This is a genomic window from Halomonas sp. HMF6819, assembly GCF_044335525.1.
Classification (GTDB): domain Bacteria; phylum Pseudomonadota; class Gammaproteobacteria; order Pseudomonadales; family Halomonadaceae; genus Vreelandella.
Map to the genome: position 1 here is coordinate 279278 of NZ_JBIQVY010000004.1, position 57415 is coordinate 336692.

Annotated in this window: 51 protein-coding genes and 1 riboswitch (2 of these 52 cut by a window edge); of the genes, 29 read left to right on the top strand and 22 right to left on the bottom strand. The window is 58.8% G+C overall.

Annotated elements, in window-relative coordinates; genetic code table 11:
* Positions 1–793: the 5' portion of an exo-alpha-sialidase gene (locus ACGLWX_RS13615; RefSeq protein WP_396240432.1), read on the bottom strand. Its footprint begins 377 nt before the window's first position; the window shows 793 of its 1170 coding nt (coding positions 1–793); the start codon lies at positions 791–793; the stop codon falls past the left edge of the window.
* Positions 794–1288: 495 nt separating this feature from the next.
* Between ACGLWX_RS13615 and ACGLWX_RS13620 the strand changes: the two genes are divergently transcribed.
* The 4 genes from ACGLWX_RS13620 (at position 1289) to ACGLWX_RS13635 (ending at position 4966) form a co-directional block, all read left to right on the top strand.
* Positions 1289–2314, top strand: a complete 1026-nt coding sequence (locus ACGLWX_RS13620; protein ID WP_396240434.1) for a TRAP transporter substrate-binding protein — start codon at positions 1289–1291, stop codon at positions 2312–2314.
* Between the two features lie 115 nt (positions 2315–2429).
* Entirely contained in the window at positions 2430–2882 is a 453-nt protein-coding gene (locus tag ACGLWX_RS13625; protein WP_396240436.1) for a TRAP transporter small permease, read from the top strand.
* Complete coding sequence (locus ACGLWX_RS13630; protein WP_396240438.1) at positions 2879–4177, top strand: TRAP transporter large permease; 1299 nt, start codon at positions 2879–2881, stop codon at positions 4175–4177. Before ACGLWX_RS13625 ends, ACGLWX_RS13630 begins: the two co-directional genes overlap by 4 nt.
* A gap of 36 nt (positions 4178–4213) precedes the next feature.
* On the top strand, positions 4214–4966 hold the full coding sequence (locus ACGLWX_RS13635) for an SDR family NAD(P)-dependent oxidoreductase (RefSeq protein ID WP_396240440.1): 753 nt from the start codon (positions 4214–4216) through the stop codon (positions 4964–4966).
* A gap of 323 nt (positions 4967–5289) precedes the next feature.
* Here the strand turns inward: ACGLWX_RS13635 and ACGLWX_RS13640 are convergent, their stop codons facing one another.
* A complete protein-coding gene (locus tag ACGLWX_RS13640) occupies positions 5290–6561 on the bottom strand; it encodes a Zn-dependent hydrolase (protein WP_396240442.1) in 1272 nt (423 codons plus the stop codon).
* Positions 6562–6755: 194 nt separating this feature from the next.
* Between ACGLWX_RS13640 and ACGLWX_RS13645 the strand changes: the two genes are divergently transcribed.
* The 13 genes from ACGLWX_RS13645 (at position 6756) to ACGLWX_RS13705 (ending at position 22347) form a co-directional block, all read left to right on the top strand.
* Positions 6756–8117, top strand: a complete 1362-nt coding sequence (locus tag ACGLWX_RS13645) for an aspartate aminotransferase family protein (RefSeq protein ID WP_396240444.1) — start codon at positions 6756–6758, stop codon at positions 8115–8117.
* An 18-nt stretch (positions 8118–8135) separates the two neighbouring features.
* On the top strand, positions 8136–9632 hold the full coding sequence (locus ACGLWX_RS13650; protein WP_396240446.1) for a CoA-acylating methylmalonate-semialdehyde dehydrogenase: 1497 nt from the start codon (positions 8136–8138) through the stop codon (positions 9630–9632).
* Between the two features lie 130 nt (positions 9633–9762).
* Positions 9763–10383 (top strand): TetR/AcrR family transcriptional regulator, encoded by a 621-nt coding sequence (locus ACGLWX_RS13655; RefSeq protein ID WP_396240448.1) that lies wholly within the window; start codon positions 9763–9765, stop codon positions 10381–10383.
* Between the two features lie 240 nt (positions 10384–10623).
* Positions 10624–11289 carry a GntR family transcriptional regulator gene (locus tag ACGLWX_RS13660; RefSeq protein ID WP_252106052.1) on the top strand — a complete coding sequence of 222 codons (666 nt, stop codon included), beginning with the start codon at positions 10624–10626 and terminating at the stop codon, positions 11287–11289.
* Between the two features lie 260 nt (positions 11290–11549).
* A complete protein-coding gene (locus tag ACGLWX_RS13665; RefSeq protein ID WP_252106053.1) occupies positions 11550–12521 on the top strand; it encodes a TRAP transporter substrate-binding protein in 972 nt (323 codons plus the stop codon).
* A gap of 56 nt (positions 12522–12577) precedes the next feature.
* Complete coding sequence (locus ACGLWX_RS13670) at positions 12578–13108, top strand: TRAP transporter small permease (protein ID WP_252106054.1); 531 nt, start codon at positions 12578–12580, stop codon at positions 13106–13108.
* On the top strand, positions 13105–14385 hold the full coding sequence (locus ACGLWX_RS13675; RefSeq protein ID WP_252106055.1) for a TRAP transporter large permease: 1281 nt from the start codon (positions 13105–13107) through the stop codon (positions 14383–14385). The genes ACGLWX_RS13670 and ACGLWX_RS13675 overlap by 4 nt, the downstream gene beginning before the upstream one ends.
* Before the next feature lie 19 nt (positions 14386–14404).
* On the top strand, positions 14405–15283 hold the full coding sequence (gene dapA, locus ACGLWX_RS13680; RefSeq protein ID WP_396240450.1) for a 4-hydroxy-tetrahydrodipicolinate synthase: 879 nt from the start codon (positions 14405–14407) through the stop codon (positions 15281–15283).
* Between the two features lie 8 nt (positions 15284–15291).
* Positions 15292–18258 (top strand): FAD-dependent oxidoreductase, encoded by a 2967-nt coding sequence (locus tag ACGLWX_RS13685; RefSeq protein ID WP_396240452.1) that lies wholly within the window; start codon positions 15292–15294, stop codon positions 18256–18258.
* Entirely contained in the window at positions 18255–19130 is an 876-nt protein-coding gene (locus ACGLWX_RS13690; protein WP_396240454.1) for a DMT family transporter, read from the top strand. Before ACGLWX_RS13685 ends, ACGLWX_RS13690 begins: the two co-directional genes overlap by 4 nt.
* A 23-nt stretch (positions 19131–19153) precedes the next feature.
* Complete coding sequence (locus tag ACGLWX_RS13695) at positions 19154–19552, top strand: gamma-glutamylcyclotransferase (RefSeq protein ID WP_252106059.1); 399 nt, start codon at positions 19154–19156, stop codon at positions 19550–19552.
* Positions 19553–19626: 74 nt separating this feature from the next.
* Positions 19627–21048, top strand: a complete 1422-nt coding sequence (hydA, locus tag ACGLWX_RS13700) for a dihydropyrimidinase (protein WP_396240456.1) — start codon at positions 19627–19629, stop codon at positions 21046–21048.
* Between the two features lie 108 nt (positions 21049–21156).
* Entirely contained in the window at positions 21157–22347 is a 1191-nt protein-coding gene (locus tag ACGLWX_RS13705) for an MFS transporter (RefSeq protein WP_396240458.1), read from the top strand.
* A 42-nt stretch (positions 22348–22389) separates the two neighbouring features.
* On the opposite strand, the gene ACGLWX_RS13710 is transcribed toward ACGLWX_RS13705, so the two are convergent.
* Both ACGLWX_RS13710 and ACGLWX_RS13715 read right to left on the bottom strand, forming a co-directional pair.
* On the bottom strand, positions 22390–23244 hold the full coding sequence (locus ACGLWX_RS13710) for a PhzF family phenazine biosynthesis protein (RefSeq protein WP_396240460.1): 855 nt from the start codon (positions 23242–23244) through the stop codon (positions 22390–22392).
* Positions 23245–23293: 49 nt separating this feature from the next.
* Complete coding sequence (locus tag ACGLWX_RS13715; protein WP_396240462.1) at positions 23294–23452, bottom strand: DUF1127 domain-containing protein; 159 nt, start codon at positions 23450–23452, stop codon at positions 23294–23296.
* 155 nt (positions 23453–23607) lie between these two features.
* Between ACGLWX_RS13715 and ACGLWX_RS13720 the strand changes: the two genes are divergently transcribed.
* From ACGLWX_RS13720 to ACGLWX_RS13735, 4 genes are all read left to right on the top strand, one after another.
* The gene (locus ACGLWX_RS13720) at positions 23608–25041 is read left to right on the top strand and encodes a PLP-dependent aminotransferase family protein (protein ID WP_396240464.1); all 1434 of its coding nucleotides are present in this window, start codon (positions 23608–23610) and stop codon (positions 25039–25041) included.
* Positions 25042–25145: 104 nt separating this feature from the next.
* Complete coding sequence (locus ACGLWX_RS13725) at positions 25146–25670, top strand: DUF1176 domain-containing protein (protein ID WP_396240466.1); 525 nt, start codon at positions 25146–25148, stop codon at positions 25668–25670.
* A gap of 140 nt (positions 25671–25810) precedes the next feature.
* Positions 25811–26209, top strand: a complete 399-nt coding sequence (locus ACGLWX_RS13730) for a hypothetical protein (RefSeq protein WP_396240468.1) — start codon at positions 25811–25813, stop codon at positions 26207–26209.
* 191 nt (positions 26210–26400) lie between these two features.
* On the top strand, positions 26401–26691 hold the full coding sequence (locus ACGLWX_RS13735; protein ID WP_396240469.1) for a putative quinol monooxygenase: 291 nt from the start codon (positions 26401–26403) through the stop codon (positions 26689–26691).
* Here the strand turns inward: ACGLWX_RS13735 and ACGLWX_RS13740 are convergent.
* The 3 genes from ACGLWX_RS13740 to ACGLWX_RS13750 all read right to left on the bottom strand — a co-directional run bounded on the left by ACGLWX_RS13740 (position 26688) and on the right by ACGLWX_RS13750 (position 29857).
* Positions 26688–27380 (bottom strand): uracil-DNA glycosylase family protein, encoded by a 693-nt coding sequence (locus ACGLWX_RS13740; RefSeq protein WP_396240470.1) that lies wholly within the window; start codon positions 27378–27380, stop codon positions 26688–26690. The two genes, ACGLWX_RS13735 and ACGLWX_RS13740, sit on opposite strands and share 4 nt — an antisense overlap.
* Before the next feature lie 40 nt (positions 27381–27420).
* On the bottom strand, positions 27421–28146 hold the full coding sequence (pcsA, locus tag ACGLWX_RS13745; protein ID WP_396240472.1) for a phosphatidylcholine synthase: 726 nt from the start codon (positions 28144–28146) through the stop codon (positions 27421–27423).
* Positions 28147–28288: 142 nt separating this feature from the next.
* On the bottom strand, positions 28289–29857 hold the full coding sequence (locus ACGLWX_RS13750; RefSeq protein WP_396240474.1) for a PLP-dependent aminotransferase family protein: 1569 nt from the start codon (positions 29855–29857) through the stop codon (positions 28289–28291).
* Positions 29858–29960: 103 nt separating this feature from the next.
* Between ACGLWX_RS13750 and ACGLWX_RS13755 the strand changes: the two genes are divergently transcribed.
* Together ACGLWX_RS13755 and ACGLWX_RS13760 are read left to right on the top strand one after the other, a co-directional pair.
* A complete protein-coding gene (locus ACGLWX_RS13755; RefSeq protein WP_396240476.1) occupies positions 29961–30407 on the top strand; it encodes a GNAT family N-acetyltransferase in 447 nt (148 codons plus the stop codon).
* Between the two features lie 87 nt (positions 30408–30494).
* Positions 30495–30947 carry a rhodanese-like domain-containing protein gene (locus ACGLWX_RS13760; RefSeq protein ID WP_396240478.1) on the top strand — a complete coding sequence of 151 codons (453 nt, stop codon included), beginning with the start codon at positions 30495–30497 and terminating at the stop codon, positions 30945–30947.
* A gap of 63 nt (positions 30948–31010) precedes the next feature.
* Here ACGLWX_RS13760 and ACGLWX_RS13765 read toward each other — a convergent pair whose 3' ends face one another.
* The 3 genes from ACGLWX_RS13765 to ACGLWX_RS13775 form a co-directional block, all read right to left on the bottom strand.
* Positions 31011–31508 (bottom strand): 6,7-dimethyl-8-ribityllumazine synthase, encoded by a 498-nt coding sequence (locus ACGLWX_RS13765; RefSeq protein WP_252106073.1) that lies wholly within the window; start codon positions 31506–31508, stop codon positions 31011–31013.
* 87 nt (positions 31509–31595) lie between these two features.
* Positions 31596–31742, bottom strand: a riboswitch (FMN riboswitch).
* A gap of 32 nt (positions 31743–31774) precedes the next feature.
* A complete protein-coding gene (locus tag ACGLWX_RS13770; RefSeq protein WP_396240480.1) occupies positions 31775–33223 on the bottom strand; it encodes an ATP-binding protein in 1449 nt (482 codons plus the stop codon).
* Entirely contained in the window at positions 33220–33882 is a 663-nt protein-coding gene (locus ACGLWX_RS13775; protein WP_252106075.1) for a response regulator transcription factor, read from the bottom strand. Before ACGLWX_RS13775 ends, ACGLWX_RS13770 begins: the two co-directional genes overlap by 4 nt.
* 260 nt (positions 33883–34142) lie before the next feature.
* Between ACGLWX_RS13775 and ACGLWX_RS13780 the strand changes: the two genes are divergently transcribed.
* On the top strand, positions 34143–35213 hold the full coding sequence (locus ACGLWX_RS13780; RefSeq protein ID WP_396240481.1) for a glycosyltransferase family 9 protein: 1071 nt from the start codon (positions 34143–34145) through the stop codon (positions 35211–35213).
* A gap of 47 nt (positions 35214–35260) precedes the next feature.
* Positions 35261–35572 carry a hypothetical protein gene (locus tag ACGLWX_RS13785; RefSeq protein ID WP_396240483.1) on the top strand — a complete coding sequence of 104 codons (312 nt, stop codon included), beginning with the start codon at positions 35261–35263 and terminating at the stop codon, positions 35570–35572.
* Between the two features lie 147 nt (positions 35573–35719).
* Here ACGLWX_RS13785 and ACGLWX_RS13790 read toward each other — a convergent pair whose 3' ends face one another.
* A complete protein-coding gene (locus ACGLWX_RS13790) occupies positions 35720–36193 on the bottom strand; it encodes a YbaK/EbsC family protein (RefSeq protein ID WP_396240485.1) in 474 nt (157 codons plus the stop codon).
* Between the two features lie 345 nt (positions 36194–36538).
* Here ACGLWX_RS13790 and ACGLWX_RS13795 point away from each other — a divergent pair, with 345 nt between their 5' ends.
* Positions 36539–38212 carry a methyl-accepting chemotaxis protein gene (locus ACGLWX_RS13795; protein WP_396240487.1) on the top strand — a complete coding sequence of 558 codons (1674 nt, stop codon included), beginning with the start codon at positions 36539–36541 and terminating at the stop codon, positions 38210–38212.
* Positions 38213–38294: 82 nt separating this feature from the next.
* Here the strand turns inward: ACGLWX_RS13795 and codA are convergent, their stop codons facing one another.
* The 3 genes from codA to ACGLWX_RS13810 form a co-directional block, all read right to left on the bottom strand.
* Positions 38295–39542 (bottom strand): cytosine deaminase, encoded by a 1248-nt coding sequence (codA, locus tag ACGLWX_RS13800; RefSeq protein ID WP_396240489.1) that lies wholly within the window; start codon positions 39540–39542, stop codon positions 38295–38297.
* On the bottom strand, positions 39543–40820 hold the full coding sequence (codB, locus tag ACGLWX_RS13805; protein ID WP_396240491.1) for a cytosine permease: 1278 nt from the start codon (positions 40818–40820) through the stop codon (positions 39543–39545).
* A gap of 194 nt (positions 40821–41014) precedes the next feature.
* Positions 41015–41875 (bottom strand): ABC transporter substrate-binding protein, encoded by an 861-nt coding sequence (locus ACGLWX_RS13810; protein WP_396240493.1) that lies wholly within the window; start codon positions 41873–41875, stop codon positions 41015–41017.
* A 278-nt stretch (positions 41876–42153) separates the two neighbouring features.
* Here ACGLWX_RS13810 and ACGLWX_RS13815 point away from each other — a divergent pair, with 278 nt between their 5' ends.
* Complete coding sequence (locus ACGLWX_RS13815; RefSeq protein ID WP_396240494.1) at positions 42154–42930, top strand: class I SAM-dependent methyltransferase; 777 nt, start codon at positions 42154–42156, stop codon at positions 42928–42930.
* A 12-nt stretch (positions 42931–42942) separates the two neighbouring features.
* On the opposite strand, the gene preA is transcribed toward ACGLWX_RS13815, so the two are convergent.
* From preA to ACGLWX_RS13835, 4 genes are all read right to left on the bottom strand, one after another.
* Positions 42943–44271 carry an NAD-dependent dihydropyrimidine dehydrogenase subunit PreA gene (preA, locus tag ACGLWX_RS13820; protein WP_396240496.1) on the bottom strand — a complete coding sequence of 443 codons (1329 nt, stop codon included), beginning with the start codon at positions 44269–44271 and terminating at the stop codon, positions 42943–42945.
* On the bottom strand, positions 44268–45647 hold the full coding sequence (locus ACGLWX_RS13825) for an NAD(P)-dependent oxidoreductase (RefSeq protein ID WP_396240498.1): 1380 nt from the start codon (positions 45645–45647) through the stop codon (positions 44268–44270). Before ACGLWX_RS13825 ends, preA begins: the two co-directional genes overlap by 4 nt.
* 82 nt (positions 45648–45729) lie before the next feature.
* Positions 45730–47172: a dihydropyrimidinase gene (hydA, locus tag ACGLWX_RS13830; protein WP_396240500.1), complete on the bottom strand. Its 1443-nt coding sequence runs from the start codon at positions 47170–47172 to the stop codon at positions 45730–45732.
* Positions 47173–47202: 30 nt separating this feature from the next.
* Positions 47203–48069 carry a nitrilase-related carbon-nitrogen hydrolase gene (locus tag ACGLWX_RS13835; RefSeq protein WP_396240502.1) on the bottom strand — a complete coding sequence of 289 codons (867 nt, stop codon included), beginning with the start codon at positions 48067–48069 and terminating at the stop codon, positions 47203–47205.
* 609 nt (positions 48070–48678) lie between these two features.
* Here ACGLWX_RS13835 and ACGLWX_RS13840 point away from each other — a divergent pair.
* A complete protein-coding gene (locus ACGLWX_RS13840) occupies positions 48679–50178 on the top strand; it encodes an NCS1 family nucleobase:cation symporter-1 (protein ID WP_396240504.1) in 1500 nt (499 codons plus the stop codon).
* A gap of 29 nt (positions 50179–50207) precedes the next feature.
* On the opposite strand, the gene ACGLWX_RS13845 is transcribed toward ACGLWX_RS13840, so the two are convergent.
* Positions 50208–51149: a LysR family transcriptional regulator gene (locus ACGLWX_RS13845; protein ID WP_396240506.1), complete on the bottom strand. Its 942-nt coding sequence runs from the start codon at positions 51147–51149 to the stop codon at positions 50208–50210.
* Between the two features lie 176 nt (positions 51150–51325).
* On the opposite strand from ACGLWX_RS13845, the gene ACGLWX_RS13850 reads away from it, so the two are divergent.
* The gene (locus ACGLWX_RS13850; RefSeq protein ID WP_396240508.1) at positions 51326–54430 is read left to right on the top strand and encodes an EAL domain-containing protein; all 3105 of its coding nucleotides are present in this window, start codon (positions 51326–51328) and stop codon (positions 54428–54430) included.
* Here ACGLWX_RS13850 and ACGLWX_RS13855 read toward each other — a convergent pair.
* The 3 genes in view from ACGLWX_RS13855 to glp are tightly spaced (at most 9 nt apart) and all read right to left on the bottom strand, a layout consistent with a single transcriptional unit that may run on beyond the window.
* The gene (locus tag ACGLWX_RS13855; RefSeq protein WP_396240641.1) at positions 54384–55394 is read right to left on the bottom strand and encodes a CobW family GTP-binding protein; all 1011 of its coding nucleotides are present in this window, start codon (positions 55392–55394) and stop codon (positions 54384–54386) included. The genes ACGLWX_RS13850 and ACGLWX_RS13855 overlap by 47 nt on opposite strands.
* Before the next feature lie 9 nt (positions 55395–55403).
* Entirely contained in the window at positions 55404–56396 is a 993-nt protein-coding gene (moaA, locus tag ACGLWX_RS13860; protein WP_252106091.1) for a GTP 3',8-cyclase MoaA, read from the bottom strand.
* Positions 56377–57415, bottom strand: the 3' portion of a protein-coding gene (gene glp, locus ACGLWX_RS13865; RefSeq protein ID WP_396240510.1) for a gephyrin-like molybdotransferase Glp. 257 nt of this gene lie beyond the right edge of the window; 1039 of the gene's 1296 nt are visible here — the last part of the coding sequence; the start codon falls outside the window, past its right edge; the stop codon is at positions 56377–56379. The genes moaA and glp overlap by 20 nt, the downstream gene beginning before the upstream one ends.

Here is a 57415-nt window from a genome sequence, read left to right on the forward strand (position 1 = left end):
TTCGCCCATCGTCGAGTCGCGTCACACCAATGGAAGAGTTGTTGTTAGGTACGTTGGTGGGCGTGGGGGGGGTCCAGGTTTGACCGCCATCGAGACTCTCAGAGCGGTGCACGAAATCTGCTTGGCGGCGGCGATAAAAGGCTACCAACGTATCGTTATCGAGCGTCACCGTTGACATGTGAACAGCGCCTGGCGAATCCGGCACGTCTGTAATTACCCACGTTTCGCCTTGGTCTTTCGAGATCGCTACCGCAGCCGTGTCGTAGCTGCCATTCCAGCGCTGGCCTGGACGAGGATTGCAGCGAAATAGTGGCAGCAACCAATCGCCATTCGTCCTGACGCTGAGGGGCGCGCGGATAAAGGTTCCATTCGGCAAACCCAGATCACGGCTGGGACCACTGGTGACATGCGTGCCCTCTACCTCAAGACTGCGCATGATCACTCGGGCTTCATCCTGATTGCCTGAAGGTTGAGCCGTGTTGAAGAGAATGATGTCGCCTTCGGGCGATAAGAAGATGATGGGGTTTTGTTCAGAACGGGCAGCATCGTCTGTAAGGCGTTGCGCGGGCCCCCAAGTATCGGCATTAGGCAACAGCACTGACGCATGTATTGATATATCCGACTTACCTTCGAGTGTTCCTCCGAACCACGCACAAAGCAGGGCTCCACCGGGCAGGGCGGAAAGGAAGGCGGCATGATTCTGTACAGCTGCTGACGGCAAGATAGCTTCGATACCGCCAAGGCGCGAGACGCATGCCCCGCTCATTTTCGCTGCGATTTCATCCGGTGTCATTTTTGTACTCACTCCTAAACGGCATGGGTGTTTTATCGTTGCCTTTGTGACGGTGAGCATCATCATTGGAAAAGATGTTGTCAAGTTATATGGTTTGTTTAGGCATATAGACTAAAGGGCTAATTGATATTTAAATTCATTTATATCAATAGGTTATTTATTGTTATTTTGAAAAATAGTGTTTTTAAAATTTACTTAATTGACAACATTGTTGGCTAAAGCCATTGTGTGGCGATGCTGACCGTAGAGAGGGAACATTGAGGGCAACAGGCGTGAACAGGAGCAACAGTGTCGAGAAATTGCAGGTCACTGAGTCAGTGCTCTCAATTTCTATAGCTGTTGTATGCGACTGCCTCATTTTGGTTGGATCTCTGCGCATTCGATATTGTATGCGGCGTCTTTACGAAGTCGCTCTGAAGCCCACTGCTGTGGACCACTAATACAATCCTGCTGGAGCGGGTTCATCGCTTGGTTTGTGTCAAAGGAGAACAAACAATGATTTTAGAAAAGACCGGGTTGCACAAGGCAACAGCTTTATTGTTGTCAGGCGCTTTGTTTACCATCATTAGTGGTTGCTCGGATGAAACTTCTGAGCAAGCTTCCGCAAGCGATGAACCGGTAAAGTTGGTAGCCGCGACGATTACATCCAAGAACTCATTGCTAGCGCAAGCGCTTACAGCATTTGGTGAAGAGATTGAAAGTCAGAGTAATGGAGAGATTGAGGTCACCGTTCACACTGACGGCACTCTTGGTAACGCTTCTAGTTTATATCAGTCAGTCATCTCTGGTGATATTGATATGATCTATTCAGATACAGGCTGGTTCGCTGAACAAAATCCTGTGTTTGAAGTGCTGGGTGCCTACTACCTATTTAAAGATAGAGAGCATTTTGAGTCTGTTGTTAATACAGAAGGTAAGCTTTCATATTTTGAAGATTTGCTGATAGAAAATCCTGGCTTGAAAACCGTTATGTATGAGGGAGGGCTGGAAAGAAACATCATTAGCACCTTCCCCATTAATTCCGTTGAAGACCTTGAAGGTCAAACAATGCGCAGTGGCACAGGCTCAACCGAGCTTGAGTGGTGGCGAAATCTGGGCGCTGACCCCACTAGCATTGCCTTTAACGAAGTATATTCTGCGCTGCAGACTGGCGTGGCAGACGGATCGCAAAATAGCCTGGATGCAATGATTGAACAGCGGTTTGGTGAAGTAGCAAAATACATCGCCAGAACACAGCACCGTTTGGATCTAGGTTTTGTCGTTATGAATAATGAACGATACGACGCACTGTCTGATGAGCATAAAGAGGCAATCGAAAGAGCGCGCGATGTTGTTCAGCCTGAGTACATCAATCGAGCATTCGAAAAAACTGAAGAAGATATTGCAATACTGGAAGATGACTTCGGTGTAAGTTTCACTGACCTGGATCGAGAGGGTTTTATTGAAAGATCTCGTGTTCAGCTAAATGAGTTGGCTGAAAAATATGATGTGCAAGATGTCGTTGACGAAACCTTTAACTGATAGTGAGCTTTTACTGCCCTAAGATTTTAGGGCAGTAACTCTTTGGGGTTATGATATGTGGCCTGAAAAAATTAATTCTACACTCCTAAAATCGGTATCCTTGGTTAGCATGTTCATGCTGGTGCTCATTTCAGTAACATTGTTTACTGGGGTAGTCACAAGATATGTATTCTCTTATTCAATCCCGGAGTTGGAAGTCTTAAGGAAGTTTTCTTTGCTGTGGCTTGTGTTTTTGGGTTCTGCAATAGCCGTAAAGGAAAAGGCTCATTTAGAGATTGATATACTTTCGGATTATCTAAGCGAAACAGGAGCGAAGATTAGGAATATCATCGTCTACCTGCTTACGCTCGTGGGTATCGTAATACTAGTTTTTATTGGCGTTGCTGCTTTTAAGTCAGGTGTGATGCGGTCGGAACTCGTGTCGATTCGATTTCTGTCTTCACCACCCTCTCTAATTTATTATTATTCAGCATTCTTGGTAGGCTCGGCACTTATGCTTTACTTTCATCTATTCAATTCCAAGGGGCTATTTTTTAAAAAGCACAAGAAAGAGGTTAAAGGTAAATGATTCTACTAACCATCATTTCTGTTTTCCTTGCTTGCTTATTGATTGGGGTTCCTGTTGCGTTCAGTATAGTTATTGCCGCAGCTATTCCCATCATCTTCGAGCCGCTCGTAAGCTTGACTCAAGCTAGTTCCGTCATGATTGAGTCTTTTTCAAGCTTTACATTACTGGCAATTCCGCTCTTTATTTTTTGCGGTGCACTGCTGAATCTCACAAAAGTAACTGATGATTTAATCTATATATCCAAGGCCCTTGTAGGTAATCTGAAAGGTAGTTTGGCTCATATAAATATTGTAACAAGTGTGTTTTTTGGAGCAATATCCGGTTCTTCAGTAGCAGACGTCGCATCGCTGGGTCGAATTTTAATACCTGCCATGGTGAAAGCAGGTTACAGTAAGGAGTTTGCAGCAACTATAACCGCTGCATCTTCTACTATTGGGTCGATAATACCACCTAGTATTCTATTGATAGTATACGGCGCGTTGTCTCAGACGTCAGTTGCTGCCTTGTTTATAGCAGGGATTATTCCAGGTGTGTTGATTGGTGCAACACAAATGTTTTATGCCTATTACTATGCCCATAAAAACAATGTTGGACCTGTGAGCAATGAACTACTTGGGTTGAGTGCAGATGATAAACTTTCTAAGCGATTGGCGTTAAAGAAAAGTATTTTTCCGGCTAGTTTGTTTATAATTGTCATTGCTGGAATCATGGCAGGCATATTTACGGCGACTGAAGCCGCCGCTATTGCCGTGGTGTATGTATTTTTTGTAGCCTTTTTTGTTAAAAAGGAAAGAAGTTTTAAAAACTATAAAGAAGTTACGCATAGGGCTGTTACAGATTCAGCGTCTATCTATATACTGATCGCTGCTGCTTCTTTTTTATCTTGGGTACTGTCGTATTATCAAGCGCTGGATCCAGTGATTAATTTTATTATTGAAAATAATTTTAATGGCTTTACTTTTTTGTTAGTGCTGGTGCTGCTGTATTTTATCCTGGGTACTTTTATGGAGCCAAATTCAGCAATGCTGATTTTTGTACCCATGTCTGTTCCTGTAATACGCGAACTAGGCATCGATCCGGTCGTTGCAGGTATTGTAACGGTGATGGCTATCCGTTTGGGTACGGTAACGCCACCCTATGGACTGTCGACTTTATTGTCAGCAAAAATAGCTAATACAAACGTATTAAAAATGATGAAGCATATTGTAATTTTTGTCGTTATCTATCTCATATCAATACTTAGTATTATTGTTTTTCCGAAGATTGTGACGTTTCTTCCTGACTTATTGATGTAATAAATCACTATTAATACTGAGTTGATTTTGAGGCTTATGACGATGATTTTAGCGGATAAGGTAGCGATCATAACGGGAGCGAGCAGAGGTATAGGCAAAAGTATTGCTCACACGCTGGCTAATAATGGAGCTTCTTTAGCTATTGTCGGTACAAATTCAGAGCTATTGAATGAAGTTAGCAGCAATGTAGAGAAAATGGATAGAGAGTGCCTTGTATTTACTGGAGACGTTACAAGGCCTGAAACTGCAGAGGAGGTTGCCAGAAAGACAGCGGAACATTATGGGAGAATTGACGTATTGGTCAATAACGCTGGCATTAATATGCGTAGTGCAACCCTGGATGTTACTTTAGAGGATTGGCATCATGTGATCAATGTCAATTTAAACGGTAATTTCTATTTTAGTAAAGCGGTTCTGCCTTATATGATCGAAAAAAGTTACGGGAAAATTGTTAACGTTAGCTCCAGTACCGCTAAGTCTGGTCATAAAAACGCCGCTCCTTCGTACGGAGCATCCAAAGCTGGTGTTGATTATTTGACAAGGCACCTTGCTATTGAAATGGCAAAATATAATATTAACGTCAATGGCGTGAGCCCAGGTCCGATTGAAACGGATATGATTAAGCAATGGACGGATGATTATTATGACCAGGTTCTATCTAAGGTGCCTCTTGGAAGATTGGGAACGCCTCAAAATGTAGCGGATTCTGTGCTTTTTCTTTCCTCAAGCATGTCTGACTTTATAACGGGTGAAATTATGAATGTTAATGGTGGAACCTACATAAATTGATTGTTGTAAGAATATCTTAAACACAAGCGCTTTTTTCTGATACAAGGTGTGGGTACTGGGAACATACCAGTACTGCAGTTTAAGACCTGACAGATACCGTCAAAGAAGTCTACGCCGCTTTTAGTAATACCAGTCCCGTTAACACTGCTACTGAAATAAGGCGTTTTTGTTAATCGGTAAGCCATACGAACTTTGGAAGAAAGCCGTTCCAGAAAAGGCTTAAACGGACAACTCACGAAAGGGCGTTTTCTTTCGTACGGTAAGCAGATGTCATCAGGCCAGGGCCGCTAGGGTAAAGCGGTCCTGGCCTTCTGGCGAGTGGTTCAAGAAACCTCTTCTACACTTGCCGCCTCCAGCACCGCGTGAAGCAGTACGTTGGCGCCGGCGTGAACGTGCTCGGGCGTAGCGCTTTCCGCCTCGTTATGGCTAATGCCGTCCTTGCAGGGAATGAAGATCATCGCCGCTGGGGCGACCCGGCCGATAAACATCGCGTCGTGGCCGGCACCGCTGATGATATCCCGATGAGACAAACCCAGCGCCTCAGCGGCGCGGCGTACGGCGTCGATGCAGCCTTCATCGAAGTGCTCGGGAGCGAAGTTGGCGGTTGGTGTGAGTTCATACTCGAGACCGTGGCGCTGGCAAATCTCGGCGATGGCGTCGCTCACGGCTTGGCTCATGGCGTTAAGCTCGTTCGGTTCCCAGTGGCGCATGTCCAGCGTCATTTTGACCTGGCCGGGAATCACGTTGCGCGAGCCGGGGTGAAGCGCCATGTAGCCTACCGTGCCACGGCCGTGGGGCTGGTGCGCGTTGGCAATGCGGTTCAGCGCTTGGGTCACTTCGGCGGCGCCCATCATGGCGTCGCGGCGCAGGTTCATGGGCGTGGGGCCTGCATGGGCTTCCAGGCCGGTTAGCGTCAGGTCGAACCACTGCTGGCCCAGCCCGCCCATCACCACGCCAATCGTCGTCTCGGTATCTTCCAGAATCGGCCCTTGCTCGATATGCGGCTCGAAATAGGCGGCGATCTCATCGGTCGAGACGTGGTCGCTGCCGCGATAGCCGATCGCATCCAGAGCGTCGCTCGCCGACACGTCATCGCCATCGCGGCGCGCCATCATCTCTTCAAAATCGAGTTGCCCGGCAAATACGCCGGAGCCCATCATGCAGGGCGGAAAGCGGCAGCCCTCTTCGTTGGTCCAGGCCGCGATCTCTACCGGCGCGCGGGTTTTGATATCGTGCTGGTTGAGCGTGCGGATGACTTCAAGACTCGCCAACACGCCGAAGGCACCGTCGTATTTCCCGCCCGTGGGTTGGCTATCCAAGTGGCTGCCAGCCATCACCGTTTTCGCATCCGGGTCGCTGCCTTCCCGGCGGGCGAAGATATTGCCGATGCGATCCACTCGAATGGTGCAGCCTTCGGCCCGGCACCACTCGATAAACAGGTCCCGCCCTTGGCGGTCCAGGTCGGTCAACGCCTGACGATTGACGCCACCCTTGGCCGTGGCACCAAGCTTCGCCATTTCCATCATCGATGCCCAAAGGCGGTCGCTGTCGGTGCGTAATCGGATTGACGTATCAGGCTGGGTAAACGAGTTCATGAAGGCTCCTGGGTCAGTGTGCGCGGAAGAAGCGGCGGCTCACATCTTTTTATTGATCTACTGCTCATCGTAGAGGCAAGACCTCGTTTGTTACGTATGAATTGGTTAACGTGAGCGAAAGAAAAATATGATTTGATAAACATTTGGCTTACCGCATGCTCGGATCATGTCCCATTGCTGTGGAGCCAGGCACCATGTTTGGATTAAAGAATAAATCGTCGTCATCTTCTTCGACGGACGCGGGCAGCGAAACGCCGCTCAACCACCACTACTGGATGCCCTATAGCGGCAACCGCGATTTTCGCGCGAACCCGCGGGTCATTACCGGCGCCGAGGGGCGCTATTACATTGACGACCAGGGGCGCAAGCTTTTCGATTCGCTCTCCGGGCTCTGGACCTGCGGGGCCGGGCACAACCGCGAGGAAATCCAGCAGGCGGTCTCGAAGCAGCTCGGCTCGCTCGACTTCGCGCCGGGCTTTCAGATCGGCCATCCGCTAGCGTTCGAACTTGCCGAGAAAATCGCAAGCCTCACGCCCAAAGGGCTCGATCACGTGTTTTTCACCAACTCCGGGTCGGACGCGGCGGACACTTCGATCAAGATGGCCAAGGCCTACTGGCGCCTGAAGGGGAGACCTGAGAAGACGCGGCTGATCGGCCGAGCCAAGGGGTATCACGGCGTCAATATCGGCGGCACGAGCTTGGGCGGCATCGGCGGTAACCGCAAACACTACGGGCAGCTGATGGATGTCACCCATCTGCCCCACACGCTGCAGGCAGGGCACGCGTTTACCCGCGGCCAGGCCGAGACCGGCGCTGAGCTGGCCGATGCGCTGCTCGACCAGATCGCCCTGCACGACGCCTCGAACATCGCGGCGGTGATCGTCGAGCCCATGTCCGGCTCCGCCGGCGTCATCGTGCCGCCGAAAGGGTATCTGGATCGGCTGCGTAAGATCTGTACCGAGCACGACATCCTGCTGATTTTCGATGAAGTGATCACTGCCTTCGGGCGCAGCGGGGCGCGTACCGGCGCCGAGGCGTTTGGCGTCACGCCGGACATCATGAACGTGGCCAAGCAGGTGACCAACGGCGCCGTACCCATGGGCGCGGTGATCGCAAGCCACGAGATCTTCGATACCTTCATGCACGGCGGTGGCCCGGCCCATGCCATCGAGTTCCCCCACGGCTACACCTACAGCGCCCACCCAGTGGCCTGCGCGGCGGGGCTGGCGTCCCTCGGGATGCTCGAACGCGAGGACTTCCCGGCCCAGGTGCGCAGCATTGCCCCGGCCTTCGAGGAAAAACTACACGCCCTGAAGGGCCGCCCTCACGTGGTGGACATTCGCAACTATGGGCTGGCCGGCGCCCTGCAGCTGGCCCCGCGCGATGGCGACCCGACCATCCGCCCAAGGGATGCGCATTTGGCGCTGTGGGAGGCGGGCTTCTACGTGCGCTTTGGCGGCGACACGCTGCAGTTCGGCCCGCCTTTCGGCACCACCGAGGCCGAACTCGAGCGGCTTTTTGACGCCGTCGCCACCACCTTGGACGCCTTGGCTTAACCAATTGGAGAACACACGATGGATTTAGTGGCCCACCTGATCAACGGCGAATCCGTTAACAGCGCGTCGACGTTTGACGTCACCAACCCCTCTACCGGCGAGGTGATTCGCCAAGTGGCGGAGGGTCGCCGCGAGGACGTCGAGCGCGCCATCGCCGCCGCCCAAGCGGCGTTTCCCGCCTGGCGCGATACGCCGCCGGCCAAGCGCGCCCAGGTCATGTACCGCTTCAAGCAGCTTTTGGAAGACAACGCCGAGCGGCTGGTGAGGCTTGTCAGCGAAGAGCACGGCAAGACGCCGGAAGACGCCTTGGGCGAGCTCAAGCGTGGTATTGAAAACGTCGAGTATGCCTGCGGCGTGCCGGAGCTTTTGAAAGGCGAGTACTCTCACAACGTCGGCCCAGGGATCGATGCGTGGTCGAACTTTCAGCCGCTGGGCGTGGTAGCGGGCATCACGCCGTTCAACTTCCCCGCCATGGTGCCGCTGTGGATGTATCCCATGGCGATCGCCTGCGGCAACACCTTCGTGCTCAAGCCGTCGGAAAAGGACCCGAGCGCGGCGCACGCCGTGGCGGCGCTGCTGAAAGAGGCCGGTCTGCCGGACGGCGTGATGAACGTGGTGCACGGCGGGCGCGAGGCGGTCGAAACGCTGCTGGATGCCAAGACGATCAAGGCGATTTCGTTCGTCGGCTCGACCCCGGTAGCCGAGGCGATCTACAGCCGTGGCACGGCGAACGGCAAGCGCGTCCAGGCCTTGGGCGGGGCCAAGAACCACGCCGTGGTGCTGCCGGATGCGGATCTTGAAAACGCCGCCAACACGCTGATGGGCGCGGCGTTTGGCAGCTGCGGCGAGCGCTGCATGGCGATCTCGGTCGCGGTGTGCGTGGGCGATGAAACCGCCGACCGGCTGGTCGAGACGATGCTGCCTAAAATCGCCGAGCTCAAGGTCGGCCCCGGCACCGATAAAGGCCTGGACATGGGCCCGCTGGTCACCGCTGAGCACCGCGACAAGGTGCTCAGCTACATTGCAGACGGTGAAAACGCCGGCGCCAAACTGGTTGCCGATGGTCGCGAGCTATCAGTAAAAGGCCATGAAAACGGCTACTTCGTCGGCGGCTGCCTGTTCGATCACGTCACCGCCAATATGCGCATTTACCAGGAAGAGATCTTCGGCCCGGTGCTGTGCGTGGTGCGCGTGGGAAGCCTCGATGATGCCATGCAACTGATCAACGACCACGAATACGGCAACGGCACGTGCCTGTTCACCCGCGACGGCGAGGCCGCCCGGCGCTTCACCGACGGCATCGAGGTCGGCATGGTCGGCGTCAACGTGCCGCTGCCGGTACCGGTGGCCTACCACAGCTTCGGCGGCTGGAAGCGCTCGCTGTTCGGCGACCTGCACGCCTACGGGCCGGACTCCGTGCGTTTTTATACCCGTCGCAAGGCGGTCTCCCAGCGCTGGCCCTCCGTATCCGAGGCGACCCGCGCCGAGTTCCCCTTCCCTGCCAACCAGAGTTGACGTCCTCGCCCAACCAGGACATCGTTTCAGCACCGCCTTCGGGCGGTGCTTTTTTTGGCCGTCCTTTTGCGCACCGAGCGCTGGTGGCCGGTCGTTTTTTATCGTTTCGCGTCAGAGGGCAGAGCCACGCGTGCCAAGAACCCAGGAAGAGATTCGCCAGACCAACGTCAGAAACATTCTTCAGGCCGCCGAACGGCTGTTTGCCGAAAAAGGCTATGCGGGAGCCTCGATGGGCGAGATCGCCGCGCTGGCCGGGCTGCCCAAGTCCAACGTGCACTACTACTTCTCGACCAAAAAGGCGCTTTATCAGGAAGTGCTGCTGTCGCTTCTGGAATTGTGGAAACAGGATGCGCTCTGCTTCGAGCTTTATGACGACCCGCGCGTGGTGCTCTCGACCTACATTCGCGCCAAAATGAACCACTCGCGCTACCGTGCCCACGGCTCGAAGATCTGGGCCATGGAAGTCATGCAGGGCGCGCCCATACTCGGCAAGCGCCTGCGAGAGAACCTTTTCGACTGGGCCAAGCTGAAAGAGGCCAAGATCCGCGAGTGGGTAAAGACGAATCAGATCGCCTCGGTGGAGCCGTCGCACCTGCTCTATATGATCTGGGCCTCGACCCAGCACTACGCGGATTTCGACTACCAGATCGGCCTGCTCAACGACGATCAACCGCTGGATGACCTGCAGTTCGAAAAGGCGGTGCAGACGGTCACCTCGGTGATTTTGCGCGGGATTGGGCTGACCACATGATTCATTCGAAGCAAAAGAAGGTAACCGGCATACACGAGTAAATTATGGCATTTATGGAGGACCATCAGGCTAACCCTGGAATCTTATAATTGAGAAAAGCGCTATCTTTAATGCTTGTAAGCTGTTTATTGTTATAGGTAAAAATAAAACACTAGCACAATGGTATCGGTGATGGTTTCTCCGGGGTTCGCTAAAATATACATTGGATAGCGGACGATATTGCGAATAGAGGAATAATGAGTGTTTCTAGCATTGAACGATAGCGAGCATGGCGAGCGAACTGAAAAGGGTGGCCTATCCAGCGTGGCCTATGAAGCTATCATGCGCATGATTCTCGCGCGCGAGCTCTCGGGTGGCGATATTATCCAGGAGAGACGCTTGGCGGATGAGTTGGATATGTCACGCACACCTGTACGTGAGGCGTTGCGACGACTGGAAGCGGAAGGGTGGCTAATAAGGCTGAATGCGCGCACGATTGGCGTTAAAAAGATCGCGATCAATGAATATGTAGCAGCACTGCAGGTTAGAGAGCTATTGGAGCCCGAAGCGGCTTCCTTGGCGGCGACCAAGTTCGGTACACCGATGATCACCGAGTGGGCAAAAAAGCTCGATGCTATCAGGCATTCGAAACAGGCCGGACTCAAGCAGCAATGGGAATTCGACCAAACACTTCATATGGGCATTGCGCAGGCAACGGGAAATGAAGTGTTGTTCAAAATTATATCGGAACTCAGGAAAACGACTCAGATTTTTGAGAACCAGACCCTGCCAGCTCGTTCTTTCCCAGGCTACGATGCTCACTTGGCGATCATTGAGGCCATCGTGACGGGTGATTCTGATAAGGCGCGACAAGCGATGCAGCTTCATTTACGTGAAACCAGGAAGAATATATTCGAAGCAATCTAATTTAACTTTATATTTGAGGCTCAAATTTGGTGCGTTATACCTTTGTTTAGTAGGCCGTTGCGCTACCCAATTCAAAGCCTTGGAAGGCTAAATAACTTTCTGATCGTTAATTAAACGTATTTGTGCACAAGATCTGTGCAAATTAATTCTTAAAGCCACTTTTTGATGCAATGGAGTAAATATCTCTTGTAAGAATCAATGGTTGACAGCTGGTATACCACTGGTCTACAAATGAATAATAACTTCAAAGAGGAACAATTATGAAAAACTCTATAGCGTTTGGAATTGCTTTGTTTACTGTGACTTGCTCAACTCTTTCCTGGGCTGAGACCTTGACGCTAACGGCGGGTCATTCGGCCAACCTTAGTGAGCCCTATCAGAAAGGGTTGGAGAAGTTCGCCGAGGTTGTCGAACGGGAAACCAATGGTGATGTCACTGTGCAAATATTCCCCAATAACCAGTTGGGTAATGAGCGTGAGATGATTGAAGGTGTTCTCATGAACACGCTTGATATCGCTGTACCTACAAATGGTGTACTGACCAACTTTGTCTCTGAACTGTCACTTTTCGATCTACCGTTTCTGTTTGACGACCGTCAGCATATGTACGAGGTATTGGACGGTGAAGTAGGGAACCGTTTGGCCTCATCAATGCAGGAAAATGGCTTTCGTCTACTGGGTTTTTACGAGGCAGGGGTTCGCCATATCGTGACCCAAGCGCCGGTCAACAGTATCGAAGATCTGGACCGCCAGAGCATTCGGACCATGCAGATTCCGGCGCATGTGGCCGCATTCAACGAGTTCGGTGCTAATGCGACACCACTGGCCTACAGCGAACTCTATGCCGCGCTGGAATCGGGCGTAGTAGACGGCGCCGAAGCGGCTTTTACCAACTATCAGGCACAGCGCTTTTATGAAGTGGCGCCGTATCTTGCTGAAGTGAGCTGGACAACACTAGTGGCGGACCTCGTGATGTCTGAACAGCGCTTCCAGAGTTTGCCTGAAAACGTGCAGCAAGCCTTGTTAGTAGCTGGTCAAGAGTCTGCAGAGTATGAGCGCCAGGTATATGCGGATATGGATGCGCGTATTCGCGAGGAGCTTTTGAGCGCGGGTGTCGAATTCACTCAGCCCGACTTGGCACCTTTCCGCGAGAGATCTCAAGCGGTCTATGACGAGTTTGTCGATACGGACCAAAAACAAGAACTCTTGGATGAGATCGAGCAATTACGTTAACCCATAAAGGGCTATTCATTATTCGTTTGAATAGCCCTGCGTATCGGGAATGAATTATGACCCCCATAGTGCAATGGGCAGAGCGTCTGCTCCAGTGTGTCCGGCTATTGATATCGACGTGTGTCATCGTTTTATTTGCCTATATGGTCATTGCGATATTAACGCTCGTAGCGGGCCGATATATTTTCGACTTTTCCATCGCAGGTGCGGCGGAATCGGCTACTTTCGCTCAGATATGGGTCATCTTTTTGGCCGCCGGACTGGCCATGCGTGAACGGCTTCACATCGGCGTCGATATTTTATACGAAGCCTTGCCGGACATTCTCAAGCGCGTTACCGCGCTATTGATACTGGTGCTGGGAAGTTGGTTCTTGTGGTTAGCCATTTTAGGTAGTCAGCGGCTATTGCAAATCGGTCAAATGCAAACTTCTTCGGCGCTAGGGATCCCCATGTGGATTCCCTATCTTTCTCTGCCTGTAGGGCTTGGCTATTTCTTCCTCGAGTTCTTGATCGCCTATTTGAAGAAAATTTTCTTCAAAACATCAATCGATAATGCTGAGAAAGATAAAGAGGGCGCCACGTCATGATAACGGTCATTTTGTTATTCCTGGTGCTTTTGATCCTGGGCGCTCCCATTGTTTTTACCATGGGGGTATCCGCTAGTTTAGTGTTGATGGGAGAGGGGATTCCCAGCAGTATCATTTCTCAGCGCCTGTTCGCGGGGCTGGATAGTTTTACCATCATGGCAATTCCCTTTTTCGTTCTGTCTGGGCTGTTGATGGAGCGGGGCGGCATTGCTAAACGTATGATCGACTTCGCGACCGCCCTGGTGGGCTGGATTCGCGGCTCTCTGCTGCTGGTTTCCGTCGTCTCTGGTACAGGACTTGCTGCCGTCTCGGGATCAGGGTCTGCCGATACGGCCGCGACTGCGTCACTCATGCTGCCCGAAATGAGAAAACGCCGTTACGATATCGATTTCGCTGCCGGATTGATGGCGGCGGCGGGCTCTCTCGGACCGGTTATACCACCCTCTATCATGATGATCGTTCTGGCATCGGTGGGTAACGTTTCCGTAGGCGATATGTTCATCGCAGGCGTAGTACCTGGCTTTCTAATGGCTCTCGGTCTATTGCTGGCGGGCTATTTCCATGCTCGTCGTCACGGCGGCGTTTATAGCCAAGTACAGCCTTTCTCTCTTCGCGAACTGGGTAGCACAGCGCTTAAGGCCATTCCGGCGTTTCTGATGCCGTTGATCATCATCGGCGGGATCATTGGTGGCGTCTTCACTCCGACTGAAGCGGCCTCGGTGGCCGTGGCAACGGGGCTGCTGGTAGGGCTTCTGATCTATCGTGAGTTGAAGCTGCGCGATTTGCCCGGACTGATATTGCGGGCAGCCAGCATCTCTGCGTCCGTGATGATGATTATCGCCGTGGCCAACATCTTTTCCTGGCTGGTGGCTCGGGAGGGTGTGCCCCAGCTACTAGTAGAGTTTCTGCAGTCCGTCTCTGATAACCCTCTGATCTTTCTGGCCATGCTCAATGTCGGTCTGATCTTTATCGGAATGTTCATGGAAAGTATTGCCGCGATACTGATTTTGGTACCGGTACTCATGCCGGTGGCGCAGAGCTATGGCATCGACCCACTGCATTTAGGGATCGTCATCATCATCAACCTTTCTATCGGAATGGTCACGCCGCCCTATGGCATTACGTTATTCGTGGCTAGCAGTATCGCCCAGCGTCCAATCATGCGTGTGGCTTCAAAGATCATTCTGCCGCTGAGCTTCATGATCGCCGTGCTCCTACTAGTGACCTATGTGCCTTATATCGTAACCGCCTTACCTGATTTCTTTAGAACCCGTTAACGTTGAGCCGGAGATCCAAATGTCGCAGTTCGCTGGTACTTATAGTGTGCTTATCACCCCGTTCGATAACGATTTGAATGTAGATGTCGAAAGATTACGCTCGTTTATTGATTGGCAAATCGAGCAGGGTATCCATGGCTTAATTCCTCTCGGTAGTACCGGGGAGTTTCTCTCGATGACGGACGAAGAGCGCCGCTTGGTGGCCAAGACCGTCATCGATCAGACCGCTGGCCGCGTGCCGGTACTGGTGGGCACCGGGGCGGAAAACACGAATGATGTTGTTCGTTATAGCCGCGAGGCCGAAGAGCTGGGTGCCGATGGCTTGATGATTATCCCGCCTTTCTATAGCTGTCCGACGGAAGACGAGCTTTACCATCATTACAAGCAGGTGTCGGATGCCGTTTCTCTGCCGATCATGATCTACAACAACCCCAACGCGGCGAATGTGGATATGCAGCCTGAAACGGTTGCCCGACTCGCCGAGATCGAGAACGTGTCATATATCAAGGAGTCCACGCTCGAGATAACTCGAGTGCGCGACATCCTAAGACTCTGCGGTGACAAGATCGGCGTGTTCGGCGGCGTGCTGGGCTTCGAGTCTTACGTGGAAGGCGCGATCGGCTGGGTAGCGGTGGGCTCCAATGTGATGCCTGCCGAATTCGCTGACCTTTATACGGCAACAGTCGTGGAAAAGGATCTGGATCGCGCCCGGGAGGTGTACCACCGTATCCTTCCCATTATCGATTTCGTCTTTGGCCATCGCTATGTATCGGGTACCAAGGCGTTACTTGAGTCGATGGGCAAAAGCGTTGGTCACCCTCGCCCGCCACGGCTTCCTTCGCCCGCCGAAGACAAGGCGTGGGCAGATCGCATCGTTAGCACTCTTTCGCTGAAGTAGGGACTGATATGGACGCGCTGGGACGAAAGGTCGTTAAGAAGGCACCAGAGGTTACCTTCACATTCGAAGGTGAACAGCTAAGTGCTCTGGAGGGCCAGAGCCTGGCTTCGGCACTCGTGGGTACCGGCCATTTGTCTCAGCGCGAGGGTCGCTTGGGTGGTAAGCACGGTCACTACTGCGGTATGGGGGCGTGTTTCGAGTGCCTGGTCAACGTGGACGGGCGTCATGGCGTGCGTGCGTGCATGACACCGGTTCAGCAAGGGCTGGTGGTCAAGCATCATCCCTACAAAAGCCCCTTGGCTTACGAGCCAGCCGAGCCGACATCCTTCAAAACTTCGCACGAGCGCGTGACGACCGATGTGCTGGTCATCGGCGCAGGCCCCGCCGGTCTGCAAGCGGCGCTCTCGGCCCGACAGACCAGCGCAGATGTTCTTTTGATCGATGAGCGCGCAAGCCTTGGCGGCCAGTATTTCAAGCAGCTCTCATCGGCCTATACAACGGGAAAAGGCATCGCACCCGATAAACAAATGCAGGCAGGTCGCTCGCTGATAGAGACGCTAGTAAAGGCTGATGTAAAGCCTTGGCATAACACGCTCGTTTGGGGCGCGTTTCGAGAGCATCCCGACCAGATAAAGATCGGCGTTGAACGAGAAGGTGTCGCTATGATTATCGAGCCCCGGGCCGTTGTTATAGCGACCGGTGCCACTGAACGACCATATCCTGTTCCAGGGTGGACACTGCCCGGCGTCATGACCACCGGAGGGTTGCAAACTCTGCTGCGTTCCTACCGAACGGCGCCCCCGGGGCCCGTGCTGATCGCTGGTAACGGTCCGCTTAATCTGCAGGTCGCTGCAGAGTTGGTTTCTGCCGGGGTCGAGGTGGCGGGCGTGGTGGAAAGTGCTAGCCTCACTTCCCTGACCGCGCTTGCTCAAACGGGTCAAGCGACGCGTCACGCGCCCGCGTTGATAGGTGCTGGGCTTGGCTACCTGCTGACGCTCAAACGAGCCCGTGTCCCAATCTTCGACGGCTACACGGTCGCGGCGATCGAAGGGGATGGCGGGGTCGAAAGCGTGGTTATAGCCCCCGTCACCTCGACGGGGGAGCTTGGCGAATCGACCCGACGCCTTCAGGTGAAAGCGATAGGTCTTGGATACGGTTTTCAACCGCAGGCCGAAATTGGTCGGCTGCTGGGTGTCGAGCATTTCTATGCGCCCGCCATGGCCTCTGTTACCAAAGTGCTTTCGGCAGATAGGGCGGAAGACGGTAGCTGCAATGTACCCGGCGTTTTCATCGCCGGTGAGGCGGGTGGCTTTGGTGGTGCTCAGTTGGCGCTTGCCCAAGGCGCACTGGCGGGAGCTGCCGCCGCCAAACACTGTGGCTATAAGGTGAGCGCAGACCTTGCGAGCTGGCATGCGCAACAGCGAAAGCATCGACGTTTTCAAAAAGCACTTTGGAGTGCCTTTGCCTCTCCCTTGAAGCCGTTGGCGGGGCTTACCGACGAGACGGTCGTTTGTCGCTGCGAAGGTATTACGGCCGGCGATATTTTTGCCGGGCGCGAAGCCTGTAGTGATGTGGCCTCTATCAAGCGCCAGACTCGAGCCGGCATGGGGCGTTGCCAAGGGCGGTACTGCGCCGCGACGGTCAGTCTTCTTATCGCCAGCGATAGACAAGGTAGCCAATTCGACCTGCCGGCTCCGCAGAATCCAATCAAGCCTGTTGCCATTGGTGCTCTGGCCATCGAGAAGGGCGAGTGGGCCGGACACCGACGCGTAGAGACGCCGAGTGCATCGGGTCATCATGAGATTGACACCTCACAGCCGGCCATCGAGGTCGATGTACTGGTGATCGGTGCTGGTGTGGCGGGAAGTTCAACCGCGATGTCCCTTGCCCGTCAGGGCGTTGAGGTAGCGGTGCTGGATCGCGGATTGCCTAATGGCGAAGCCTCGGGCGGTAACGCGGGCAGTCTGCACGTTCAATTGCTGTCGTTCGATTTCGGGACAAAGGCCGAAGGCGGCGGCGGGCCTGCCGCCAGCACGCTACCACTGCAACAGGCGAGTGCCTCGCTTTGGGAAACGTTGGCCGGTGAGCTCGACGAGGACATCGAATTCAAACGCAGCGGCGGCCTCATGGTGGCGGAAAACGAAACACAGCTGCGTTTTCTGGAACGTAAAGCGGCGCTCGAACGCTCGCTGGGTATCGATACCCGGATCATTGAGCGTGCTGATGTCGAGCGCAAACTGCCCGCTATTTCAGAGGCCGTGATCGGTGGTGCGTGGTGCGCTGAGGAGGGCAAGATCAATCCTTTGTTGGCGACACCGGCTCTGGTCCGGGCGGCAACTTTGGCCGGAGCGCACTTTTACACCGGTGAGGCGGTACAGACGATTGAGCGAGCCAACGGGAAATGGCAGATCGGCACCCAAAGCGGGCGTATCTATCGCGCTTCTCGGGTTGTCAATGCGGCCGGTGCCTGGGCGGGCGACATAGGCAAGTTGGCGGGAATAAACGTTCCGGTACATGCGGCGCCTTTGCAAATGATTGTCACCGAAGCGGCGGAGCCGGTCGTGGATGTGCTTCTTGCACACGCCGACCGACACCTAACGCTCAAGCAGGCGGCGAACGGCAATGTCATTATCGGCGGCGGCTGGCCTGCGGGTCTCAGCATTCCTTTTGGATATCAGCGTCCGTTGCTCGATAGTATCGAAGGCAATTTGTGGGTGGCGCGACACGTGCTCCCGGCCTTGGGCCAGTTGCGTGTACTGCGTAGCTGGGCGGCGATCAATATCAATATCGATGGTGCACCGATTCTGGGAGAGGCACCCCAACTTCCCGGTTTTTACAATGCAGTGACGTCCAATGGTTTTACTTTGGGGCCACTGGTGGGTCAGATCACGGCGGATCTGATCACGCGTGGAAAAAGCGATTGGAATCTCGCGCCTTTTTCTTTGGAGCGCTTTGAAGGGAAGAACATCTCGTGACGGCAGTAACTGCTGCCACGCAGCGCCCGCTTCGTGGCATTGCATGCATGCTGGCGGCCGCGGCACTGTTCGTTGCCATGGACTCGTTAGCCAAATACTTGGGTGATCGCTACTCCCCTGTACAGCTGGCGTGGTCACGCTACAGCGTACATTTGGTCGTACTGGTGCTGTTGCTTGCCTTGATGGGGCGACTTAACCGTACCGATCTTGCAAGTCAGGCACCTTGGGGGCAGTTAGGGCGAGGACTACTGCTGCTCGGTGCTACGATATTTGCCTATCTGTCTGTTCGTGTGCTGCCGCTTACGCAAGTCTATGTCGTCAATTTCAGTTCGCCGCTAATCGTCACGCTATTGGCGATACCGCTTTTGAACGAACGCGTTGGCTTTAAACGCATTCTGGCGGTTTTGGGCGGATTTTCGGGCGTGTTGATCGCCGTTCAACCCGACGTGGGTGGTTCAAGCAGCGAGCTTTTACTACCCGTAGCCATGGCTTTCTGCTTTGCGCTTTATCAATTGGCGACACGGTATTTTGCCGCCCAGGATTCAGCACTGATCTCTCTGCTTTATACCGCCGCTGCCGGAGGCGTCGTATGCACACTGGCGGTGCCTTTTTTTTGGGTGCCCATTCAGCATCAGGATATCGCTTTGTTCATCCTGATCGGAGTGCTAGGGGCATTAAGTCATTTTGCGTTGATCGAAGCCATGCGCTCGGCGTCAGCGTCGCTGGTCTCTCCCTTTTTATATTCGCAGCTAATATGGGCCACTTTCATTGGCTACTGGTTTTTCGGCGACTATCCCACAAAAGCCACGTTTATCGGGGCGGGGATCGTCGCCTTGGCAGGCGGTTATCTCATTATCAACGAGCGTCATTGACACTAAACGAAGAGGAAATTTGCATGAGCGAGCAATCCAAAACAGTACGTATGTTCGTCAATGGACAGGCAATGTCGGGTGGCAGCATCAATTTTGCGTTAAAGGATGCGAAGTTTCTTGGAGCTATCAGTACCGCTGCCAAGTACCGCTTTTACTCCGTACGTGATGAGTTTCCGGGCCTATGGTCTGTCGAGCAAGGTGGACAATCGATTCCGGGGGAGCTTTACGAAGTGACTTACGCACAACTTCGGGATTCATTACTCCCTAACGAACCCTCCGAACTGGAGCTGGGAGTTATCGAAATGGAAGACGGTAGTGGTTCGTTGAGCATGAAGATGCGAGCTGAGGAAATCGATGCTGAAGGCGTGGTGGATATTACCGATGAGGGTGGATGGCTGAAGTACCTTGCCCGAAAGGCATAACGGTTCGTTGACCGAGTAGCGATAGGACACTCACTGGCTCAAAGCGCTTATTTCACTAGTAAAGGCACTTTTTCATGACTGGATTCGATTTGATCATCCGTAACGGAACCGTGGTCACCGCAAGCGATACCATGCGCTGTGATGTGGGGATTCGAAACGGCAAGATAGTGGCTTTAGCGGAGTCGTTGGATTCGGCCGAGCGCGAAATCGATGCGACCGGTTTGCTGGTCATGCCAGGCGGTATCGACAGCCACGTTCATCTGGCTCAACCGACAAGTGATGGCAGCGTCATGGCGGACGATTTCGAGTCTGGAACCCGTTCGGCGGCCTGTGGTGGTAATACGACGGTCATCGCCTTCTCGCTTCAAGAGCGGGGAGCATCACTGCTTGAGTCGGTCAAGGCGCACCATCAGCGTGCGGCGGACAAGTGCTATATCGACTATGCGCTGCACGCCATCATTACCGACCCGACCGTTCAGGCGCTCGAGCAGGATTTACCCCAAGTAGTTCAAGAGGGAGTCTCGTCGGTCAAGATTTTCATGACTTACCAGGATATGGCGTTGAACGATGCCGAGATATTCAAGGTCATGGAGGCAACGCGGCGTGAAGGTGCGCTGACCATGGTTCACGCGGAGAATTTCGACGCGATCCAACAGATGACCGAGCGTCTTGAAAAAGCTGGCCAGAACGGCCCGCGCGGCCATGCCGAATCTCGACCTATCGTGGTCGAACGCGAAGCGACCCATCGCGCGATCAGTTTTGCCGAGCTTGTGGATGTCCCTCTGTTCGTCGTTCACGTTTCCGGTGGGGATGTGATCGAGCAGATTGAGTGGGCCAAGCGTCGTGGCCTGCCCATCTACGCCGAAACGTGTCCGCAGTATCTCACGCTAACCGCAGACGATCTTGATAAAGCCAACATGGAAGGGAGCAAGTACGTATGCAGCCCGCCGCCCCGAGACAAGGCTAATCAAAAAGCTTGTTGGGATGCGCTATCCAGAGACGTTTTTTCGACTTTCACGTCAGATCACTGCCCGTTCATCTATGAAAGCGAGACCGGCAAAAAAAAGGCGGGCTCGGATGCCAGCTTCAAATATGTGCCCAACGGGATTCCCGGCGTTGAAACGCGTCTCCCAATACTCTTTGGCAAAGGTGTCAGCGAAGGGCGTATCAGCCTGAACCAATTTGTTGCCTTGTCGGCGACGAATCATGCCAAGGTGTATGGAATGTATCCCCGCAAGGGCACCATCGCCATCGGATCGGACGCTGATATTGCACTCTGGGATCCTGAGAAGCGCCTCACGCTCTCGCAATCCATGCTTAACCATAACTGTGACTACACACCTTACGAGGGCATGGAGCTGAAAGGCTATCCCGTCACCGTAATTTCTAATGGTGAGATAGTTGCAGAAAATGGCCGCCCGGTGGGTAGCGCTGGTAAAGGTACGTTTATCCCCCGAGGTGTATCGAGCCTGATTCCTGATCGAAGCAAATCCTGATGTTGGCAACATGGTCTGTGGCGCGAAGCGCTGACTCATTTAGTCTACGCTAAAGAGCGTTCAGCCCCGCCGGCCACGCGGCGGGGCGCTTGATTGGCAAGGATGTCCATGAGTGTTTCCTCCGCGGCAGCGCCGCATCGCATCGCTATCTTTCTCGGCGCCGCCCTGGCGTTTCTGACCACCATGATGGGCACCACGCTGCCTACGCCGCTCTACCCCATGTATCAGCAGACGATGGGCTTTTCTCAGCTGATGGTCACGGTGATTTTCGCCGTCTACGCGGCGGGGGTGATCGCGGCGCTGCTGATCGCCGGGCGCTGGTCGGATCAGTTGGGGCGGCGGCCGATGCTTTTGGCGGGGCTGGCGCTGTCGGCGATCAGCGATGTGGTCTTTTTGCAGGCTGACGGCGTGGGGGCGCTGCTGGCGGGGCGCGTGTTGTCCGGGCTGTCGGCGGGTATCTTCACCGCAACGGCTACGCTTGCGGTGATGGAGCTGGCCCCGCCGGGCTGGCAGCGCGCCGGCACGCTGGTGGCCACCGCTGCCAACATGGGCGGGCTGGGGCTCGGGCCCATGATGGCCGGGTCGCTGGCCGCCCTTTTCGCCGCGCCAATGGTCGTGCCGTTTGGCGCTCATTTCGTGCTGGTGCTGGTGGCCGTTGCCTGTATCTGGCGCGCGCCGGAAACGGCCGAGCGCCCGGCGCGGCCTCGGCTACGCGTGCAAAAGCCCGGCGTTCCGGCGGCGGTGCGTCCGGTGTTCATTCCGGCGGCCATCGCTGCCTTTGCCGGCTTCATGGTGTGCGGCTTCTATACCGCCGCTTCGCCGGCGTTTCTCGGCCAGGTGCTGGGCTATACCCATCCGGCATTGGTGGGTCTCGTGGCGGGGCTGGTGTTCATCGCCTCCACGGTGGGGCAAATGGTGCAGGGGCGCCTGCCCGAAACGTCGCGCCTGCCCAGCGGCTGCGCGGTGCTGCTGGCCGGCGTGCTGATCGTGGCCTGGGGCATGGTCGAGGAACAGCTCGCCGGGTTCATGCTGGGGGCGGTGGTCGCCGGCATCGGCCAGGGTATCGCCTTTCGCGCCGGGCTCGGCGCAGTCTCGGCGGCCAGCACCTCGAAGGATCGCTCGGCGGTGGTCTCCACCTTCTTCGTCATCGCTTACGTGGCGATCTCGCTGCCGGTGGTGGGCATCGGGCTCATGAGCAGCGTGGCCAGCCTGAAGACCACTGCGCTGACGTTCGACCTGGCCGTGGCGGCGCTTTGCTGCGTGTCGCTAGCGCTGCTGTATCGTCGCAAGCCGGCCTGAGACGTTGGCTGAAAAAGAAAGCAGCGTCTCGGAGCCAGCGGCTTATTCAACGTGGATCTCGCCTTTACCCACCCGCACCGCGCGGCCGCCGACTCTAATCAGATCGCCGTCCATGGCGGTTTCGATCACGCTGGGCCGGCCCATCTCCACGCCCTGATGAATCGTCCAACGGTGCGTACTGGTCAGGGTGGCCAAATAGCCGCTGAGCGCTGCCGCCGCACTCCCCGTGGCCGGGTCTTCACACAGGCTATCGTGCATCGAAAACATGCGGCTGCGAATCGTCGCCCCGGTGTTGTCTGAAGACCCTTGCACGTACAGATAGACCTGCTCGGCGCCGCTAGGTGTAATCATCGCTTTCCACTCGGCGGCGGCTATCTCGACGGCGCCCAGGGCGTCAACGTCGGCCAGCTCTACAAGATGAAATGCCAGCCCGCAGGAGGATATAACCGGCTCGCTCAGCACCTGGCTTGGTTCAAGGCCTAAAAGCGCGGCGGCGCTGGCGCGGCTTAGCGGGCCAGGGGTAACGCAGGCCGCACGAGCGGTAGTGAACGTGGCTTTTTTGTTTGAAAAGCGCACTGACAGCTCGCCTACTGGCGGTGCTAATACCAGCGTCTGCTCACGTTCGACCAAGCCAAGTTCGGCCAGCAGCTGGGCGGTGCCCACGGTGGGGTGGCCGGCAAAATCCAGCTCCTCGGTGGGCGTGAAAATACGCATCGGATAGTGCCCGGGTGCGGTAGCCGTACTCAAAAATACCGTTTCCGCCAGGTTCAGCTCGTGGGCAATTGCCTGCATGGTGCGCGTGTCGAGCGCGTCGGCCTCAAGAAACACCGCCAGCTGATTGCCGGCGAAGCGCGTATCGGTGAACACGTCGAGTAGATGGTAGGTCGCGGTTTTCATGGTGACTCCTTGGCGAGCGGGGTGAAAAACGAGTGGGGTGAAAATAGTGTCAGAAGCGCCGGCGGCTCTCCCGATGTACCTGGGCGCGGCTGATGCCGACATCCTTCAAAAGCCGGTCGTCGAGGGCCAGCAGCTGGCGGCGGCTGCGCCGTCGCTCGAAGTAGCGGTACAGGCGGGCGCGAAAGCGAGCAAGCGTGAAGCGGGGCATGGGCGTTCTCCAGTGGATGACCCCTTCAGATTACCCAGCGCAGTCGCCGCCATACAGATATAGAAATAACTGTTTCAACCATACAGATGGGTGTTATTTTAGCGCTGTACGGTCGTTTTGACGATCAACTGTAAGGTGCCAGCGAGGGAAGCGCCGTGACACGCTATGAACGAGTCGCCGCTGTATTGCGTGAGCGCATCGAGCACGGTCTTTATGGCCCGGGTGACCGCCTGCCCTCGATTCGCGCCGTGTGCCAGGAGATGGCGGTGGGAATCTCGACCGCCCAGGAAGCGTATCGCCAGCTGATGGACGCCGCACTCATCGAGTCGCGCCCCAAATCCGGCTACTTCGTACTGGCGGGGCACGCCCCCAGGGTACTGCCCTCGGTATCGCGCCCGGCCCAGCGGCCGGTGGACGTCTCCCAGTGGAATCAAGTGCTGGAGCTCGTGGCCACTCAAAATGAGGACGACTGTCTGCTGCTGGGCCGGGGTGTCCCCAATCTCGACTACGCCACGCTCAAGCCGCTGTCGAAAATTCTGGGCGGGCTGCATCGCACGACCGAACTCAGCGGTTTCAACTACGATAAACTCATCGGAAGTCTGGAGCTTCGCCAGCAGGTGGCCAAGCTGGCGGTCGCCTCCAACTGCCTGCTGCACCCGGACGATATTTTGATCACCACGGGCTGCCAGGAGGCGCTTTCCATCGCGCTTCGCACCCTGACCCAGCCCGGCGACGTGGTAGCGGTGGATTCCCCCAGCTTTTACGGCACTATGCAGATTCTTAAGGCCGGCAGCCTGAAAGCGCTCGAGATTCCCACCGACCCGCAAACCGGCATCAGCCTGGAAGCGCTGGAGCTGGCTCTGGAGCAGTGGCCGATTCGCGCGATACAGATCACTCCCACCTTCAACAACCCGCTGGGCTACACCATGCCCGCCGAGCGAAAGCGCGCGTTGGTACAGCTTGCTCAGCGCTTCGATGTGGCGATCATCGAGGACGATATCTACGGCGATCTGGCGTTTTCCCAGCCCCGCCCACCGACCGTGAAGTCTTTCGATACCGACGGCCGAGTGCTGCTGTGCAGCGGTTTTTCCAAGACCCTTTGTCCCGGGCTCCGAGTCGGTTGGCTGGCGCCGGGGCGCTACCGCGACCAAGCGCTGCACATGAAGTACGTTTCCACCGGCGCCTCGGCCACGCTGCCGCAGCTGGCGGTGGCGGCCTTTATCGCCAAAGGGCATTTCGATCGCCACCTGCGCTCGATCATCCGCCAGTATCAGCGCCAGCGCGACGTGATGATTGACTGGGTACAGCGCTACTTTCCGGCAGGCACCGGCATCAGCTACCCCCAAGGCGGCTTTCTGCTCTGGGTGGAGCTGCCCGCCGCGGTGGACTGCGTGCGCCTCAACGAGTGCCTGGTCGAGCACCATTTGCACGTGGCCCCGGGGTCGCTGTTTTCCGCCTCCGGCAAGTTTCGTCAGTGTTTGCGGCTGAACTACGCCTTTACCCTGACGCCGGCTATCGAAGCGGCGGTGCGTACGGTGGGGGCGTTGGCGAAGGTGATGGTGGACGAGATGCGGGCGCCACCGGGCTGAGGGAGCCTTTAGGCGATGCAAATGAATGATTGATATCATCATGTGTTGACGCATTGGAAGTCGGCAATAGCCGGCGCTTTTTTAGCACGCTACAGGAGAAAGCCATGAAGTTACGCACGTTAAGCGGGTGGGTCGTTGTGGCCTTAGGCGTCGGCACCGTCAATGCGCAAGAGCCCCTTGATGAGGCAAACGTGTTACCCGATGACATCGCGGCCATGGTGAGCGATACCTGCGCGCCGCCGGTCGATGACGGGCGTCGTCTTTCGCCGGCGCACTACGCGGTGGAAGGCGACACGAGCGGGGATTTATGGCTCGCCGTGTGCATTGCCGGCGCCTATCAAACCAGCTATGAAGCGATCTATCAGGCTGAGGATACCGCGCCGCGCAAGCTGCTTTTCGCCCAGTGGCGCAATGGCAGCTGGACGGGGACCGATCTGCTTTATAACCCGAGCTACGACCCACACACCGGTGTGCTGACCGACCAGTACAAGGATCGCGGCGCCGGCGGCTGTGGCGGCGAGCGCACCTGGCAGTGGGAGAACGGCGATTTCCGCCTCATCGAGTATCGCGCGGCAGAGGCGTGCAGCGAAGAGAACCTCGAACTTCCCATCATCTTCGAAGCCGAGTGAGGAACACCGTTCTATCGATGAGCGTAAGTCGATGAGAGTAAGGTGCAAGCCGCACGGTGCAAGCCGGAGGGCTTGATGTACCCCCTTGCGTAAAACGGTAAACTCCTTGTTTTTTAGAATCTGCTTAACAAGGAGAAACGTTGAAAAAACTACCTGTCGTCACTCGACTCTACGCATGGGGTGGAGTGATCCTCTTTAGCTGGATGCTGTATCTGTACGTTCATGAACATCATCCGTCGGCGGAAGGCCTAGCGCGGACGAGCTTTCTGGGGTGGCGATTCGACACGGGAGCGTTACTGACTCTCGTTACGTGCGTTTTTATCGCGACCCTGCTGATGGGAGTAGTGGCCTACTTCATCGAAAAACGATTGGGTCGCATTTGGGGCAGATTTCTTGCGGTGATTCCTGTAGCGGGTATCGGGCTGGCCGCGTACTACAGCCCCTATGCCCTGGAGGAGAGATCGCCGTATGTACCTCATTTTGCCAAGAACTCCCCAAAATCAATGACCATTTCAAAAATCTCGTCGAGTTTTCTATAGGGCGTATTTACCGCCCGCGCCAAGCGCGTTAAAGAGGCGCTTGAGGGCCGCTCGTCCAAGGGGAATAAGGTCGTCAGGCTCTCGAAGTTTTCGCTGCTTTTCCATTTCTGAAAAACGGCTTTGAACGTCTGGCGCTACAGGCACGGCGGCTTTATTGCCAGAATGCGCTCTCCACTCCAAAGGAGAACGACATGGCAGCTTACTATCTTTGTGCGCGTATTCGGGCGACCGACCCCGAGCGGTTGAGCGAGACCCGGGAGAGGCTTTCCCAGCTGGAGGCGGTGACGCAAACGGAGCCCGCCTGCCATCAGTTTCAGGTGCTGGAAGACACGGCGCGAGCGGGGGATTTTCTGCTCTGGGAGTGTTGGGAAGGCAAGGCGGGGCTCAATGCTCACTATGACGCCCCGCACACCCAGGCGCTGCTGGCGGAAAAGCTCACCGAGATCGTCGAAATTACGGAGCTGGCCCCGCCGGGCGCTTAAAGCGTCAGGTTATCCGGGCGCACGTTCAGCTGCTCCAGGCGCTGTTCCAATAGCCCTGGAAAACGGGTGTACCAGGTCTGGTTGAGCGGCGAGGGGTGGGGCAGCGGGTGCAGGGTGAAGGTGCGCGACTCGCCCCGCGCATCTTCGAGCGTGACATCGATCGAGCTCGTAAAGCGCTCGTCGCTTTTCCAGAATGCTTCCAGCCGGTCGCGCTCCGCCTTCGGGCGGTCGATGCCGAACCATAAAAACGCTTCGCGCCCCAGGGTGATCAGGTGCTGGCCGTCCCAGCGCGAGATCAGCACCTCATTCATCACCTCATGAAAGTGGCGCTTGACCTTCATCGACCACGCCTTGTTGCCAACCGGCTTGTAAGGCACGGTGTTGATCCAGAAAAAGTGCTCGCCCACCGCTTGCGAGGCCTCGAAATCCGGCAGCTCGTCGCCGTAAAGGTGGCGGTAGAGCGCCTTTCTCACCAGCTGGCCGCCGGCGCCGATGAAGGGTGCCTGATAGCGGACTTCCTCCCGGCCCGGGTCGCGGCCGAAAAAGCCGATGCGCAGATTAGCTTTGCCAAGGCCGATGATCGGCTCCAGCGGGTCGCGCTCGAAGCGCGCGTACACATCGAGATCGATTCCATCGATCTCGGCGGCAAGCGCTCTAAAGCGCTCGCGCTGCTTGGCGGTCAGCGGCATCCTTGCCTCCTTTCAAACGGCGTCTTGAATCAGAACCGTATCAGACGAACCACTCCTGAGCGGTGCGCCAGACGCACATGCCCACGAAGTAGATCGAGGCCACGGCCAGGCCCAAAAGCGCCCAGCCAGCGTGCACGGGGCTTGTGAGAATCAGCGAGGTGGCACACACGCACCACATCAGCGTGACGGCGATATTGAACGGCATGAAGCGGCGCACCCGGAAGGGGTGGAGGAACTTCATTTTGGTGACGGTGAGAATGGCCAGGAAGATGATGGCCGCAAAGGTGAGCCAGGGCGTGAAATCGAGGATGAAAAAGTAGGCCGCCGCGATGTTCCACGCCGCCGGAAAGCCGACGAAGTAATTGTCCTGGCTTTTCATGTCGACGTTGCAAAAGCAGAACATCGACGACAGCAGGATGGTGAACACGGCCAAAAGCTCGAAGCCCGCCGGTAAATTGACGAAGTAGTAGATGAACAGCGCCGGGATGAACGCCCAGGTCAGGTAGTCGATGACCATATCGAGCGTGGAGCCGTCGAAGTGAGGCAGAATGGTTTTGACCTCGTACTTGCGCGCCAGGGTGCCGTCGAAGCCGTCGATCATCATCGCCGCGCCCAGCCACAAAAGGCAGGCCACCGGGTTATCGTCGATCAGGGCCAAAAGCGCCATGGTACCCAGCAGCACACCGCTGGCAGTGAGCACGTGCACACTCCAGGCCTTGTATCGTGAAGCGTGAGACGGTGGGTGTGAAGAGAGCGGTTGAGCCACGATAACCCCATTGGGAACGCCGGGTTCCCTTGCTGTATTGGTGTATAGACAAGCGTGCGAGACGCTACACTACTATAACAGGTCACGTGGCGTAAGCAGTCAGCCAAGCTCCTTTCAGCATGGCCGCTCCCGCGCGAATCCGCTAGCCGGGCGTGCGCTCTTTGGCGTGAGCGTGCCCCGCTGCTCCTTTTGGGTCCTTTGGCAAGACCTGCCTTTCGGCTTTTGAATGCTTTAGATCGAGCCACGCGGTCGTAAGCCAACGCCCGGCGCGAAGAATCGCGTCTTCGTTCGCGCCGGCGTAACCCAGCACCAATCCGGCGCGCATAGGGGCCTTCAGGTAATAGCGCGAAAGCGGTGACAGCGTCACGCCGGCCTGGCTTGCTTTTGCCATCAGCGCCTCCTCCTCGGCAACGGATTCGAGCTCGGCGACCAGGTGCATGCCTGCGTGGCCCGAAGAGAGCGTCAGCCCCTCGGCCACCGCCGGGGCCAGCGCCCGGCGCAGGCAGGCCTGACGCTGGCGGTAGCTGGTGCGCATGCGCGCGATATGGCGGGAAAAATCTCCGCGCAGGATGAACTCCGCTAGCGCCGCCTGAATGGGGTAGTGGCCTTCGCGGTGTAGCCTGGCTTGAGCCAGGCGAAAAGAGGGCGCCAGCGCCTCGGGCAGCACGATATAGCCCAGTCTTAGCGCGGGGTAGAGCACCTTGCTGAAGGTGCCGATATAGATCACCCGCGCCTGATTGCCGGGGCCTGCCGCCAGCCCTTGCAGCGACGGCGCCGGCGGAATGTCGTAGCGAAACTCGCTGTCGTAGTCGTCCTCGATCACCCAGGCGCCGTGCGCCGCCGCCTGCTCCAAAAGCGCCAGGCGCCTGGGGACCGGCATGGTGACCCCGCTTGGGTACTGGTGCGACGGGGTGACGTAGATCAGCGTCGGTGAGGCGCTCCGCGCCGGGCGGCGTGCCGGATTGATGCCCTCGTCGTCCACGGGCACGGGCACCACGTCGAGCCCTGCGGCCAGAAAGCTGGTCTGGGCGCCGCCGTAGCCTGGCTCCTCCATCCACACGCTGTCACCGCGGTCGGTCAGAAGCTGTGCGGCCAGCTCGAAGGCCTGCTGCGCGCCCTGGGTGATCACGATCTGCTCCGGGCGGCAACGCACTGCCCGTGACAGCGTTAGGTAATCGCACAGCGCTTCCCGTAGCGCCAAAAGCCCGCCTTGGGTCTGGTAGGCGAGCCACTGCTCTTCGGCATGGCGGTAGTGGCGGCGCAGCAGACGCTGCCACTGGGCATGAGGAAAGAGATCCAGCCCCGGCACGCCGGGGGCGAACGCCAAGTGGCGCTCGCTCAGCGTGCCGCAACGCTCCAGCAGCGCCTCGCCGCGGGCGGAAACGCGCCCCGGCGCCGCCATCGGCGCGGCGGGCAGTGATTTGAAAGGCGAAAGGTCGGCAACGAAAAGTCCGGCGCCTTGTTTCGGTTCCACCAGCCCTTCGGCGATCAGCCGCTCGGTGGCAGCCAGCACCGTGTTGCGGCCAAGCGATAGCTCGACGGCCAAACGTCGTGACGAGGGCAGCCGGCTGCCGGCGGAGAGCTCGCCACGCTGAATCCAATCGCGAAGCAGCTGGTAAAGCTGGCGAGCCAGCGGCGTGTTGGTACGCGGCGCCAGGCGCAGCGCCAGGGCGTCGATGATCCAGTCCGTCGAAGTCGGGCGTTGGGTCACTGGTTCCCTCGCAACGGTGAAAAGTGGCTCTTATGTGGGAGCCACTATAGCGCGAGACTGAGTGGCCCGATACGAGATCAAAACGCGTTCAATGGAGCCAGCGATGCACACGAGAGCCGCCGTACTCAACGACCTGCCCACCCTGACGGCCCTGCTGGACGGCTACCGCCAGTTCTACGGCCAACAAAGCGATGTGGCCGCCGCCCGCCACTTTCTCGAGCAGCGCTTCGGGCTGGGGGATTCGTTTATTCTGGTCAGCGAAGACGATAAAGGCGACATGACCGGTTTCGTGCAGCTTTATCCCGGGCTCTCCACCGTGGGGCTCAACAGCCGCTGGACGCTGAACGACCTGTTCGTGGCGCCCCAGGCGCGGGGCCAAGGCGCCGGGCGCGAGCTGATGAACGCGGCAAGCGCGCTTGCCCGCGAGCACGGCGTGCCACGGCTGGTGCTGATGACCCAGGTAGAGAACAGCGCCGCTCAGCGGCTCTACGAGTCATTGGGATGGCAGCGCAACACCGCGTTTTATAGTTATTTGTTGGATGTCGCATAGCTGGATATGGCATGACTGGATGTAACATGGCCGGATGTAACATGGCCGGATATCGCATCGTCAGATATCGAATAAAGGAGCAACCGGATGTCTTCCACCCCTTCCGCGGTTCTCGCGTTTCCACAGGCGGCGCCTGATGCCATGGCGCAAGCGATGTACGACAAACTTTGCCATCACACCGACGCCTGGGATTTGGCCCAGGACCTAGCCGCCGGTGTGGAGGCGATCGTGGTGATCGACACGCGAAGCCAGGCGCACTACCGGACGGGCCATATACCCGGCGCGGTGAGCCTGCCACACCGTGAGATGACGCCCGCGCGGCTTGCCACCCTGGACCCCGAAAAGGTGTACGTCACCTACTGCGACGGCATCGGCTGCAACGGCTCGACCAAAGGGGCGTGGAAACTCGCCCAGGCGGGCTTCAAGGTGAAGGAGCTGCTGGGCGGGCTGGATTTCTGGCGCCGGGACGAACACCCGGTGCAGACGGGAGACGAGCGCGGCTCGCTTTCAGGCGAGGCCCGCTCACTCTGCGGCTGCTAGTTCACCTTCCATTTGATCAAACCCGGCATCGCGCCGGGTTTGATCGTAGGGCCAGGTTAAGCCTTAAGCCTCGCTTAGCTTGCGCGCGCGGTGCAGGTTCTCGATCGTATTCAGGCAGGCGCTGGCGGCTTCACGGCCCTTGGTCACGAAGTGATCGAAGTAGAAGTCGTGATGGGTCGTGTGCTCATGGAAGTGGTGCGGTGTCAGCACCACCGACAAAATCGGCACGCCGGTGTCGAGCTGGACGCGCATCATGCCGTCGATCACCGCGTGGGCGACGAAGTCGTGGCGGTAGATGCCGCCGTCGACCACAAAACCCGCGCCAACGATGGCACCAAAGCGCCCACTCTCGGCCAGCACCTTGGCCTGTAGCGGAATTTCATAAGCGCCGGAAACGGTAAAGACATCGACCTGGTCAGCGCTGAGGCCGTTTTTCTCTACTTCCTCGATGAAGGCGCTGTACGCCTGGCCGACGATGTCGCCGTGCCAGTGGCCCTGAATGAAGGCGATACGCTGGGAGGTGGTATGGCGGGAAAGCTCTAACGGAAAGGTCTGATTCATGGTCATTCTCACGATAATGGGTGCCAGAATCAGGGCATGCGGCGCGGCGCCATGCACGCGCGGGGTTGCCCAATGCGCGTGCGACACGGCCGTTCTCTTTCATCCGGACTATCACCGTCGGCTTCGGAGTCTCACCGAATCTGCTGACCTCCAGCTACCTGGAGCGCTCGCGGGCTCGTGCCGTCAAAGGCCATCACCGCCGGTGGGGACTTTCACCCCGCCCTGAGAACATTGACTGACGAAGCGCAACGCTTCTGTCAGCCCGGTTATCTTACGTGGCCTGGCGAAAGACCGCTAGAGGGCGTGTCGCTGGCCGCCCACAGGATTTGGGCCTCCAGGCCGTGAGGCGAGCGGTTTTCCAGTACCAGCGTGGCCTGCTGGCGCTTGGCCAACTCGGTGACGATGGATAACCCCAGGCCGCTACCGGTCGTGCTCTGGTCGGCGGCGCGCCGAAAGCGTTCGGTTACCTTGCCCAGCAGCGCCTCGGGCAGGCCCGGGCCGGTATCGCGCACGAACAGTTTGGCCGACGTGCCTTTGCGCGCCAGCACGATATCGATGCGCCCGCCTTCCGGGGTGTAGCGAATGGCGTTATCCAGCAAGTTGCGAAACAGGATGCCGACATTGATCTCGTCGGCCATGACGTCAAGCCGGTTCAGGCCTGTCAGCGTCAGCGTTTGATGCCGCGCATGAGCCAGTGGCCACATCTCTGCTACTAACTCGGCGACGACGGGATAAACGTCGATAGTGGTAGGGCATGTCGACGAGGACTGATCCAGACGTGCCAGCACCAGCAGCTGTTCGACGACGCGCTGAAGGCGCTCCACGCCAGTGTAGGCCTTGCCAAGCGAGAGGGTCTCACCTGCCTGGGCATTATCGAGATGGATTCGCAGGGCGGCCAGGGGCGTACGCATTTCGTGGGCGGCGTCGGCGGTAAAGCGCCGTTCGCGCTCAAGCGTTTTTTCGAGCCGGTCGATAAAGCCGTTCAGGGATTGGTAGAGTTCGTCGAGTTCATCAGGCACGGCGCCGTCCAGTCGGCGCAGATCGTTGGCGCCGCGGCTTTTGACCTGGGCGGAGAGCGTGGTGATGGGCGCAAGCCCCCGGCGTATGATACGGCCCATCAACCAGAGCAGCAGCGGTAAAAGCAGCAGCAGGGGAATCAGGTTATTCCACGTTATGCGCTCGACTAACGCGGTATGGAAGCGGCTGCGTAGCCCCATGCTGATCCAGCGATCGCTTCGAACATCGAACATGCTGAAAACGCGCCAGCGTTTGCCATCGAACGTCTCCCAGCGAAACCCCTCTTGCTGGGGGGCGGGAAACGGGCCGGAGCTGTTCCAGGGGCCGCCCAGTAACACGGGCGCGCGCTGTTGATCCCAAAAGCCTAGTACGAGCTTGCGCTCCTCTTCGTGGTAGAGCCTGGCGGGAACGCCGTCACGGTTGTTGGGGGCGGCGGGGGGCAATGGCTGGCCGTTACGATAGACCAGCGCAGGGTCACCTGGCAGGCTCATGTACGCGGCCAGTTGTAAGAGATCATCCTGGGTCGGCTGACGGGAAAGCTGGCCGGCAACGAGGCGGCTATGAATGCTGAGCTGGGTATCCAGGATTTCTTCCAGCTCGTGGTCGGTGATCAGGTAAGCCGCTAGGGCGGCGAGACTGATGGCGGCGATGATCGTCAGCGCCAGCGTACGAATGAGATAGCGACGAATGGATCTCATGCGGCGCTACTGTCGAGGCGGTAACCGATGCCGCGAATGTTGACGATCAGGGGTTTGGAAAGCTTCTTGCGCAAATGGTAGATATGCACCTCCACCGCGTTGGATTCGACCTCTTCGCCCCAGCCGTAAAGAAGGTTTTCCAACCGCGGGCGCGACATGACCTTGTCAGCATGGCGCGCCAGCTCCAGCAGCAGAGCAAATTCGCGGCGGCCCAACTTGATCTCTTCGCCTTGCCAGTGCAGACGATGATTGGCTTCATCGAGACACAGCCCCCCGATGCTAAGAAGTTGCGATGCCCGCCCCTCCGAGCGGCGCGTGATGACTCGTAGTCGTGCCAGAAGCTCTTTCAAGTCAAACGGCTTGAGCACGTAGTCATCCGCCCCGGCATCCAGACCCAGAATGCGATCTTCGATGGCGTCGCGCGCCGTCAGAATCAAAACCGGCAGCGTCGAACGCTGGCGCAGCATTTGTAACACCTGTATGCCATCCATATCCGGCAATCCCAAATCCAGAATGACCGTGCTAAAGGCCTCCTGATGCGCCGCGGCGAGCGCCTCGCGTCCTTTCAGGAACCACTCAACGGTATATCCCTCACGTTCGAGAGCCGTCTTGATGCCATCCCCCAGCAACGGGTCGTCTTCGATCAGCAGCGCGCGCATGGCAAACCTCGGGTAATCACGAATAGCCCGTAGTGTGACGACCAATACTTAAGCTTTTCTTAATTGGCGCGCTTTGCTGACGTGCTCGCACCGTGTCGTCGAGTCGAGCGCTTCATTCTTTTTTAAGTCAGCAGGAGCAGACTCAGCCAGGCAGGCGAGGGTAGAGCGTTGCCTGCGTTTAAAGACCTGCCACTGACGCGCTGTCGTTATTCATCGGAGACTGTCACGTGCTGCTATCACGCATTAGAACGAACCCTTTTTTGAAAACCCAAGCGCGTCGAGTGGAGAAGCGTTTCAAACAACTGCTTCTGCTGGCGTTACAGCGAATGATCCGGGTCGCGCCGATAGAAAAAATTGAAGATATCGCAGAGATCAACACCATCCTGCTGATCCGTCCCAACTTCCGGCTTGGCAATACGCTCATGAGTGCGCCCGTCATTGATGCTTTTCGCGAGCGCTTTCCCGAGGCGACCATCGATTATCTGACAACGGACTCGGCGCTGCCCTTGCTGAAACACCGCCCGGCGGATCATTTTTACATGCTGTCAAGAAAGGCGATTCTGCGTCCCTGGCAAGCCGTTGCTCTGCTGCGGCGCCTGCGCGCAAAACGCTACGACCTCGCCGTTCAAGTGAGCGGCGGCTCGACGACAGGGCTGGTGGTCACCCAGTTGATCAAGGCGCGCTACACGATGGGAGCGCGAAAGCGTCACGCGCGCTGGTACAGCCTGGAAACGCAAGGACGCGCCTTGCACAACTATGACGCCATCGTCGATCTAACGCGCCCATTGGGCGTGGCCTGTCGTAACCGCCCGCTGCTCGAGCTAACGCCGCGGGAGCGTTTAGAGGGTGAGGCCAGGCTGGCCGCGATGTGGACGGCGCAACGCCCAACCGCGCAGGGCCCTGTGGCCATCTTCGTCGGTGGACATGCGGACAAGCGCTGGCCGCTCTCCTTTTGGAAAGAACTTCTGGCTGCGCTGGAGGCGAGCCAGATTCATCACGTCGTTTTCCTGGGGCCGGAGGAGTTTCGCCTGTCACGCCCGCTGCAGGAGCAACTATCGACATCACGCTACGCCGCGCTTTGCCAGCCGCTACCCGTTCGGCAATTTGCCTCGGTACTCAGTGGTGCCCGTCTGCTGGTCACGCCGGATTCCGGGCCCATGCACCTGGCCGCCGCCCTTGGCATTCCAGCCGTTTCGCTAATTCGACAACGCTGCTCCCTGGCGTTCGTGCCGCGTGAGCCTTTCGACATAATGCTGTGGCAGCCCAGCGTTTTGCAGGTCATTACCGCCATTCACGCCTCGATGGGCCAAGGGCACGCCAAGGCGGCGTGACCGCTGGCAACGATGCGACGAGACCAGATAAAGAGAGGGCACTGAACATGAAAGCCAACGTTTTATCCAACGCTTACCCGTGTGCCGATAGCGGTACTTTTTGGCCGGCAGGCGGGCGCATTCTCGGTGTTATGGCCGCATTTTTATTGGCCCTGCCCTGGCTTTTGGCCTTGGGAGACGTGGAAGCGTGGTTGGCGCTCGCGGGTGTTGCCGCCGGCGGGGCCGCGCAGTGGCTTGGCAAAGCCACAATGACGTTTACGGACGCCAGTACGTGCATGGATGCCTCGTTTCTGACGCATTTGGAGGCCCTAGGCGCGGCGTGCGTGGGCACTTTACTACTGCTTTATGTACTGGCGTAAGAAAAGCCGGTGGGGAAGCGGTTTACGCCTTGCCACCGGGTCAATTCGCAGCGAGTGCTGTCAGGAAGGATGAGCGCATATGCTCGACCCGCCGTGCTCGGGGGCTATAACGGTGTTGTCGCCTTTTGACGGCAACACCGCCAGCGTTCAGAAAGCAGTAGGGGCGGCGCAGATATTGACCCACTCACCACGAACCAGCTCCGCCAGGCGTGACGGGGCGATACGTACCGCACTGTTCGGCGAGCCCGCCGCCGGCAGCACCTCATCAAAGCGCTTGAGCGAATCATCGCAGTAAACCGGCAGATCAGTGGCCAGACCAAAGGGGCAGACGCCGCCTACCGGGTGGCTGGTCAGTTCCATCACCGTTGCCTCGTCGAGCATTTTTGCCTTGCCGTCGAAGCGCTCGCGAATCTTTGTGTTATCCAGGCGCACGTCGCCAGCGGCGACCACCAGGAAGGGCTGCTCGCCCACCTTCAGCGCCAGCGTTTTGGCGATCTGGCCAGGCTCGACGCCGTGGGCCTTCGCGGCAAGCTCGACGGTCGCGGTGCTCTGTTCGAGTTCGATGATTTCCAGGTCCGGGGCGTGCTCGGCCAGAAACCCGCGCGCGGTATCAATGCTCATAAAACGGCTCCTTGTCGTGAACCGCTTCAGATTAACGCGCTTTTCTGATCTCAGCCAATTCGGGGCGGGATGACGATGTTTCACGGCTCACGGCGTCGTCGCTGCGCTCTTTCTCGATGCTCTTTCTCTATGCTCTTTCTTTATGCCCTGTCGCTTTAACGGTCTGCGCGGTTACAGCGCCAATTGTTAAAAAAGATGAACTCAATGTTTAGGGTTGAATGGGAGTTGTAATATTAGAAAGCCCAAAGGAAGCATTAGGGGTGGTCAAGGGGAGAGGGAAATAATCCCCCTTAATTAAATTAGAAAAGCAGGAGTATCCATGCTCTTGCAGCGAGGCTCGCACGCATGAACCGTGTACTTGGTAATTTATCCGTCAAAACTGGATTAACGTTAGTGTTAGCGATCTTTGCGCTGCTGATCGCGCTGATCGCATTTCTGGGGTATCGAGCGGGAGAGGAGGGTAAAACGTCGCTTGCCATGGTCGACCGTTCGGCCGATCAAATGCGGGCGGTCAATTTAGTGCGATTGGCGGTAGCGGACGCTCAGTTTTTCTACCTGAATAGCTACGTTGCATTGAGCGAGGGCAATGGCTCGGTCGCGCGCGATTACCTGGCGAAAGCGCAGGAGAAGCAAACCCAGTCCCAGAACATATTTTCGAATTTCGATACGGTGAATATTCAAACGCCGCTCATGGGCACGCTAGCGACCAATTTCCAGAGTCTGGTCGAGCAGGGGTTGTCGGCTCAGCAATCGTTACTATCGGCGGGCGATCTGCAGGGATTTCGTAACGCCAGAGCCGCTGGCAGCGATTTGAATCAGCGCTTTATCGAATCGGCCTCTGCCTACAACGACTACATGTCCGAACGGAATAGTCAGGAAGTAGCCGAGTTTGAAAGCGTCATGCAGCGCCAAGGCTATATCTATATCGCCGTGTTGGCGTTGGCCGCGCTCATCGTCTTTTTGGTACGTACCGCCATGGTGAGCGCCATCGTCAAACCGCTGAATGGTGCCGTCGGGCACTTCGAGCGAATCGCGCAGAACGATCTCTCGGGCACGGTCGATAACCGCGGCCGTAATGAAATCGGCAAGCTCTTTAGCGCCATGCAGCACATGCAGAGTAACCTGGCCCAAACGGTGTCGGCGGTTCGCGATAGTAGCGGTTCGATCCATACCGGAGCGCGGGAAATTGCCAGCGGCAACGTGGATCTCTCCTCGCGTACCGAGCAGCAGGCATCGTCTCTTCAGGAAACCGCCACCAGCATGGAGCAGTTGACCGCGACCGTTAAGCAAAACGCCGATAACGCTCGTCAGGCAAGCAAGCTCGCCAGCGACGCCTCGCGCATCGCTGGTAGCGGCGGTGAGGTGGTCGATCAGGTCACGACCACCATGCAGGGGATCTCCCAAAGCTCACAAAAAGTGTCGGACATCATTGCCGTTATCGATTCGATCGCCTTTCAGACCAATATCCTGGCGCTCAACGCCTCGGTGGAAGCGGCGCGCGCTGGCGAGCAGGGGCGCGGCTTTGCGGTGGTGGCCAGCGAAGTGCGCAATCTGGCCAGCCGAAGCGCCGATGCAGCCAAGGAGATCAAGGCGCTGATCGAGGCCTCGAGCGCTCAGGTGAAAGAGGGCTCGATACTGGTGGAAAACGCCGGCGAAACCATGCGCGAGGTGGTAGCCTCGGTGCGTCGCGTGAACGACATCATGGACGAAATTTCGGCGGCCTCCCAGGAGCAGAGCGCGGGCATCGAGCAGGTCAACCAGGCGGTCGCTCAGATGGATGAAGTGACTCAGCAAAACGCCGCGCTGGTACAGGAGGCCTCCTCGGCGGCAAGCTCGCTGGAAGAGCAGGCGGCGCGGCTGGAAAGCGTCGTCTCGGTCTTTCGCTTGGCACAGGGAGAGCGCCTTTCCCAGCCGGCCTTGCTCGAGTCGCCGAAGCCTTCGTTCCAACCAAGGCTTGCGCGCCCGGCCACACCTGCCCCGGTGACGGCTAGCGCTAACGCCAGTTGGGAAGCGTTCTAGGCGTCTCTAATCAGTTGCGATGCCGTTCATGCCGACGCCCCCTTTCGCGAGGGGGCGTCATTTAACAAAGCGCTTGCGTCTTTTAGCCGATCCAGGGCGGGGTAACGATTTTCGCCGGCTCGCGCTGCATGATGATCTCGCCGTGGCGCACCGAGAGCAGCACGTCGCCCTGATTGCGCAGCACGCTGTAGTCGTCTTCGCCGTCCAGTACGTTGAAGCTTGCCGGTTTGCCCACCTCGATGCCGTAGCGATCTTCGATATTGAGCGTGCGGGCGCTGTTGTCGGTCACCAGTGACAGCGCCTTGCTGAAATCCTTGTAGCCCATCATCTGGCAGATGTGCAGGCCGAAATCGAGGGTGCGCAAAAGCTTGCCGTTACCCAGCGAATACCAGGGGTCGAAGATCGAGTCCTCGGCGAAGCAGACGTTGATCCCCGCCGCGTCGAGCTCCTTGACCCGCGTGACGCCACGGCGCTTGGGATAGGTGTCGAAGCGCCCCTGCAAGTGAATACTTTCAGTGGGGCAGGCAATGAAATTGATGTTCGACTGCTTGAGCAGCCGGAAAAGCTTGGAGCAGTAAGCGTTGTCGTAGGAGTGCATGGCCACGGTGTGGCTGGCGGTAACGCGGGCGCCCAGGTCGTTGAACAGCGCCTCGCAGGCCAGCACTTCGAGAAAGCGCGAGTTGGGGTCGTCGATCTCGTCGCAGTGCACGTCCACCAGCCGGTCGTACTTCATGGCAAGCTCGATCACCCGCTTCATCGAGGCCACGCCAAGCTCGCGGGTGTACTCGAAGTGGGGGATGCCGCCCACCGCGTCGGCGCCGATCTCCAGCGCCTCTTCCATCAGCCGGTCGCCGCCCGGGTAGGAGAGCAGGCCGTCCTGGGGGAAGGCGACCACCTGAATGTCGATCTTGTCCTTGAACTCGTCGCGCAGCGCGCACAGCGTCTTGAGGCCGACCAGGCTCGGGTCGCTGGTGTCCGCGTGAGTGCGCACGAACTGCACGCCGTTACCGATCAGCAGGTTGAGCGTTTTGATGACGCGCTCGCGGATGTCTGCTTCCGACAGCATCGGCTTGCGCTCACCCCAGCGCTCGATGCCCTCGAACAGCGTGCCGCTCTCGTTCCAGGCGGGTTCGCCGGCGGTCAGCGCCGCGTCCAAATGGATGTGCGGCTCGATGAACGGCGCGCAGGCAAGCTTGCCACCGGCGTCGAACTGATCGGCCGAGGCGTCAATGGGGCCGGTCTGGGTCTCGATGGCGGTGAACACGCCGTTGTCGATCTTGAGCTCGAAAAGCTCGGGGCGTTGGCGCAGGCGGGCGTTGACGATATGCATTCAGTGGCTCACAGAGTGTTCGGCAGAAGAGGAGAGGCGGTCGGCCGGTACCGGTTGGCCCACGCGCAGCAGCAGGGCATAGCTTAGCGCGGCCACCAGCACGCCGACCAGCGGTGGCAGCAGCGGCGAGAAGTAGGCCGCCGCGGCGCCAATGGCGTAAGCAGTGAGGCCGCGATGATCGAAAGCGGGCAGGTTGGCATCAATCAGGGCCGGGTAGCGGCCCCGGTGTTTGAGCCAGAAATCCGCCATGATCACCCCGCCCATCGGCGGAATGAAGGTGCCCAGCAGCACCAGAAACGGAATCAGGTAGTTGTACATGCCGCCGACTGCCAGCACGGTGCCAATCGCCGCGCCCGCCACGGTCACCGTGCGCCGCCGGTCGGTGCGGATCAAATTGCACCCGGCCACGGCGAAGTTGTAAATGGTGTTGTCCTGGGTGGTCCAGATATTGAGAAACAGCATCAGCACCGCAATCGACACGAACCCCTGGGCGATCAGCACGTCGACGATGTCCCCCTGCTGGTAGATCATCGCGCCGAGCGCGCCGGTCAGTACCATCAATCCGTTGCCGACCATGAAGGCCGCAAGCGTCGCAATCACCGCGATGCGCGGGCTTTTAGCGAAGCGGCTCCAGTTGGTGGCCTGGGTGCCGCCGCTGATGAAGGTGCCGATGATGACCGTCACGGCGGCGGCCACGTTCATGCTCTCGGTGGGCGCCAGCCGGGCGAGCCCTGCGGTGCCGCCGACATCGACCAGCCCCGTGACCAAGCTCAGCAAGATGAAGAGCATCATGGCCGGGACGGCGAAGCGCGACAGCCAGTCCATGCCGCGATAGCCGATCATCGCGGTGATGCAGAAACCGAACCCGAAAAGCACCATTAAGGGGATTTCCATCCACGTTTGCATCCCGGTGGTGCGTACCAGCACCACGGCGATGGTGGCGGTGCCCCAGGCGTACCAGCCGATCTGAGTGAAGCCGAGGATGAAATCCGACAACTTGCTACCCTTTTCGCCGAAGCAGAAGCGCCCCATGAGCACGGCGTTGAGCCCGCTCTTGCAGGCAATGTAGCCAAGCGCGGCGGCGTAGGCGCCGAGCAGCAGATTGCCCAGCAGCACGATCCACAAAAGCTTGCCGATGGGAAAGGCCTGACCCAGCGAGCCGCCCGCCCACATGGTCGCGGTGAAGAAGGTGAACCCCAGTAATACGACGGACGTAGAGAGGAGTCCCTTGCGGGCGCTGGCGGGCACCTCGCTCAGCGGGTAGTCGGACGTTTGCATGCTCAAGGCCTCGTGACGGCGCATCGCGCGCGTTGCTGTAAACGCTTTAATAAAGCAATAAACAGGCCAGTTGAGCGTTTTCTAATAATCCGCAAGATGGCCGGTTCCGGTCGCACGGGGTGGGGCGGGGCAAAAAAACGCCCCCTCGCAGGGAGGGGGCGGGGTCGTTCAAGGCGCTGCGGCAGACCTGGCTATCAGGCCTCGGGCTCGGTGCCCAGCGCGCTCACCACTTCGTCGATCTGAAGCGAGAGGCTCTGCAGGCCGCCGCCGGAGAGATACCAAAGCGCCGGCGAAAGCACGGCGACCTCGGCATTGGCGGCGCCGGCCTCTTCGAGCTGCTGGCGCAGTTCGTCGGCGTCGAGCGGCTTTTGGCCGATGGCGGCGCTGCGGTCGATGACCAGCACGCGCTCCGGGTCGATCTCGGCGATCGCCTCTGGCGAGAGGCGTGTGAAGCTGCGCTCGCCGAAGGTTTCGGTCTCGACGCTTTCCGGCATTTCCTGCTTCTCGACGCCCAGTACGTCATGAATGACCGGGTGCTCGTTGAGCGAGTAGTTGCCGTCGTTGTGAGTCACGACCAGTGTGCGCGGGGCATCCGCGAGCGCTTCGCGCTGGGTCTCGATTTCATTGTGCAGCGTTTCGAGAGCGTCTTCGGCCTCGCTCTCAAGGCCTGCATGTTCGGCCAACGTGCGCACGTTATCATCAAACGCCGCGAGGTAGTCGTCGCCGGTCAGGCCCGCATCGAACAGCGGCGCGATCGCCTCTAACGCTTCCTTGTGCTCGTTTTGGCGGCCGGTATAAACGATCAGCGTTGGCTCGCTCTCGGCCAGCGCGTCGAGATCCGGCGTTTTCAGACCGCCGAGATCGGCGTAGTCGCCCTCTTCCAGGCTCGATAGATAGTTGGGCGTGGCCTGTTTGGGATAGCCGACCACCTGATCGCTTGCGCCCAGCGCGACCAGCGTATCCAGGCTTCCCAGATCGAACAGCGCGAAGCGCTCTTCGGCGTGGGCACCGGCGCTTAAGGCCAGAAGTGAGGAAGTGACGAGCACTGATTTCATACCGTTTTTCTTCATGCCATTCCTTTGTGAGAAAATGTTTTATATGAGATTTATTATCATATTAGTAATAGTTAGGCTTTGTCACTTTTTTTAAAACATCAGTTTTTAAAATATGAGTTTTTAGAACATTAGCTTTTAAAACATGAGTTTTTTAAAACGGTGGCTCTCGAAAAGAGCGGCAGCGATCGTCAGAAAAATTGATATGTTATATTATATTTATTTAACGCAGTGCTTGCCGTCATAACGACTGCAGCCGCAACAGAGCAGGGAGAACCCAGGTGGCATCGGTACTTTTCGAACATATCGAAGCGCTTCACGGCGAGCGCGAGTGGGGCGACTTTCTGGATGCCGGCACAGGCGTCAACTCGATCAACTGGGTGAGTGGGCTCGACACAACGCGCTGGACGGCGGTGACCGGCGCCGGCGGCATGGCCCAAAGCGTCGAGCGCGCCGTTCAGGGCAAAAAGCGTGAGCAGGACCGGCTGGTGCTGGGCAACTGGCAAGACCCGCGCTTTCTCGCCGATGAGCGCTTCGACACCGTGCTGGCGGACTACCTGCTCGGCGCCATCGACGGCTTCGCCCCTTACTGGCAGGACGAACTTTTCCCGCGGCTCTGCGCGCTAACCAAAAAGCGGCTGTACCTGGTCGGTCTCGAGCCCTACGTGCCGTTCGATGCCACCACCGCGTCGGGCAAACTGGTGGTGGAGATCGGTCGGCTGCGCGACGCCTGCCTGCTGATGGCCGGCGAGCGCACCTACCGCGAGTACCCGAGCGCCTGGGTCGAACGCCAGCTCGACCGGGCGGGCTTCGAGGTCGTCGAGACCAAGCGCTTCCCGATCCGCTACGGCAAGAAGTTCGTCGAGGGCCAGATGAAAATGTGCCGCCAGCGCATGGCGACCATCGCCGACCGCTACCTGGCCCAGGCGATGCTCAAGCACGTCGAGGATCTGGAGCGCCGGGCGCTTGCGCACATCGAGATCGACGGCGGGCTCAGCCACGGCGCGGACTACGTGATGGTGGCCGAGCCGAAAAAAAGCGCCCCGCAGGGCGCTTGAAGCGTTTCACGTTTAGCCTGCGGCCTTGAAGGGGTTGCGCGGATCGTTGTCCCAGGCCAAAAAGTCCTTGCCGGTTTCCTGGGGCACCATGGTGATGCAGTTCTCCACCGGGCAGGTGATCTGGCAGAGATTGCAGCCCACGCACTCCTCGTCAATCACTTCATAGCGCCGTCCGCCGTCTTCCTCACTGAGCTTGGCGATCGACTGGTGCGAGGTGTCCTCGCAGGCGATATAGCAGCGCCCGCACTCGATGCACAGGTCCTGATCGATATGGGCGATGGTCTTGAAGTTGATGTCCAGGTGTTTCCAGTCGGTGGTCTGCGGGATCGCCTTGCGCGAGAACGCCTCGATCGACGCATGGCCTTTCTCCGCCATCCAGCGCGACAGCCCGTCCTTCATCTCCTCGACGATGCGAAAGCCGTTGAGCATCGCCGCGGTGCAGACCTGAACGCTGCCCGCGCCCAGCGCGATGAACTCCGCCGCGTCGCGCCAGCTCGAGATACCGCCGATGCCGGAAATGGGCAGCGTCGGGGTGGCCGGGTCGCGGGCGATCTCGGCCACCATGTTCATGGCGATGGGCTTGACGGCGCTGCCGCAGTAGCCGCCGTGGGTACTCTGGTGGCCCACGGTGGGCTTGGCGACCATGTTGTCCAGATCGATGCTGGTGATCGAGTTGATGGTGTTGATCAGCGACACCGCATCGGCGCCGCCGCGAAGTGCGGCCTGAGCGCCCACGCGAATATCGGTGATGTTGGGCGTCAGCTTCACGATCACGGGCCTGGAGTAGTACTTCTTGCACCAGGCGGTAACCTGCTCGATGAGCTCAGGGTTCTGGCCCACCGCCGCGCCCATGCCGCGCTCCGGCATGCCGTGGGGGCAGCCAAGGTTCAGCTCGATGCCGTCGGCGCCGGTGGCCTCGACCCGCGGCAGAATGTAGGCCCAGGATTCTTCCACGCAGGGCACCATGATCGAGACGATCAGCGCCCGGTCGGGCCAGTCCTTCTTCACCTGGGTGATTTCCGCCAGGTTCACCTCCAGCGAGCGGTCGGTGATCAGCTCGATGTTGTTGAAGCCGATGACCTCGCGGTGCTTGCCGTAGTGGGCGGAGTAGCGCGACGAGACGTTCACCGCCGGCGGCTCCTCGCCAAGGGTCTTCCAGACCACGCCGCCCCAGCCGGCTTCAAACGCGCGTACCACGTTGTAGGCCTTGTCGGTAGGCGGCGCCGAGGCGAGCCAGAAGGGGTTGGGCGCCTTGATGCCGGCAAAGTTGACCGACAGGTCGACGCCATTGACGACGCTGTCGCCGCTGTTGGCTTTATCGGGGAAAGGGAGTGTGTTCATGCGGCCTCCTGACGCGCGATCAGCGCCTGGTGAATGGCGTGGGCGGCAAGCTTGCCGTGCTGCACGGCCTGCACGGTCAGATCCTGCCCCGGCACCACGCAGTCGCCCCCGGCGTAGACGCCGGCCATCGAGGTCTGAAAGTGGTCGTCGATGCGGATGCGCTCGCCGTCGCGGGCAAGCTCCGACGCGGTGGCGTCTGCAAGGCTCTGGCTCTCTAAGCCCTGACCGATGGCCTTGAAGATGGCGTCCGCCGGGATATCGACGTGTTCCCCAGTCAGCGCCAGGCCGCCTTCCTCGGCGCGGGTTCTGGCGAAGCGCATGCCCGACACGCGCCCCTGATCGTCGAGCAGCACTTGATCCGGCTGCGCCCAGGTCAGCATGCGCACGCCGTTGGCCTTGGCGATCTCCTGCTCGTGGTGGGTAGCGGACATCGCCTCGACGCCGCGTCGGTAGACCAGCGTGACCTCTGTGGCACCCAAGCGCGCCATTTGGGTGGCCATGTCGATCGCCGTGTTGCCGGCACCGATCACGATGCAGCGCCGGGCGACGGGCAGCTGCCCCAGATCGTTGGTCTGGCGCAGCAGCTTGATGTAGTCGACGGCGGCGAGCGACCCCGTGGCGTCTTCGTCACTGAGCATCAGCGCCCGGCTGGCGCCGAGGCCCAGGCCCAGAAACACGCTGTCGAAGCGCTGGTTCAGCGCATCAAGCGTGACGTTCTCGCCCAGGCGCTGGCCGTACTCGATGTCGATGCCGCCAACCTCGAGCAGAAACTCCACCTCACGACGGGCGAAGTCGTCGGTCATCTTGTAGCGGGCGATGCCGTACTCGTTGAGCCCGCCGGCCTTCTGTTCGGCCTCGAAAATGGTCACCCGATGGCCCAGCAGCGCGAGCCGGTGTGCGCAGGAGAGCCCGGCGGGACCGGCGCCCACCACCGCGATATGGCGCCCGGTGCTGGCAGCCCGCTTGAACGGGTGGCCGTCAAACTGCATGTGATCGGTGGCGTGGCGCTGCAAGAGGCCGATGAGCACCGGCTGGCACTCGGCATCGTGATTACGCACGCAGCTTTGCTCGCAGAGAATTTCGGTGGGGCACACCCGGGCGCAGCTGCCGCCCAGGATGTTGGCCTCCAGAATCGTGGTGGCCGCGCCGTTGATGTTGCCCTCATTGATCTGGCGAATGAAGCTCGGCACGTCGATATCCGACGGGCACGCCTCGACGCAGGGCGCATCGAAGCAGTAGAGGCAGCGCTGGCTCTCGATGATCGCCTGGCGCTGGGTGAGCGGTGGATGAAGGTCGCTGAAGTTGCCGCTAAGCGTCGGGCCGTCGTAGGTGCCGACCTCTTGCGCGCTGGGCAGGTAGTCGAGTGGATGGGTCACGGTCATTTCTCCCGATACGTGTGTATCGCTGTTGTTATCAATCGCTTTTATATCGATCGTCGTTATATCGATGGGCGCTGTCTCAGCGACTTACCGCCTTGGGGGCGCTTTGCTCGGCGCGCTTTTTGAGCTGCTCGAAGATGGCCGGATAGGCGGGGCGCTCAAGATAGCGTCCGGCGCCGCGCTCGGCGTGAAGCTCCTTGGCGTCGCGCCATACCCACTTGCCTTGGCTGATGGTGTGGCGGGCGATACCGCGCACCGTTTTGCCTTCGAAGATGTTGAAGTCGACGTTCTGGTGGTGGGTCTTGGCGGAGATGGTGCGCGTGCCGTTGGGGTCCCAGACGACGATATCGGCGTCGGCACCGACCTGAATCGCCCCCTTGCGTGGGTAGAGGTTGAAGATCTCGGCGGTGTTGGTGGAGGTCAGGGCGACGAACTGCTGCGGCGAGAGCTTGCCGGTGTTCACCCCTTCGTCCCACAGCACGGCCATGCGGTCCTCGACGCCGGCGGTACCGTTGGGGATCTTGGTGAAGTCGTCGCGGCCGTTGGCCTTCTGTTCTTCGCAGAAGCAGCAGTGGTCGGTGGCGGTGGTCTGCAGGGTGCCCGCCTGCAGGGCGTGCCAGAGCGCTTCCTGGTGGCCTTTCGGGCGAAAGGGCGGGCTCATCACGTGCGCCGCGGCCGTGGCCCAGTCCGGGTTCTGGTAGACGCTGTCATCGATCATCAAATGGCCGGCGAGCGCCTCGCCGAACACCGCGTGGCCCTGTTGACGGGCATAGGCGATCTCGTCCACCGCATCCTTGGTGGATACGTGCACCAGATACACCGGCGCGCCCAAGGTGCTGGCGATACGGATGGCGCGGCTGGCGGCTTCCCCTTCCACCTGGGGCGGGCGTGACAGCGGGTGAGCTTCCGGGCCGGTGATGCCCTGAGCGAGCAGCTTCTGCTGCATGTGGTAGACCAGCTCGCCGTTTTCGGCGTGCACGGTGGGCACCGCGCCCAGCTCCAGACAGCGTGAGAAGCTCTCCACCAGAATGTCGTCGGTGGCCATGATCGCGCCCTTGTAGGCCATGAAGTGCTTGAAGCTGTTGACGCCGTGTTCGTGTACCAGGGTGTCCATCTCCTCCTTGACGCTGTCGTCCCACCAGGTGATGGCAACATGAAAGGCGAAGTCGGTGGCGGCTTTCTCGGCCCAGCCCTGCCAGGTCTCGAAGGCCTCCAACAGCGACTGACCCGGGCTCGGGATGACGAAGTCGATGATCGTGGTGGTGCCCCCGGCCATCGCTGCGGCGGTGCCGGTGTAGAAGTCTTCGCTGGCCACCGCGCCCATGAAGGGCATCTGCATGTGGGTGTGGGGGTCGATGCCACCGGGCATGACGAGCTGATCCGTGGCGTCGACGATCTCGCAGCCCTCGGGGGTGTCCAGATTCATGCCGATGGCTTCGATCTTGCCATCGACGCAGAGCACGTCGGCGCGGTAGGTGTCGGCGTGGGTGACGACGGTGCCGCCCTTGATGAGTAGGCTCATGGGGTGTCTCCTGCTGTTCCAGTCGCTTGGTTATTCGCCGTCGGTCAGGCGGGTATAGGTCTCGGGGCGGCGGTCGCGGAAGAACTGCCAGTTGTTGCGGGCCTCGCGCACCGCGTCGAGGTCGATTTCGTGCACCAGCAGCTCGTCCTCGGTGGCACTGGCCTGGGCTTCGATCTTGCCGCGCGGGTTGACGATGTAGCTTGAGCCGTAGAAGTCGCCGATGTTCCAGGGTGCCTCGGTGCCGACCCTGTTGATGGCGGCGATGAAGCAGCCATTGGCGGCGGCGGAGGCAGGCTGTTCAAGCTCCCAGAGATACTGCGAAAGCCCGGCAACGGTGGCGGAGGGATTGAAGATCACGTCGGCGCCGTTAAGTGCCAGCGCCCGCCAGCCTTCGGGGAAGTGGCGGTCGTAGCAGATATACACGCCGATCTTGCCATAGGCGGTGTCGAACACCGGCCAGTTGGACTGGCCGGGCTTGAAGAAGAACTTCTCCCAGAACCCGGCGACTTGGGGAATGTGGGTCTTGTGGTACTTGCCAAGATAGCTGCCGTCGGCGTCGAACACCGCCGCGGTGTTGTAGTAGATCCCGGTCTCGGTTTCTTCATACACCGGCACGATGATCACCATGCGGTGCTCGGCGGCGAGCTTCTGCATCATCTGGCAGGTGGGGCCTTCGGGAACCTTTTCGGCCGCGGCGTACCACTTCTCGTCCTGGCTGGGGCAGAAGTACGGCTGGTTGAACACTTCCTGAAAGCAGAGCACCTGCACGCCCTGGCTCGCCGCCTGCTCGATCATCGGTAAGTGCGCTTCGTTCATGACGTCACGAATCTGCCCGGGGTCCTGATCGGTACTGGCCTTCAATCCCATCTGGATCAAGCCGATCTTCATCTTTTGCATCTTGAGGCCCTCTCTTTGCTTGCACACACCGTCGCCCTATTGGGCGCGATGACGGTTATCGTTATTGATGATCAAGGCGTGCTGCAAGATTCACTCGCTTGGCAGCGAGGAGTTTTTTTATAGTGGTTGTAAAGCTGTCTGTGTCGGCAGCTTTTTTGAGATTAGTGCGAAACGCGGGCGGCTTTCAAGGTTTTTGTGACGTGGTTTTAAAGAGCTTCTTAACGCTATGATTTTATTGTTTTTTAGTAATTTATTAATTTTCCTTCGTTATTTTTTTGAATGCCAGATAACCATAATAATTAGATTTATTTTTAATTTAATCAATGATTTATTATTTATTTGGTTTTTTTGTTTTTATTTAAAGAGACTTTTTGGTGCGTTTTTAAGGCTAAGTGCGCTATTTTGGCAATGGCCTTAAAAAGCCGATTGTCCAATAACAAAAATTCCGAGACTGGTATGAGATTACATGTCGAAAAGGTCAGCTTTAATTCAATAGTTTATGCGCTTTAAACCAGGTGTAGGCATGCTTATTGCTGGGATTAGCGCTGACTCGATTTAAAGCCTGACGCAATAACGATAATCGACAGTGGCTCTGCTGAGGAGAACTCCATGACCGTTACAACATCTCGTATGGTAGATCGAGAGGGGTTGATAGAACTCGAGGTGAACGACGACGTTCGCCAAAGCCCTCGCTTCAACGAGGACATCGCGCCGACCCAAGCAAGCGAACGCACCTGGAGCAAGTGGAACATCGCCGCGCTCTGGGTTGGCATGTCGATCTGTGTGCCCACCTATACGCTGGGCGGCGTGCTAACCGCTTACTTCGGGCTGAGCGTGGGCGAGGCGCTTTTCACCATTCTCATCGCCAACGTCATCCTGCTGCTGCCCCTGACCCTAAACGCCTTTCCCGGCACCAAATTCGGCATTCCCTTTCCTATCGTATTGCGCTCCTGTTTCGGCATTCTGGGCTCGAACGTGCCTTGTTTAGTGCGGGCGCTGGTGGGCTGCGGCTGGTTCGGTATCCAGACCATGTTCGGGGGGCTGGCGATCCATCTGCTGCTGTCGGCGCTGTTTCCCGCCTGGGCGGCGTTGGGCGGCGTGGGTGAAGTGATCGGCTTTTTCGTCTTCGGCGCCATGAACCTCTACGTGGTGATTCGCGGCGCGGAGTCGATCAAGTGGATGGAAACGCTGGCCGCGCCGCTGCTGTTGGCAGTGGGCGTGGGGCTGATGGTCTGGGCCTGGCCGCACATGTCGATGACCGAGCTACTCGCCCAGCCGCCTTCGCGCCCTGAAGGCGCGCCGGTTTACGGCTACTTCTTCGCCGGCTTGACCGCCATGGTGGGATTCTGGGCAACGCTTTCGCTGAACATTCCCGATTTCAGCCGCTTCGCCAAAAGCCAGAAGGATCAGATCGTCGGTCAGATCATGGGGCTTCCGCTCACCATGTTCTTCTTTGCCTCGCTTGGCGTGGTGATGACGGCGGCCTCGGAAACCCTGGTGGGCCAGACCGTGGCGGACCCGGTGCGTCTGATCGGCTTCATCGACAGCCCGTTCTGGGTCATTCTGGCGATGCTGTTGATCATCGTCGCGACGATTTCCACCAACACTGCTTCGAACATCGTCTCGCCCACCAACGACTTTCAAAACATCGCCCCGAAACTGATCAACCAGACCCGTGGGGTGCTGATGACGGGGCTGGTCGGCGTGCTGCTGATGGGCTACGACCTGCTGCAAAAGGCGGGGTTGATCGCCCAGGGTGTCTCGCTCGAGCAGATGTATTCGAACTGGCTGCTGGGCTATTCGAGCCTGTTGGGGCCGATCGCGGGGATTATGGCGGTGGATTATTTTCTGATCAAGAAGCAGTCGCTGGACGTGCCGAGTCTTTACATGGACGGTCACACCTACCCGGCGGTGAACGTCGCCGGCTTCATCGCTTTTGGGGTGCCCGTGGCGCTGACGCTGGTATCGCTGCTAACGGGAACCATGAACTGGTTCTACGACTACGGCTGGTTCACCGGCTCGATCCTCGGAGCGCTCGTTTACTTCGTGGCAAGCACGCTGATGGGGCACGAAAAGTCGCATCGAACGGCCACGGCGGATGTATCTTAAGCGCCATCGTGGCGCGACGCTTGCGTGACTCAAGATGGATTCGGTTCGGCGGCAGTATCAAACCCTTCGCCGGGCCCCGCCCCGCTGACCAGCGCCAAAAACGCATCCACCACGCGATTGGGGCGCCGGTCACGGCGCGTGATGAGCACAAACGGTATGTGATAGCTTCGCCGCTTGGCATGTAGCGGGCGCATTTTGCCCGCCTCGACCCACTGCGCCGCGACATGCTCGGGCAAAAAGCCGATGTAACGCCCGGTCAGAATGAGAAACGCGGCCCCTTCGCGGTCCGACGCCGAGGCGCGCAGCGTCAGAGCGTCATGGGCCTGGCGCGCTTTGACCGGCAACGGGTAGCGCGGCGCCACCGCCGGCGCCTGGCTGATCTGCGCCCAGGCAGGGGCTGGTGCATCGAAAAGCGGGTGGCCGGCGCCGCAGTAAAGGTAGGAGGGCTCATCGTAGAGCCAGAGCGTCTCGAGGCTGGCGGGCAGGTTGACGTTGGGCACCACGCCGACGTGTAGATGGCCGTCCATGACCTGGCGAATCACCGCGTCGGACGGGTCCATCTGGATATTGACGCTGATGTCGTGGCTTTTCGAGGCGAGCTCGCCAAGCGCATCGGTGACGTTCATGGCGGGCAGCGTTACCAGATTGTCGGTGATGCCGATATTGAGCTCGCCCTTGAGCGTGCGGTGCAGTGCGTTTACGCCGCTTTTGAAGGTTTCCAGCGCCGCCAATAGCGTAAGCCCCGCTTCATAAAGCTCCTTCCCCTCTTCTGTGAGGCTGAAACCGCCACGGCCGCGCTGACAAAGCGACAGGCCCACGCGCTTTTCCAAATCGCTCATGTGTTGGCTGATCGCCGAGCGGCTGATGCCCAGCGTCGTTTCTGCGGCGGTAAAACCACCACACTCGACGACGGTATTGAACACCCGGATCAAACGAATTTCGTAGTCGCTCATCTGCCCAAGCGATACCATGAGGCTCTCCTGTTCCAGGAAACGATCTTTTCGGGCAGATCGTTTACAATGGCGCCGGTGTCTAAATAACCTATCGTATCGCTTTGGGTCAGGATCACACACCTTGAACGTCAACATACTCTTGCCTGGCGCGTTCGAACGCGGTCTGCCGATTTCATGAAGAAGGCATCCACGTAATGTCTCACTCACTGGATAGCGCGCCTTCGGCCGGCCTCGAACCTCCGGGGCCCACCACCACCGGCCGACGCGCCGTGCTTTGTTATGTAGTGGCGCTGCTCGTCATGATCGGTGTGTCCAGCGCGATGATGTACCAGCAGTACCGCCAGGAAATCAGCGCCGCCGAAATGCGTATGGAGGCGCGCGCCAGCGTCGTCGCCCAGTGGACCAGCGGTGTGATGGGGCAAAGCGAGCAGGCGCTTTTCAGCCTCTCGGAGCTGATGTCGTCGTTTGAAAATGATGAAATCCGTGACCCCGAGGCCCTCAAACAGGCGGTCGAGAACCTGACTCGCTACGTTACCTCCGTTGACGAAATGGGGGTGCTCGATGCGACCGGGCGTGTGACTCTTGGTAGCGACCAGCGCTACGAAGGACTCTCTTATCGCGATACCGAGTTCTTCGAAGCATTCAAAAACAGTGATCGCGTGCGCGATGTCACCACGCTGCAGCGCTCGCCGGAAAGTGACGAATTCTATCTCTACAGCGCCCGGCGCCGGGACAACCCGCTTGGCGAGTTTGCTGGTATCGTGGTTTCACGTATTCGTCCGCAAGTGTTTGTCGATGCGCTCTCCCGGGTCGGCGTCAGCGAAGGCGAGAGCATCGCGCTCGTCGACACTGACTGTCAGATCATCGCACGCCATTCCCAGCCGCCGCAGCGCGTCTCGATTGGCCAGCGCTTGGAGATGCCCACCACGTGGACGCCGCTCGCCCCTGAAGAGTACTCGCGCACTTTCGTCCTGAGCTCGCCCGTCGATCATCGCGAGCGTCTGCTGCATATGGAGCGCGTCGGCGACTACCCTATCTACGCGGTCGTCGGCGTGGACCGGCAGCATCTTTTGAGCGAGTGGCGCGACCGCGTGGCGCTTTTATGCTTCGTGGTGGTGTTGATTGCGCTGCTCGGCGCTTGGGGGCTTCGCCACTATCTCAACCGACTGGCGCTGGCGAGGATTTTGCAAACGCGCGTCGAGGAGCGCGAACTCGCCCGGGCGCACGCCCGGGAACGCGACGTGCGCCTCGATGCGCTGGTCAACTCGCTGCAGGATTTGATTTTCGTTTTCGATGAGCAGGGGCGGTTCAACTATGTCCATGCGATCGACCAAAAGCGGCTACTGATCGAGCCGGAGCTCATCCTGGGGCGCCACTTCGCCGATATACTGCCTAAGGATCTGGCCGACGCCTTCCAGATCATTTTCGATCGCGTCAAACGACTGCGCCGAGCAGAGACCTACGAGTATCCGTTGACCCTTGAAGGCCAACTCGGCCATTTTCACGCCACTATCAGCCCGCTGACGGACGTAAGCGGCCAGTTCAGGGGCGTGTTGTCGGTAGTGCGCGACATCACCGAGGACAAGAATCTGCAGGCGGAGCTCGGAATTGCCGCCGCCGCCTTTCAGACCCACCTGGGCATTCTGATCACCGATCGCAAAGGCTATATTCTCAAGACCAACGACACGTTTAAACGCATCACCGGCTACCGCGAAGAGGAGATGATCGGTAGAACGCCGCGGATGTTCAGCTCGGGCCAGCACGGCGCGGCGTTCTACCGCGAGCTCTGGCAGCGCGTACATCAAAGCGGCAACTGGGAAGGCGAGATCTGGAACAAGCGTAAAAACGGCGAGCTCTTTCCGCAGTGGATCACCATCAGTGCCACTTACGACGACACCGGCGCGCTTGGCCATTACGTGGCGACCATCAGCGACATCAGCGAGCGCAAGGCCGCCGAGCAGGAGATCCACCAGCTCGCGTTCTACGACCCGCTTACCGGGCTTAGCAATCGGCGCCTGTTTATGGATCGGCTCGAAAACGCCTTGAAAGAGATCAACCGTCATCAGCGTTTTGGGGCGGTCATGCTCTTCGATATCGATAGCTTCAAGGAGGTCAATGATACCCTGGGGTACCACGCGGGGGACCAGCTGTTGCGCGGCGTGTCGCGGCGCCTGTCGCGAATGCTGCGCGATACCGATACCCTGGCCCGACTTGGCGGTGACGAGTTCGCGGTGCTGGTCGAGGGCGTGGACAGTAGCCTCGCGCAAACGCACCAACTGGCCCGCGGCATCGCGAACAAGCTCATGGACACGCTCAGCGAGCCCATCCGCATCAACGACAGCCTGATCACGGTGACCGCCAGCGTCGGGGCGACCATGATGTCAAACGATCAGCAGAACATGGATGACTATCTGCAACAGGCGGACATGGCGCTTTCCCAGGCCAAGGCAAGCGGGCGCCGGACGCTGCGCTTTTTCACCCCGGACATGCAAGCTGAGCTGTTGGCCCGGGTGCGCCTGGAAGCCGATCTACGCCAGGCGGTGATCTTCAAGCATTGGCATATTTTCTACCAGCCTCAGGTCGACGCCGCGGGCACCCTGACAGGGGTCGAGGCGCTGCTGCGCTGGGATCACGCCGAGCGTGGGATTATCTCGCCGGGCGAGTTCATGCCGCTTCTGGAGTCCACGGGGCTGATCAACGAAGTCGGCGAGTGGATTCTGGAGCAGGCCTGCTGGCAGCTCATCGAGTGGGCGCGCGAGCCAATGCTTGCCAAGCTTACGATTTCGATCAACCTGAGCCCGCTTCAGTTTCGCGAGCCCAACTTCGTATCCCGAACCGAGAGCGTGTTCGCTCGCACACAAGCGCCGCTTGAGCGCTTGAAGTTCGAGGTAACCGAGTCGCTGTTCGTTGAGGCGCCGGAGGATGTACGCAATACTATGCTGCGGCTCAAGGCCCACGGCGTGCGCTTTTCGCTCGACGATTTCGGTACCGGCTATTCATCGCTTTCGTATCTGGCCCAATTGCCGCTGGATCAGCTCAAGATCGACCAGTCCTTCGTGCAGCAGGTGCCGGAAAGCTCTGCCAACGCGGCCATCGTGGAAACCACTATTGCGCTGGCGTCGAGCCTGAGTCTTGACGCCATTGCCGAGGGTGTGGAGACCCGTGAGCAGTACGAGTGGCTGTTGGCCCACGGCTGCCACGCCTTCCAAGGGTATCTGTTTGGCCGTCCCATGCCGGTGGCCGCGCTCGAGGCTATTGCGCTGAGCTCGACAGATCGACCAGACGATCCACAAGCGTAGGGTCGCGTTGCGCAAGCGTGTCGGGAAGAATGACCTCCAGGCGCGAGTCCTGACGCCAAGCGCTCGCCTCGACGCTCAACACGCCGTCGGCGCGGTTGAGCCGCTTCCAGCCACTGTCAGTATGAAACACGCCCTTGGCCCGCGCTGCTTTGGGCAGTTCTGATAGCGTGTGGGCGAGCCGGTCGAGATCGAAGCGCTCGTCAGGATGCCAGCGAAGCCCACTGCTGGCGTAGCCCAGTGCCGAGGCGGTTTCGATACGCGGAGAGCCCGGCGGGGGCGGGGCGTCGAAAAATTGGCCCGCAAACGTGGGTGGGGCAACCAGTGCCCGGTGCGCGTCGGGCATGGCCACATTGGATGCGCCCGCCTGGCCGCCCTGGGTGAGAAGCGACAGCGGCAGCGCCCCGCCCGCGCTGTCGTGGACCCACTTGGGCGCGGGCCAGAGCGCCTCGACGAAGGCTCGGCCACGGGCGTTCTGGGACTCAATCGCTTGGTCGGTCAGGGTGAGCACCACAGCGTCCGCCACGGCGAGCTGGTCGTTGAAAGTCTCGTGCTCGCGCACCCGGGGCTCATCGAGCCGTCGTGGGTCGAGGGTGGCGATGATGTCGCGCACCTCCAGCACGCCCTCAAAAGCCTCGCCGCGCAGCAGATCCAGAAGCCCCGCCGGGTGGCCAAGGCCCGAGGGCTCGATGATCACCCGGTCGGGCTTGGCGCGGCGGATCAGGTCGACCAGCGCTGCCCGCAGCACGAAAGCGAGCTGGCAGCACAGACACCCGCCGGGCAAGCCCTTCACCACCACGTCGTCACGGTGCTCGAACATCGCTTGGTCGATGCCGATCTGGCCGAACTCGTTGACCAGCACGGCCCATGTCTCATCCACAGGCTTTTGCTCGATCAGGCTGTGGATAAGCGTGGTCTTTCCGCTGCCAAGAAAGCCGGTCACCACGTGAGTGGGAATACGCGTCATCGTCACGTATCAACCGCCGGTCATGTTCATGAAGCGGACTACCTGAACGTCGCCGTCGGTGGTGAAGTGGTGACGCTCGGGCTTGAGCGGAAGCGCATTGATGATCGCGCGCTTAAGCGCGTCCATGTCGCCCGGGTAGCGTCGAAGCACCGCGCGCAGATCCACCGAGTGCTCGTTGCCGAGACACAGCAAAAGCCGCCCTTCGACGGTGACGCGCACCCGGTTACAGCTGTCGCAGAAGTTGTGACTGTGCGGCGATATGAAGCCGATGCGGCTGTCGCTGTCACTCATCTTGAAGTAGCGTGACGGGCCCGGTGTGGTCACCGTGCTCGGCATTAGCGAATAGCGCGCCTCGATCAGCGCCTTGACGTCGTCGCTGGAGTAGAAGGTTTCGGCGCGGGAGTGATCCGACACGTCCCCCAGCGGCATCTCCTCGATGAAACTGATATCGAGGCCTTCCCGGCGGGCGAAGTCGACCAAATCCAACACCTCGTCGTCGTTGCGCCCTTTGAGGATTACCGCGTTGAGTTTGATGCGCTCGAAACCGACCTCTTTGGCGGCGCGAATGCCATCGATCACCTTGTCCAGATCGCCCGTGCGGGTCAGCGCCTTGAAGCGCTCGCGGTCGAGCGAGTCGAGGCTTACGTTGAGCCGCTTGAGCCCGCCGTCGAAAAGTCGTTGGGCGTGCTTTCTCAGACTCGCGCCGTTGGTGGTCATGGTGAAGTCACTGAGCCCGGGCAAGGCACCGATCTCGTCGACCAGCTCGCCAATGTTACCGCGCACCAGCGGTTCGCCGCCGGTGAGACGAATCTTCTCGACACCGAGCTCGGTGAAGGCCCGCGCCACGGTGGCGATCTCTTCGAGGGTGAGCACCTGCGCACGCGGGAGAAAGGTCATCTCCTCGCTCATGCAGTACACGCAGCGAAAGTCGCAGCGGTCAGTGACTGAGATGCGTACGTAGTTGACTCGGCGGCCAACGCTGTCAATCAGTTGCTCGGTCATGGCCATCTCTCGAACCGGTGAATGGGGGCAGTGTAGTCGATGACGGCGCGCGAAGCGGCTGGATCGCGACGACCTCGCCGGCGGCGGCGACATCGCGCTCCTCACTAAGCTCGATCAGACAGTTGGCCGCCACCATCGAGGTTAACATACCCGAGCCCTGGGCCTTGAGCGCCCGTACTCGCAGACCGCCCTGTTCATCGCTTTGGTACACTCCGCGAAGCAGATCGAGCCGTCCTTTGCGCCCTTCAATCGGCGAGTCGAGCACCGCCGTCAGGCGCGCGGGCGCGGCGGCGGGCTGGCCTTCCAGACGCGCCAGTAGCGGCGCGACGAACTGGTGAAACGTCATCATCGCCGCCACCGGGTTGCCGGGCAGCCCGACGAAGGGCGTTCGGCGCGCGCCAAGCGTGCCGCAGGCCAAAGGCTTACCCGGGCGCAGCGCCACGCGCCAGAAGCCGAGCGTGCCCAGCCGCTCGAGCGCGGCACGGGTGAAATCCTTCGTGCCTACCGAGACCCCGCCGCTGGTGAGCACCAAATCGCTCTGCTCGGCGGTTTGGGCCAGCGCGGAGGCGATCGCTTTCGGGTCGTCCGGCAGAATGCCAAGATCGATCACGCGCGCGCCGTGCTCCTGCAAAAGCCCCTTCAGCGCGAAGCGGTTGGCATCATAAATGCCCGCCGGCGAGAGCGCCTCACCGGGCTCGGTGACCTCGTTGCCGGTGGAAAAGAGGGCTACCCTCGGGCGTTTGACGACGCGCACCGTGGCTTGCCCCAAGGAGGCGATCAGCCCAAGGGCGGCAGGGTTCAGGCGCGTGCCCGCCGCCAGCACTAGAGCGCCGGCGGCCAGCTCCTCGCCGGCCAGGCGAACGTTTTGTCCCTTCACCACGCGCTCGGGGGCTTTGAGCGTCACGGCGCCGTCGCGCTCATCAAGCTCTTCGCTGGCGATGACCGTGTCGGTGCCTGGCGGCAGCGGCGCGCCGGTGGTGATGCGCACGCACTCGAATTCAGCGAGGGCGCCGTCAAAG

Bases quoted from the DNA above. Each gene is read 5' to 3' on its own strand.
- ACGLWX_RS13765 (WP_252106073.1), bottom strand. From the start codon at position 31,508: ATGAATCAGACCTTTCCGTTAGAGCTTTCCCGCCATACCACCTCCCAG.
- ACGLWX_RS13650 (WP_396240446.1), top strand. From the start codon at position 8,136: ATGGATTTAGTGGCCCACCTGATCAACGGCGAATCCGTTAACAGCGCG.
- ACGLWX_RS13645 (WP_396240444.1), top strand. From the start codon at position 6,756: ATGTTTGGATTAAAGAATAAATCGTCGTCATCTTCTTCGACGGACGCG.
- ACGLWX_RS13845 (WP_396240506.1), bottom strand. From the start codon at position 51,149: ATGGTATCGCTTGGGCAGATGAGCGACTACGAAATTCGTTTGATCCGG.
- ACGLWX_RS13770 (WP_396240480.1), bottom strand. From the start codon at position 33,223: ATGAGATCCATTCGTCGCTATCTCATTCGTACGCTGGCGCTGACGATC.
- codA (WP_396240489.1), bottom strand. From the start codon at position 39,542: ATGCATATCGTCAACGCCCGCCTGCGCCAACGCCCCGAGCTTTTCGAG.
- ACGLWX_RS13785 (WP_396240483.1), top strand. From the start codon at position 35,261: ATGAAAGCCAACGTTTTATCCAACGCTTACCCGTGTGCCGATAGCGGT.
- ACGLWX_RS13755 (WP_396240476.1), top strand. From the start codon at position 29,961: ATGCACACGAGAGCCGCCGTACTCAACGACCTGCCCACCCTGACGGCC.
- hydA (WP_396240500.1), bottom strand. From the start codon at position 47,172: ATGAGCCTACTCATCAAGGGCGGCACCGTCGTCACCCACGCCGACACC.
- dapA (WP_396240450.1), top strand. From the start codon at position 14,405: ATGTCGCAGTTCGCTGGTACTTATAGTGTGCTTATCACCCCGTTCGAT.
- ACGLWX_RS13810 (WP_396240493.1), bottom strand. From the start codon at position 41,875: ATGAAATCAGTGCTCGTCACTTCCTCACTTCTGGCCTTAAGCGCCGGT.
- codB (WP_396240491.1), bottom strand. From the start codon at position 40,820: ATGCAAACGTCCGACTACCCGCTGAGCGAGGTGCCCGCCAGCGCCCGC.
- hydA (WP_396240456.1), top strand. From the start codon at position 19,627: ATGACTGGATTCGATTTGATCATCCGTAACGGAACCGTGGTCACCGCA.
- ACGLWX_RS13835 (WP_396240502.1), bottom strand. From the start codon at position 48,069: ATGCAAAAGATGAAGATCGGCTTGATCCAGATGGGATTGAAGGCCAGT.
- ACGLWX_RS13855 (WP_396240641.1), bottom strand. From the start codon at position 55,394: ATGACGCGTATTCCCACTCACGTGGTGACCGGCTTTCTTGGCAGCGGA.
- moaA (WP_252106091.1), bottom strand. From the start codon at position 56,396: ATGACCGAGCAACTGATTGACAGCGTTGGCCGCCGAGTCAACTACGTA.
- ACGLWX_RS13735 (WP_396240469.1), top strand. From the start codon at position 26,401: ATGGCAGCTTACTATCTTTGTGCGCGTATTCGGGCGACCGACCCCGAG.
- preA (WP_396240496.1), bottom strand. From the start codon at position 44,271: ATGAACACACTCCCTTTCCCCGATAAAGCCAACAGCGGCGACAGCGTC.
- ACGLWX_RS13630 (WP_396240438.1), top strand. From the start codon at position 2,879: ATGATTCTACTAACCATCATTTCTGTTTTCCTTGCTTGCTTATTGATT.
- ACGLWX_RS13795 (WP_396240487.1), top strand. From the start codon at position 36,539: ATGAACCGTGTACTTGGTAATTTATCCGTCAAAACTGGATTAACGTTA.
- ACGLWX_RS13790 (WP_396240485.1), bottom strand. From the start codon at position 36,193: ATGAGCATTGATACCGCGCGCGGGTTTCTGGCCGAGCACGCCCCGGAC.
- ACGLWX_RS13740 (WP_396240470.1), bottom strand. From the start codon at position 27,380: ATGCCGCTGACCGCCAAGCAGCGCGAGCGCTTTAGAGCGCTTGCCGCC.
- ACGLWX_RS13775 (WP_252106075.1), bottom strand. From the start codon at position 33,882: ATGCGCGCGCTGCTGATCGAAGACGACCCGTTGCTGGGGGATGGCATC.
- ACGLWX_RS13635 (WP_396240440.1), top strand. From the start codon at position 4,214: ATGACGATGATTTTAGCGGATAAGGTAGCGATCATAACGGGAGCGAGC.
- ACGLWX_RS13685 (WP_396240452.1), top strand. From the start codon at position 15,292: ATGGACGCGCTGGGACGAAAGGTCGTTAAGAAGGCACCAGAGGTTACC.
- ACGLWX_RS13695 (WP_252106059.1), top strand. From the start codon at position 19,154: ATGAGCGAGCAATCCAAAACAGTACGTATGTTCGTCAATGGACAGGCA.
- ACGLWX_RS13625 (WP_396240436.1), top strand. From the start codon at position 2,430: ATGCTGGTGCTCATTTCAGTAACATTGTTTACTGGGGTAGTCACAAGA.
- ACGLWX_RS13850 (WP_396240508.1), top strand. From the start codon at position 51,326: ATGTCTCACTCACTGGATAGCGCGCCTTCGGCCGGCCTCGAACCTCCG.
- ACGLWX_RS13710 (WP_396240460.1), bottom strand. From the start codon at position 23,244: ATGAAAACCGCGACCTACCATCTACTCGACGTGTTCACCGATACGCGC.
- ACGLWX_RS13675 (WP_252106055.1), top strand. From the start codon at position 13,105: ATGATAACGGTCATTTTGTTATTCCTGGTGCTTTTGATCCTGGGCGCT.
- ACGLWX_RS13670 (WP_252106054.1), top strand. From the start codon at position 12,578: ATGACCCCCATAGTGCAATGGGCAGAGCGTCTGCTCCAGTGTGTCCGG.
- ACGLWX_RS13840 (WP_396240504.1), top strand. From the start codon at position 48,679: ATGACCGTTACAACATCTCGTATGGTAGATCGAGAGGGGTTGATAGAA.
- ACGLWX_RS13705 (WP_396240458.1), top strand. From the start codon at position 21,157: ATGAGTGTTTCCTCCGCGGCAGCGCCGCATCGCATCGCTATCTTTCTC.
- ACGLWX_RS13665 (WP_252106053.1), top strand. From the start codon at position 11,550: ATGAAAAACTCTATAGCGTTTGGAATTGCTTTGTTTACTGTGACTTGC.
- ACGLWX_RS13725 (WP_396240466.1), top strand. From the start codon at position 25,146: ATGAAGTTACGCACGTTAAGCGGGTGGGTCGTTGTGGCCTTAGGCGTC.
- ACGLWX_RS13760 (WP_396240478.1), top strand. From the start codon at position 30,495: ATGTCTTCCACCCCTTCCGCGGTTCTCGCGTTTCCACAGGCGGCGCCT.
- ACGLWX_RS13715 (WP_396240462.1), bottom strand. From the start codon at position 23,452: ATGCCCCGCTTCACGCTTGCTCGCTTTCGCGCCCGCCTGTACCGCTAC.
- ACGLWX_RS13640 (WP_396240442.1), bottom strand. From the start codon at position 6,561: ATGAACTCGTTTACCCAGCCTGATACGTCAATCCGATTACGCACCGAC.
- ACGLWX_RS13620 (WP_396240434.1), top strand. From the start codon at position 1,289: ATGATTTTAGAAAAGACCGGGTTGCACAAGGCAACAGCTTTATTGTTG.